General features: G+C 65.1%; 42 protein-coding genes. 29 read left to right on the plus strand and 13 right to left on the minus strand.

Annotated features, from left to right (window positions below; translation table 11 throughout):
- Positions 1-549, plus strand: a 549-nt coding sequence (locus tag IIB36_15200; protein ID MCH7533083.1) for a urocanate hydratase, incomplete at its 5' end; no start/stop codon positions are given.
- Positions 550-566: 17 nt separating this feature from the next.
- Here the strand turns inward: IIB36_15200 and IIB36_15205 are convergent.
- Positions 567-1,940: a formimidoylglutamate deiminase gene (locus IIB36_15205; GenBank protein MCH7533084.1), complete on the minus strand. Its 1,374-nt coding sequence runs from the start codon at positions 1,938-1,940 to the stop codon at positions 567-569.
- Positions 1,941-1,991: 51 nt separating this feature from the next.
- On the opposite strand from IIB36_15205, the gene IIB36_15210 reads away from it, so the two are divergent.
- The 4 genes from IIB36_15210 to rho all read left to right on the plus strand — a co-directional run bounded on the left by IIB36_15210 (position 1,992) and on the right by rho (position 6,780).
- Complete coding sequence (locus tag IIB36_15210; protein ID MCH7533085.1) at positions 1,992-3,224, plus strand: imidazolonepropionase; 1,233 nt, start codon at positions 1,992-1,994, stop codon at positions 3,222-3,224.
- 8 nt (positions 3,225-3,232) lie between these two features.
- Complete coding sequence (locus IIB36_15215; GenBank protein ID MCH7533086.1) at positions 3,233-3,547, plus strand: hypothetical protein; 315 nt, start codon at positions 3,233-3,235, stop codon at positions 3,545-3,547.
- 27 nt (positions 3,548-3,574) lie between these two features.
- Entirely contained in the window at positions 3,575-3,937 is a 363-nt protein-coding gene (locus tag IIB36_15220) for a hypothetical protein (protein ID MCH7533087.1), read from the plus strand.
- 1,538 nt (positions 3,938-5,475) lie between these two features.
- Positions 5,476-6,780, plus strand: coding sequence for a transcription termination factor Rho (rho, locus tag IIB36_15225; protein MCH7533088.1), 1,305 nt, complete (start codon positions 5,476-5,478; stop codon positions 6,778-6,780).
- On the opposite strand, the gene IIB36_15230 is transcribed toward rho, so the two are convergent.
- Positions 6,758-7,354, minus strand: coding sequence for an SRPBCC family protein (locus IIB36_15230; GenBank protein MCH7533089.1), 597 nt, complete (start codon positions 7,352-7,354; stop codon positions 6,758-6,760). The two genes, rho and IIB36_15230, sit on opposite strands and share 23 nt — an antisense overlap.
- A complete protein-coding gene (locus IIB36_15235) occupies positions 7,351-8,061 on the minus strand; it encodes an arylesterase (protein MCH7533090.1) in 711 nt (236 codons plus the stop codon). Before IIB36_15235 ends, IIB36_15230 begins: the two co-directional genes overlap by 4 nt.
- Between IIB36_15235 and IIB36_15240 the strand changes: the two genes are divergently transcribed.
- A complete protein-coding gene (locus IIB36_15240; GenBank protein ID MCH7533091.1) occupies positions 8,062-8,748 on the plus strand; it encodes an ABC transporter ATP-binding protein in 687 nt (228 codons plus the stop codon). It begins immediately after the preceding gene.
- Positions 8,745-11,327, plus strand: coding sequence for an FtsX-like permease family protein (locus IIB36_15245; GenBank protein ID MCH7533092.1), 2,583 nt, complete (start codon positions 8,745-8,747; stop codon positions 11,325-11,327). The genes IIB36_15240 and IIB36_15245 overlap by 4 nt, the downstream gene beginning before the upstream one ends.
- On the opposite strand, the gene IIB36_15250 is transcribed toward IIB36_15245, so the two are convergent.
- The 3 genes from IIB36_15250 to IIB36_15260 form a co-directional block, all read right to left on the minus strand.
- The gene (locus tag IIB36_15250) at positions 11,328-11,609 is read right to left on the minus strand and encodes a hypothetical protein (protein ID MCH7533093.1); all 282 of its coding nucleotides are present in this window, start codon (positions 11,607-11,609) and stop codon (positions 11,328-11,330) included.
- 121 nt (positions 11,610-11,730) lie between these two features.
- Positions 11,731-12,903, minus strand: a complete 1,173-nt coding sequence (locus IIB36_15255; protein MCH7533094.1) for an aminotransferase class I/II-fold pyridoxal phosphate-dependent enzyme — start codon at positions 12,901-12,903, stop codon at positions 11,731-11,733.
- Positions 12,900-14,945 (minus strand): diguanylate cyclase, encoded by a 2,046-nt coding sequence (locus tag IIB36_15260; GenBank protein MCH7533095.1) that lies wholly within the window; start codon positions 14,943-14,945, stop codon positions 12,900-12,902. The genes IIB36_15255 and IIB36_15260 overlap by 4 nt, the downstream gene beginning before the upstream one ends.
- Positions 14,946-15,099: 154 nt before the next feature.
- On the opposite strand from IIB36_15260, the gene IIB36_15265 reads away from it, so the two are divergent.
- Together IIB36_15265 and IIB36_15270 are read left to right on the plus strand one after the other, a co-directional pair.
- Positions 15,100-15,654, plus strand: coding sequence for an energy transducer TonB (locus tag IIB36_15265; protein ID MCH7533096.1), 555 nt, complete (start codon positions 15,100-15,102; stop codon positions 15,652-15,654).
- Positions 15,655-16,152: 498 nt separating this feature from the next.
- Positions 16,153-17,637: a mechanosensitive ion channel gene (locus IIB36_15270; GenBank protein MCH7533097.1), complete on the plus strand. Its 1,485-nt coding sequence runs from the start codon at positions 16,153-16,155 to the stop codon at positions 17,635-17,637.
- 24 nt (positions 17,638-17,661) lie between these two features.
- On the opposite strand, the gene IIB36_15275 is transcribed toward IIB36_15270, so the two are convergent.
- Positions 17,662-18,717: an endonuclease/exonuclease/phosphatase family protein gene (locus tag IIB36_15275; GenBank protein MCH7533098.1), complete on the minus strand. Its 1,056-nt coding sequence runs from the start codon at positions 18,715-18,717 to the stop codon at positions 17,662-17,664.
- A gap of 342 nt (positions 18,718-19,059) precedes the next feature.
- Between IIB36_15275 and IIB36_15280 the strand changes: the two genes are divergently transcribed.
- The 4 genes from IIB36_15280 to IIB36_15295 are packed head-to-tail and all read left to right on the plus strand — an operon-like array spanning position 19,060 to position 25,491.
- Positions 19,060-22,110, plus strand: coding sequence for a hypothetical protein (locus IIB36_15280; protein ID MCH7533099.1), 3,051 nt, complete (start codon positions 19,060-19,062; stop codon positions 22,108-22,110).
- 5 nt (positions 22,111-22,115) lie between these two features.
- Positions 22,116-23,030, plus strand: a complete 915-nt coding sequence (locus IIB36_15285; protein MCH7533100.1) for a proline dehydrogenase family protein — start codon at positions 22,116-22,118, stop codon at positions 23,028-23,030.
- 26 nt (positions 23,031-23,056) lie between these two features.
- Positions 23,057-24,277 (plus strand): MFS transporter, encoded by a 1,221-nt coding sequence (locus IIB36_15290; protein ID MCH7533101.1) that lies wholly within the window; start codon positions 23,057-23,059, stop codon positions 24,275-24,277.
- On the plus strand, positions 24,262-25,491 hold the full coding sequence (locus IIB36_15295) for a dicarboxylate/amino acid:cation symporter (GenBank protein ID MCH7533102.1): 1,230 nt from the start codon (positions 24,262-24,264) through the stop codon (positions 25,489-25,491). The genes IIB36_15290 and IIB36_15295 overlap by 16 nt, the downstream gene beginning before the upstream one ends.
- Here IIB36_15295 and IIB36_15300 read toward each other — a convergent pair.
- A complete protein-coding gene (locus tag IIB36_15300; protein MCH7533103.1) occupies positions 25,424-26,533 on the minus strand; it encodes a hypothetical protein in 1,110 nt (369 codons plus the stop codon). The two genes, IIB36_15295 and IIB36_15300, sit on opposite strands and share 68 nt — an antisense overlap.
- A 220-nt stretch (positions 26,534-26,753) precedes the next feature.
- On the opposite strand from IIB36_15300, the gene IIB36_15305 reads away from it, so the two are divergent.
- Both IIB36_15305 and IIB36_15310 read left to right on the plus strand, forming a co-directional pair.
- The gene (locus IIB36_15305; protein ID MCH7533104.1) at positions 26,754-27,956 is read left to right on the plus strand and encodes a beta-lactamase family protein; all 1,203 of its coding nucleotides are present in this window, start codon (positions 26,754-26,756) and stop codon (positions 27,954-27,956) included.
- A gap of 90 nt (positions 27,957-28,046) precedes the next feature.
- A complete protein-coding gene (locus IIB36_15310; protein ID MCH7533105.1) occupies positions 28,047-29,258 on the plus strand; it encodes a mechanosensitive ion channel in 1,212 nt (403 codons plus the stop codon).
- Here IIB36_15310 and IIB36_15315 read toward each other — a convergent pair.
- A complete protein-coding gene (locus IIB36_15315; protein MCH7533106.1) occupies positions 29,255-30,829 on the minus strand; it encodes an ABC transporter permease subunit in 1,575 nt (524 codons plus the stop codon). The genes IIB36_15310 and IIB36_15315 overlap by 4 nt on opposite strands.
- Positions 30,826-31,566 carry an ATP-binding cassette domain-containing protein gene (locus IIB36_15320; protein ID MCH7533107.1) on the minus strand — a complete coding sequence of 247 codons (741 nt, stop codon included), beginning with the start codon at positions 31,564-31,566 and terminating at the stop codon, positions 30,826-30,828. Before IIB36_15320 ends, IIB36_15315 begins: the two co-directional genes overlap by 4 nt.
- Positions 31,567-31,661: 95 nt before the next feature.
- On the opposite strand from IIB36_15320, the gene IIB36_15325 reads away from it, so the two are divergent.
- From IIB36_15325 to IIB36_15340, 4 genes are read left to right on the plus strand one after another with little or no spacing between them, the layout of a single operon-like run.
- Positions 31,662-32,984 (plus strand): ergothioneine biosynthesis protein EgtB, encoded by a 1,323-nt coding sequence (locus tag IIB36_15325; protein ID MCH7533108.1) that lies wholly within the window; start codon positions 31,662-31,664, stop codon positions 32,982-32,984.
- Complete coding sequence (egtD, locus tag IIB36_15330; GenBank protein ID MCH7533109.1) at positions 32,968-34,038, plus strand: L-histidine N(alpha)-methyltransferase; 1,071 nt, start codon at positions 32,968-32,970, stop codon at positions 34,036-34,038. Before IIB36_15325 ends, egtD begins: the two co-directional genes overlap by 17 nt.
- Positions 34,039-34,068: 30 nt before the next feature.
- On the plus strand, positions 34,069-34,344 hold the full coding sequence (locus IIB36_15335; GenBank protein MCH7533110.1) for a type II toxin-antitoxin system Phd/YefM family antitoxin: 276 nt from the start codon (positions 34,069-34,071) through the stop codon (positions 34,342-34,344).
- Positions 34,341-34,712 (plus strand): type II toxin-antitoxin system VapC family toxin, encoded by a 372-nt coding sequence (locus tag IIB36_15340; GenBank protein ID MCH7533111.1) that lies wholly within the window; start codon positions 34,341-34,343, stop codon positions 34,710-34,712. Before IIB36_15335 ends, IIB36_15340 begins: the two co-directional genes overlap by 4 nt.
- A 133-nt stretch (positions 34,713-34,845) precedes the next feature.
- Here the strand turns inward: IIB36_15340 and IIB36_15345 are convergent, their stop codons facing one another.
- Both IIB36_15345 and IIB36_15350 read right to left on the minus strand, forming a co-directional pair.
- Positions 34,846-35,625 (minus strand): class II glutamine amidotransferase, encoded by a 780-nt coding sequence (locus tag IIB36_15345; GenBank protein ID MCH7533112.1) that lies wholly within the window; start codon positions 35,623-35,625, stop codon positions 34,846-34,848.
- Positions 35,618-36,601, minus strand: a complete 984-nt coding sequence (locus IIB36_15350) for a pyridoxal-phosphate dependent enzyme (GenBank protein ID MCH7533113.1) — start codon at positions 36,599-36,601, stop codon at positions 35,618-35,620. Before IIB36_15350 ends, IIB36_15345 begins: the two co-directional genes overlap by 8 nt.
- A gap of 131 nt (positions 36,602-36,732) precedes the next feature.
- On the opposite strand from IIB36_15350, the gene trxA reads away from it, so the two are divergent.
- From trxA to IIB36_15375, 5 genes are all read left to right on the plus strand, one after another.
- On the plus strand, positions 36,733-37,182 hold the full coding sequence (trxA, locus tag IIB36_15355) for a thioredoxin (GenBank protein ID MCH7533114.1): 450 nt from the start codon (positions 36,733-36,735) through the stop codon (positions 37,180-37,182).
- Positions 37,179-37,634: an arginine repressor gene (argR, locus tag IIB36_15360; GenBank protein MCH7533115.1), complete on the plus strand. Its 456-nt coding sequence runs from the start codon at positions 37,179-37,181 to the stop codon at positions 37,632-37,634. Before trxA ends, argR begins: the two co-directional genes overlap by 4 nt.
- Positions 37,635-37,842: 208 nt before the next feature.
- A complete protein-coding gene (locus tag IIB36_15365) occupies positions 37,843-39,099 on the plus strand; it encodes an argininosuccinate synthase (protein MCH7533116.1) in 1,257 nt (418 codons plus the stop codon).
- A gap of 136 nt (positions 39,100-39,235) precedes the next feature.
- Entirely contained in the window at positions 39,236-40,609 is a 1,374-nt protein-coding gene (gene argH, locus IIB36_15370) for an argininosuccinate lyase (protein MCH7533117.1), read from the plus strand.
- Between the two features lie 14 nt (positions 40,610-40,623).
- The gene (locus IIB36_15375; protein ID MCH7533118.1) at positions 40,624-42,867 is read left to right on the plus strand and encodes a carbohydrate binding family 9 domain-containing protein; all 2,244 of its coding nucleotides are present in this window, start codon (positions 40,624-40,626) and stop codon (positions 42,865-42,867) included.
- Here the strand turns inward: IIB36_15375 and aroF are convergent.
- Entirely contained in the window at positions 42,839-43,879 is a 1,041-nt protein-coding gene (aroF, locus tag IIB36_15380) for a 3-deoxy-7-phosphoheptulonate synthase (protein MCH7533119.1), read from the minus strand. The two genes, IIB36_15375 and aroF, sit on opposite strands and share 29 nt — an antisense overlap.
- A 261-nt stretch (positions 43,880-44,140) precedes the next feature.
- Here aroF and rpiA point away from each other — a divergent pair, with 261 nt between their 5' ends.
- The 5 genes from rpiA to IIB36_15405 all read left to right on the plus strand — a co-directional run bounded on the left by rpiA (position 44,141) and on the right by IIB36_15405 (position 49,689).
- A complete protein-coding gene (gene rpiA, locus IIB36_15385) occupies positions 44,141-44,845 on the plus strand; it encodes a ribose-5-phosphate isomerase RpiA (protein MCH7533120.1) in 705 nt (234 codons plus the stop codon).
- A complete protein-coding gene (locus IIB36_15390; GenBank protein ID MCH7533121.1) occupies positions 44,842-45,504 on the plus strand; it encodes a ribulose-phosphate 3-epimerase in 663 nt (220 codons plus the stop codon). The genes rpiA and IIB36_15390 overlap by 4 nt, the downstream gene beginning before the upstream one ends.
- Before the next feature lie 86 nt (positions 45,505-45,590).
- Complete coding sequence (locus IIB36_15395) at positions 45,591-45,956, plus strand: Hpt domain-containing protein (protein ID MCH7533122.1); 366 nt, start codon at positions 45,591-45,593, stop codon at positions 45,954-45,956.
- A complete protein-coding gene (locus tag IIB36_15400) occupies positions 45,953-46,324 on the plus strand; it encodes a response regulator (protein ID MCH7533123.1) in 372 nt (123 codons plus the stop codon). The genes IIB36_15395 and IIB36_15400 overlap by 4 nt, the downstream gene beginning before the upstream one ends.
- Positions 46,306-49,689, plus strand: a complete 3,384-nt coding sequence (locus IIB36_15405; GenBank protein ID MCH7533124.1) for a response regulator — start codon at positions 46,306-46,308, stop codon at positions 49,687-49,689. The genes IIB36_15400 and IIB36_15405 overlap by 19 nt, the downstream gene beginning before the upstream one ends.
- Positions 49,690-49,806: the final 117 nt, after the last annotated feature.

Here is a 49,806-nt window from a genome sequence, read left to right on the forward strand (position 1 = left end):
ACGGACGAGCTCGTGCTCGAGATGTTCCCCGAGGACGAGCACCTCTGCCGATGGATTCGCCTCGCGCACGACAAGGTCGCGTTCCAGGGGCTTCCGTCTCGGATTTGCTGGCTAGGGCAGGGGGCACGTGCCCGCTTCGGTAAGGCCATCAACGACCTGGTCGCGGCGGGCGAGATCAGCGCGCCGATCGTCATCGGGCGCGACCACCTGGACACGGGTTCGGTCGCGTCTCCCAACCGAGAGACCGAGGGGATGAAGGACGGCACCGACGCGGTCGCCGACTGGCCGATCTTGAACGCGCTTCTCAACACTGCGTCCGGCGCGAGTTGGGTCTCGTTCCACCACGGCGGAGGCGTCGGCATCGGCAACTCGCTGCACGCCGGCCAGGTCGTCGTCGCAGACGGCACACCGGAGATGGGTGAGCGCATCGAGCGGGTGCTCACGAACGATCCAGGCATCGGAGTAGCGCGACACGTGGACGCGGGCTATGACACCGCGGTGAAGACCGCCAAGGCCGCAGGGCTCAAGATCCCGATGATGGACGGGTAGCTGCTCCGCCCATTGAGTCAGCCCCTGAGCCGCTCGGCGACTGCGCGGTAGCGAGTCGCGACTTCTTCTTCTTGATCGTGTCGGCCGTCCCTCACCACCCACGACCCCCCGACCATCACGTGTCGCACAGGCGTCGCCTCACCGCTGAAGATCCAGGAGTCCAGGACCTCGTCGCCGCGTCGGCCCACGAGCGACGGATGCTCACCGTCCAGCACCACGATATCGGCTCTGGCACCCGCAGAGATCGACCCGATCTTCTGACCGCACGCCTGGGCACCACCGGCCCAGGCACCTTCGAGAAGCGCGCGACCGGTGGAACGATCCGTCTGACCCGCCGCGATGTTGCGCTCTCGAGTGGCCAGCCTCTGGCTGTATTCGAGCATTCGCAGATCTGCGACCGGGCTGACACTGACATGCGAGTCCGTGCCGACGCCCCAAGCGCCGTGTCCGGCCGTGTAGTCGGCGAACGAGAAAACTCCGTCGCCGAGGTTAGCTTCGGTCGTGGGGCAGAGACCAGCCACGGCGCCGCTCGCTGCCAACGCGAGGGTCTCTGCGCTCGTCATGTGCGTCGCGTGGATCGCGCACCAACGCTCATCGACCGCGGCGTGCGCCAAGAGCCACTCGACCGGGCGGGCGCCGAAGCAGGCAAGACACGCCTCGACCTCACGGCGCTGCTCTGCGATGTGGATGTGAATCGGCGCGGTCCCGTCCACATCCTGGAAGGCGCTCAACGCCATCTGCAGCTCCTCGCTGGGCACTGCCCTCAGCGAGTGGAGCGCCATCCCGACACGCTGGACGGTGTGGTCTGACGCGTCCTTGTGAAGGGTTGATATGTCGTTGAGAAGTTCTTCGACAGTCGCCACGAAGCGCCGCTGTCCGTGCGTTGGCGGCACGCCTCCGAAGTCGGACGTGCGGTACACGACAGGCAAGAGCGTGAGGCCGATGCCGGTCAACTCCGCCGCGGCCAGAACCCGGCGCGCCATTTCCACCGGGTCTGCGTAGGGGCTCCCGTCGGGAGTGTTCCGCAAGTAGTGGAATTCAGCGACACACGTATAGCCGTTGCGCAGCAGCTCTATCTGGAGCTGCGCCGCGACCGCCTCCACGTCGTCCGGATCGAGACGTTCCAAGAAGGCGTACATGCGCTCCCGCCATCCCCAGAACGAGTCTCCTCGCTCTGAGCTCCGTTCCGCGAGGCCCGCCATCGCGCGCTGGAACGCGTGCGAGTGGAGATTGGGTACCCCTGGCACGGCGATCCCGGTCACGAGTTCGCAACCGTCGGCGTCGCTGCCGCGTGTCACGCTCTCGATCGAACCGTCGGCGGCGATCGACACGCGAACGGACGCCGCCCACCCGTCGGGAAGAAGAACGTCGGAGAAGAAGAGGTCGGCCATTTGCGCCAGAGTGTAGATTGCCGGCGAAGATCGCGTCAATGAGGAGGGTTCCTGGCCAGCTGCGACCTGCTGATCACCAACGTCCACCTCGCGACCATGGTCGCGGGCGAAGAACCGTATGGCGCGATACCCGATGCCGTGCTCGTCACCCGCGAGGGCCGTATCGAGTGGCTGGGAGAGGCCGCGGACGCTCCCTCGGAACTCGTCGCGGACCCTGCGGAGACCTTGGATGCAGCGGGAGGATGGGCGACCCCCGGGCTCATCGATTGCCACACGCACCTGGTGTTCGGGGGCGACCGGGCTCGCGAATTCGAGCTGCGGCTCCAGGGCGCGTCATACGAAGAGATCGCGCGCGCGGGGGGTGGCATTCTCTCCACTGTGAAGGCGACCCGCGCGGCGTCCGAAGACGACCTCTTCGCTTCCGCGGGCGAGCGGCTGTCGACCTTGCTCGCACATGGTGTCACGAGCGTCGAGGTCAAGTCGGGGTACGGGCTCGATCTCGAGAGCGAGCTACGCATGCTGCGCGTCGCACGACGCCTCGCAGACGAATATCCGATCCGCGTGAGCACCACTCTGCTCGGAGCCCATGCGTTGCCACCCGAGTTCGAGACCGATCGCAACGCTTATCTGAGCCTCGTATGTGACCAGATGATCCCGACAGCGGCTGCAGAGGGACTCGCGGACGCGGTGGACGCCTTCTCGGAAGGCATCGCCTTCACACGCGAAGAGTGCGCACGCGTCTTCGAAGCCGGAGCCCGACACGGGCTCGCCGTTCGCCTTCATGCCGACCAGTTCTCGGACCTCGGAGGTGCGGCGCTCGCCTCCGAACACGCTGCCCGCTCGGCGGACCACCTCGAGTACGCGTCGGAGGCAGGGGTCCAGGCGATGGCCGAGGCGGGCGTCACCGCCGTCGTGCTGCCCGGCGCGTTCTACTTTCTGAGGGGCACCCAGGCGCCGCCCATCGAGGCGTTCCGTCGGAACGGGGTTCCGATCGCCGTGGCGACCGATCTCAATCCTGGCTCGTCACCCGTCGGCTCACCGTTGGCGGCGATGAACATGGCGTGCGTGCTGTTTGGCCTCACGCCGGAGGAAGCTCTCGCAGGCATGACGCGGAACGCGGCCCCCGTGCTTGGCGCCGCCGGGGAGCTGGGCACGCTCGAGGTCGGTGCCCGAGCCGACGTCTCGGTCTGGTCCGTTCGACGCCCGGCCGAACTATCGTATTGGGTCGGGTCGAATCCGTGCAGCGCGGTGGTTCAGAACGGGCTGCTGACGCGTCCGGAGTAGTTCCGCCCGTGGCAGAAGTACAGCGGGCCGCGTTCAGCCGCCGCGCCGACGGGTCGCCGGTCGGCTGGAGCCCCCTCGAGACGAGCGCGCTGGCGGCTTCACCTGTGCCCGCGGCGCCGAACGCGCCACCGAACGCGTCGACGGAGCCCGCGAGGGTGTCGACCTCATGCTGGGCGCCCGGGACGGCGCTGACCTCGTTCTCGGCGCGCGGGACGGCGCTGACCGCGTACTTGGCGCGCGAGATGGAGCTGACCTCGCGGTTGGCGTGCGGGACGGCGCTGACCTCGCGCTGGGCGCGCGAGACGGTGCTGACCGCGTACTAGGCGCGCGAGACGGTGTGGACCTCGTACTTGGCGCACGAGACGGCGCCGCTCTCGCGCTTCCTCGCGACGGCTGTGCTGAACGGGTCGTGGGCGTTCTGGACGGCGCCGAGCGCGTCGTCGGTGCCCGCGCGGGCGTGCGACGCGTCGACGGAGTCGTCCTCGGAGTCGTCCTCGGAGTCGCCCTTGCGCCGGGCCGGTCTGCGCCCGAACTCGCCCGCGGTGACGGAGAGCGTGTGGCAGTCGGACGTGCCGTCGCAGGATTGCGAGACGGCAGCTGGGAAGACGGCCGCGCACGGGTCGACGTGCCTTCGGCCCTCGGCGCGGAACGAGGGGCCGAAGCACGGGTCGATGGGCGCGCGTCGTCGAGCCGAGGCGTCGGCGCCCGCGTAGCTGTGCGCCCCGTCAGACGGTCGGAGGGCCGGCCGCCGGCCGGCGTGCCACCTACCCGTCGCGGCGGTGCCGCAGCTGGACCACCGAGCCGAGCCGTCCTCGTCCCCGGGCGACCGGCCGTGGGAGCACTCGAGGGCCGAGCTCGCCGACCGGTATCGGCTCCGGCTTGCGCCGGAGTCCGTGCGGGGGCAGCGGCGGTTGTGGTAGTCCCGGAACGTCGCGTGGCCGTTCGGCCTGTAGCTGTCCGAGGATTCTCCTTGTACCCAGAGCCGGCGCCGATCAGCGGCGAAGGGCGATTGACGACGACGGTCGTGCGGCCGCCGTATCCATAGATCGTGCGCACGCCACCGTAGTAGCCGCCATGGTGGCCGCCATAGTACGCGCCGTAGCCGCCACCGGTGTAGTAGACGCCACCACCCCAGTAGCCGCCCCAGGGATCGTAGTCCCAATAGGGTCCCCAGAGACTCGCGAAGGGGTCACGGATGAATACGAAGGCGCTGCGGGAGCCATAGTAGCCGCCCCTCCGACTGAACCAGCTCCGAGTGCGGAAGGAGTTGTACCGCCACGGGCTATACGCTACGCAGTCGTAGAACCAGTCGCTGTACGGGTCCCAGTAGCTGTCCCAGTAGTAGTCCCAGCACGAATAGGAGGACCGACGTCCGCGATAGCCTCGGCCCCAGCCGTCATACGACTCGGAATAAAGCCCGTACGCGTAATCGTTGTACGGGGAGTGGTGGCCCAATCCCAACCTAATGCCCGCGTACAGCGAGCCCGGTGCGTAGTAACCTCCACCGATCCCGAACCCGACGCCGGCAAACAACGGACCGACGCCCACGGAGAACGACAGATGAGCCTGCCCACGGGTCTCGTTCGCCGAAAAGGCGGTCAAGGCAGCGAGCACCAGCGTCACTCTAGCGGCGGTACGCACGATATCCCTCCCATCAGATAATAACTACCAGCGACGAACATTGCACGGGCCATGCCACGATCCATGTAAACTCCTAATCTATTGTACTACAGCGACTTATAGTCACGATTTCATGTGTCGTCGCAGAGTCGTGGCTGTCCCGGGTCTGGGACACCATGCTCGAAGCGAGAGGACACCGAATCTTCAAGCGCCGCGCACCACTAGAGCGAGAAGGTACTGGTCACGCGGTCTTCGGACTGCGGATACGCTGTCTGCACGAAACGTGAGCCTTGCCATCGACGATGCGAGCGCCGCATCGAGGGCTTGCGCATATGCCAGGATCGGACCCCCCACGGCACCCGCAGCGAGGGCCCTGAGAAACCCTCGGCGGCTCGAACGAGCATCATCATTCGTGTCCTCACGGGTAGGGTATTTGACAGCCGCCTTGATCCGCGGCGTCGATGATGGAAGATTGATGGTGTCCGGTCGATGCTGTTGCGTCGGCGCCAGAACGGCCTCCTGGCCGGCTGGAGAGGATAGGTCCATGACTCCGTTGGTACGGAGTTCATTCAAAGGCATCCGTGAGCAGTTGTCTCGAATCGGATGTCGACTCCGCAACATGGGTTAAGACGTGCCCGAATCGCCAGAGAAACCACAGGGCGAGGGAGACCGTGACAAGCTGCCGCGCAACAAGCGCCGGCGCCGCGGCCGCCGCCGTCGTTCGCCAGGTCAGGAACGACAGCACGAGCCGACGGAACAGGAACTCCTCGCACAACTCCCCGACGATCCTGCAGAACTGGAAGCAGAATCGAGACCGTTGGGCCTCCTTGAGGTTCTGGGTAGCGGCTCCGGATTCGTTCGGCGTCGGGAGTCCGGGTACACTCCCGGAAACGACGATATCTACGTGGGCTCCCGCATGATCCAGAAGTTCGGCCTCCGTACCGGAGACGAGCTCGTGGGTATCGTGGGTCATGCGCGGAACGGAAAGAGCCCCCCGCTCGCGCATCTGCAACGCGTGAACGACAAGCCGCCGGAGGACATGGTGGGGCGGCCCGAGTTCCAACGGTTGAGTGCAACGCACCCGAACGAGCAGCTCGTGCTCGAGTGCGGCCGAACGCTGCTTGGACAGCCAGACTACACCAACCGGGTCATCGATCTCATCTGCCCGTTCGGCAAGGGGCAGCGCGCGATGATCGTGGCGCCTGCCAAGGCCGGAAAGACCACCATTCTCCAGGCCGTGGCCCAGGGCATCGTCACGAACAATCCGGAATGCCACCTCATCATCCTCTTGGTGGACGAACGCCCTGAGGAAGTCACCGAGATGGAGCAGTGCGGGTTCGGGGAAGTCGTCGCTTCGACGTTCGACCAACCCGCCGCGCGGCATGTCCAGGTAGCAGAGATTACGCTGGAGCGTGCGCGTCGTCGGGTGGAGCAGGGTGAAGACGTCGTCATCATCCTCGACTCGATCACCCGGTTGGCGCGCGCACACAACACGATCAAGGGGGGCAGCGGACGCACGATGTCCGGTGGACTGGACGCCAACTCGCTCGAGAAGCCGAAGCGCTTCCTGGGTAGCGCCCGTAAGATCTCGGATACGCAGGGTGGTGGATCGCTGACGATCATCGCGACCGCGCTCGTGGATACCGGATCTCGAATGGACCAGGTCATCTTCGAAGAGTTTAAGGGTACGGGGAACAGCGAACTGGTTCTGTCGCGGGAGCTGGCTGACCGCAGAATCTACCCGGCGATCGACCTTCCCCTTTCCGCGACGCGGAAGGAGGAGCTGCTACTCGACGAGGACGCGCTCTGGCTGTCACACGCCATGCGCCGTCAGTTCTCCGGAGCTGGCCCCTCGGACGGAATGATGGAGTTGCTGGGTGCCATGAAGAAGACCGAGACGAATCGGGATCTGATCAACTGGGCTCGTAACCAGTAGAGTCGGGAGCTGCAGTCACGATCGAGTCGACCGCCATGGCGCCTGCCGAGTCGGCGAGCAATACCGCTAGGCGGTCCAGGCTTTTCTGAAGCTCTTCGCTCTGGGCGCGATCCATTGAGAGCGCCCAGTATCCCATGAGCGGATTGCGGCCCAGGTCGCCTTCCTCGCGCCAGCGCACGCGCGTCCCCGTCCCCTCTGGGGTTAGCTCCAGCGTGCCGAGTGTCCACATCCTCCCATCGTTGACCTCGACTCTGTAGCTCACATGCGTCGGGGCGTCGGCCTGGACGATCGTAAAGGTCCCGCTGCCGAATTCGGGATCGTCCCAGCGCAGCGTCGCTCCGGCTCCCCTCTCGGGTCCCGAGACCGTGCTGCTGTCTGGCCACGGCGTCCAAGCTAGCCAACCCTCCGGAGAGTCGAGGTACCGAAACGCGGCGTCCGGTGTTGCCCGCAGGAGCCCCCTCGCTTCGGCCTCCCAGGTAGCCGGCAGCGCGAAGCCCAGCCCGAGCAATGTAAAAAGGAACAGTGCGCCGGTCCCGAGGATTTTCGTCCCGAAGCTGAACGGACTCTGGCTCATCGTGACCCTTCTAGCTCCCGCAAGACGCCCTCTAGGACGGTCCATACGTTCCGTGCCACGCGCTCGTGGCCCTCAGCAGTGGGGTGGATGCGATCGTCCTGGTTGAGTTCGGGGACGCCGGCGACGCCCTCGAGCAAGAAGGGGATGAGTGCCGAGCCGGTGTCTTCCGCCACGGTCGCAAAGATCTCACGAAACCTATCCGTGTACGTATGCCCGAAATTGGGGGGTGCCTCCATCCCGGCGATCACCACCCGCGTGCCTGGGTACCGTGCGCGGGTACGATCGACGATCGTGCGGAGGTTGTCTTCGAGCGTCGCTGGATCGTGACCTCGAAGGCCGTCGTAGGCGCCGAGCTCCAGGACGAGCACAGCGAGAGGTTCACGCAGGACCCAATCCAGACGTCGCACGCCCCCTGCGCTCGTCTCTCCGGAAACTCCGGCGTTCACGGGCCGGAACGGCAAGCCTGCCGAATCGGCCAGTTCCGCCAGACGGGCGACGTAGCTATCCTCGTCGCTGACTAGACCGAGTCCGGCGGTGAGGCTCGTGCCGAGAAAGACGACGGTCGGTCGCTCGTCCGGAGGCGTCGCTCCCGCCTGTCGGTGAGCGGAGGCGGCCTCCCCGACATCCGGCGTGCCGGAAGCTGGGTCATCGGGCTGCGCGCAAGTGGCACAGGCTAGCATCGAGATGATGAAGAGGAAGCGTCGCATATGATGATCGTGGCCCAGGGCCTCGAGAAAACCTACATGAGCGGAGGCCGGCCCTTGCCGGTGCTGACCTCCATCGATCTCGAAATCGAGCCCGAGTCCTTCGTGGCCGTCGTCGGCCCCTCGGGGAGCGGCAAGACGACGCTCTTGGGCCTCCTGGCCGGACTCGACGAGCCGACCCGTGGTCGCGTATACCTCGACGGCGAAGACATTTTCGCGCTTACCGAAGACGGTCGAGCCGAATTTCGGGTCCAACAGGTCGGTTTCGTGTTTCAAACGTTTTATCTGTTTCCGACGTTGACCGCGCTGGAGAACGTGCTGGTGCCCCTGGAGCTCCGAGGCACCGCCAAGGGCCTGCGCAACGAGGCTACGGCCCTCCTGGAGCGCGTAGGCCTCGGTGACCGGCTCGACCACTTTCCCGCTCAACTCTCCGGCGGAGAACAGCAAAGAGTAGCTCTGGCACGCGCCTTCGCCAATCGCCCGAAGATCTTGTTCGCCGACGAGCCGACCGGGAATCTCGACCAGGAGACCGGTGAAGGCATCGTCGACATCCTCGAAGAGTTGAATCGCGACGCGTGTACGACTCTCGTCATGGTGACGCACGACCTCTCGCTCGCGGCACGGGCACACAGAATCGTGTCGCTGGCGGGGGGCCGGATCGTCTCGGACCGGGCAGGGCATACAGCTTGAGAAGCAGGCTACGCCTCGGTTTCGCCGTGCGCTTCGCGATGCGGGAGAGCCGACACAGCCTCCGCCGCGTGGGCGTATACATGGCGTCGATCACGCTGGGAGTGGCAGCTCTGGTCTCCATCCACTCTTTCCGAGACGACGTAGCACGCTCGATTCAGGAAGAGGCGGACGTGCTCATGGGGGCCAACGCACGCCTTACCGCCGGCCGAGTACTCCCGGATTCCATCAACACGCTCCTGGATTCGCTAAGCCGGGCCGGCGTCGAGATCGCTCGAGTGACGACGACCGGCTCAATGGTGCTCGCGCCGGTCTCGGGCACGGTTCGCCTTATGCAGGTGAGGGCGGTGAGCGGGGGCTACCCCTTCTACGGCGCCGTCTCGACGGAGCCGGCAGGTCGCTGGACCGGGGGCATCGGCCCGGGCGAAGTCCTGGTCGATCCCGCCGTGCTCACGCAGCTCGACACGCGCGTGGGTGACACGCTCGTGGTGGGCCGCGCTCGCCTGGTGATTGCGGCGACCGTGGCTGACCTGCCGACGGACCTCGGTTTCAATTTCGCTATCGGACCTCGGGTTTACCTCTCGCAGGAAGCCATGACCCGGGCCGGGTTGCTCGGCTTTGCTTCGCTGGCCCGCTATGAGGTCTTCCTTCGGTTGCCGGAACGAGACGACCGCTTCGCGCTGCGGGAACGGTACGGAGACCTCTTCTCGGCCACCCAGGTGCGCTACACCACCGCGGAGGAACAGGCGCAGAGCCTCTCCAACGGGATCCGATTCCTCGGGCGCTTTCTGGCGCTCGTGGGGCTGGCGGCCCTCCTGCTCGGCGGGGTCGGGGTCGCGAGCTCGATCCACGTGTACGTGCGCGAGAAGCGACCGGGAGTGGCGGTGCTCCGGTGCATGGGAGCGAGCCAATGGACCGCGTTCCTCGCCTACCTGATCCAGGCTGGAGCCATGGGGCTCGTGGGTTCATTGGCGGGGGTGGCGCTCGGAGTCCTGGTGCAGGAGACGCTCCCCCTCGTCCTGACCGATTTCTTACCGGTGGAGGTCAGCACGCGCTTCTCCCTCGGTTCCGCGCTCACCGGCCTCGGAATCGGCGTGTGGGTCGCGCTAATCTTCGCGTTGATCCCGTTGCTCGGGGTGAAGGACGTGTCCCCACTGCAAGCGCTGCGTCAGGACTTCGAGCCCGCACGTCGACGCGCTGACCCGCTGACGATCGGTGCCTACGCGCTGCTCGCGGCAAGCGTGCTGATCCTGTGCATCATCGAGGCGCCCGAGGCGACGCTCGGACTCGGCTTCGCCGGTGCTCTCGCTGTCGCGGTCGGCGTGCTGACCCTCGTGGGCTGGTCGCTGACTCGCCTGACCCGCCGTTTCTTTCCGCGAGGCGCCTCGTACCCGATCCGACAGGGCGTGTCGAACCTCTTTCGCCCTCGAAACCAGACGGTGGCCGTCACGCTCGCATTGGGCTTCGGAGCGTTCGTCATCGGCACAGTCGTCGAGGTCGAGGGCAATATTCGCAACGACCTCAGGGTGTCGTTTGGCGAGGGACAACCCAACGTTCTGTTCTTCGACGTCCAGACGGACCAGGTCCAGGGCGTGATCGACCTGCTGCCCGAACCAGCCCGGAGCAGCGCAGAAGTGGCACCGCTGGTCCCGTCCAAGATCGTGGCGATCAACGGAAGGGGCCCGGACGAGTTGCGCGCTGACACCGTACGAGAACGGCGCCCCGATGGCTGGGCTCTGAGAAGGGAATACCGGAACAGCTACCGCGCCGAGCTCGGGCGCGCGGAGACGTTGGTGCACGGCCGCTGGTGGGACGGGACTCCAGGGGAGGAAGACGGCGAAGAGGTCGATGCCGGGGGCCTTACTCGGCTCTCGCTCGAGTTGGGGGTCGCCGAGAGCCTCAAGGTCCGCCTCGGCGATACCATCACGTGGGATATCTCGGGGATGCGCGTCCCATCCGTGGTGACGAACCTCCGGCGAGTGGATTGGAACCGCATGGAGCCGAACTTCTATGCGATTCTGGAGCCGGGGGGGCTCGAGGACGCACCGCAGACCGTCATGATCGTGGCGCGGCTTGCGGACCCTGGCGCGCGAGCTGCAGTGCAGCGAGATCTGGTCCGGGCGTTTCCGAACGTGTCGGCGCTCGACTTCTCACGGGTCCAAGAGGCGATCGACTCAGTTCTCTCTCGCGTCCGGCAGGCGGTCGGCTTCCTAGGGGCGTTCAGCGCGCTCGCAGGTGTGCTGGTGCTGATCAGCGCGCTCGCCACGTCCCGTGTTCAACGCCTCCGCGAGGGTGCGCTGCTCAAGATACTCGGCGCCAGCCGAAAGCAGGTGCTGACGGTCCTATTTGCCGAGTATTTGGCGCTCGGCACACTGGCCAGCGCCAGCGGCCTGCTCTTGGCGGTAGTCGCCGGCGCGGTCGTCGTACCGAACGTATTTGAACTCACCTACGCCCCACGCGTGATGCCGCTCATCGCGATCTGGGCGGTTGTGGCCGGCCTTACCGTCCTCGTGGGGCTCCTCGGCAGTCGAAGCCTGCTGACAAAGCCTCCCCTCCCCGTGTTGCGGGAGGCGCCCGAATAGTCAGTCCGTCATGGCGGCGGCCAGCGTCTCGGCGGGGACTTTCAAGGAGGCCTGATGGTGACACCCCTCACACGTGATCGGGTGTGGTGTGCGAAGCCGGGTGCGTTTCACCCTGAGGGGCTCGTCACAGTTGGGGCACGTGCCCTCTAGGGCGATCAGGGTGAATCGTTCGATCATGCGTCGTCGCGCCAGGATGATGCCAACTGCGAGCGCACCGATCCCCCAAGGGGCGTGGGGTGGGACGATGGCCGCGACCGGCGCGATCACGAGGAAGATGCCCATCGTTCTGGCGGCTCCGCCGACGCGCCAACGACGTCCGCGCGGTCGGATGGACGCAAGCGCCTCGGTTGGCTCGAACCCGAATAGTGTGACCCGAGCAGTAGTGCGAATAAGACCGTCTCGCTCAGGGGCGCGCAAAGGCTCTCAGTCGTTCCGCAGCGGCATGCAGTGTCTCGAGGCGCTTGCAAAAGACGAAGCGCACGACAGAGCGCCCCCCCTCAGGAGCGCTGTAGAAGCTTGAGCCCGGGACGGGGGCGACACCGCCCTCGCTCGTCAATCGCTTCGAGAAGGTGGTGTCGTCCTCATCGGAGATCCCGCTGAAGTCCGCCAGCACGTAATACGCACCTTGGGGCGTCGTGCAGCCGAATCCTGCGCTCTGCAGCGCTGAGACGAGCACGCCACGCCGCTCCCTGTAGGCCTCGACCATCTGAGTGTAGTAGTCTTCGCCGAGCTCACGAATGCCGACCGCGCATGCCTCCTGCAGCGGAGCAGGGGCGCCCACTGTGAGGAAGTCGTGCACCTTCCGGATCGCCTCCGTGAGATGCGGCGGAGCCACGATCGTTCCCACGCGCCAACCTGTCACGCTGAACGTCTTGGAGAGCCCACTCACGGTGATCGTACGGTCGCGCATTCCCTCGAAGGCCGCGAGCATGAGATGCTCACCCTCGTAGTAGATGTGCTCGTAAATCTCGTCGGTGATCGCGAGGATGTCGTGCTCCCGGCAGATATCCGCGATCGCCTGGAGTTCCTCCCGGTCGAACACACGTCCAGTCGGGTTGTTCGGCGTATTGATGACGATGGCACGCGTCTTCGGCGTCACGACTGCCTCGAGTCGCGCGCGCTCCAGCCGATAGTCGGGCGCCTCCAATGGGAGAAACACCGGACTCGCCTGCGATAGCACGGCGTCGGGGCCGTAGTTCTCGTAGAAAGGCTCGAAGATGATGACCTCCTCGCCGGGATCGATCGTTGCGAGCATGACTGCGGCCATCGCCTCGGTCGCCCCGCAAGTCACCGTGATCTCACGCTCCGGGTCGAACTCGAGGTCGTACATCGCGCCGTATTTCTCCGAGAGCGCATGCCGTAGGTTCGCGGTGCCCCAGGTGATCGCGTACTGGTTCACGTCGTTCTGGATCGCCGCACACGCGGCGTCCTTGAGCAGCTTGGGCGCGGGAAAGTCCGGAAACCCTTGCGCGAGGTTGATTGCATCGTGTTCCTGAGCGACCCGTGTCATCTGCCGGATCACGGACTCCGAAAACGCGTGCGTGCGCTTTGCGGTGCGTAGCATGAGGTCGGTCATTCTGGCCCCGTGTCGCTGTGGGACTTCATGAAAATCGCGTGAAGATCCTCCGCGCATGCACGTACTGCCGTGACGACGTCGGGATCGTACCAGGTGCCACTCATATCACCGATCTTGGCGATCGCGTCGGCCCAACCGATTGCCGGCCGATGGGCGCGGTCACTCGTCATGGCATCCAGGGCATCGCACACCGCCACCAGACGCGGCGCGAGCGGGATGGCGGCGCCGGCCAGCCCATCGGGGTAACCCTTTCCATCCCAGCGTTCGTGGTGCCAACCGACGACCGCCAGCGCGACCTCGTCGTCCAGAAGCGGTCGCAGTAGGGCGCGCCCGGTGCTGGGATGCCGCTCCACCGACTCTCGTTCGTGTGGCTCGTGGTGGTCCTTCTTGTTCAGCACTCGGTCGGAAAGACCGAGGTTGCCGATATCGTGCAGCCGGCACCCGAGCATGAGTCCTTCCCGATCGATGAGACTCTCGTCGGGGTCGAGCTTCGTCGCCACGCGCATGGCGAACTCCGCGACACGTGCCGCGTGCTGAGCCGTGAACGGATCTCTGGCCTCGACCGCCCGGATCAGCGAGGCGGTCCCTTCCAGCACCGCCTTCCTCACCGCGGTCTGGCGCCCGAGCGCGTCCTCACTCAGCTCGGCGGACTTGGCGTTGCGCTCTGCGATGCGGTCACGACGATTCAAGGAATCGATCAAGTGACTCCGCATTTCCAGCATTCCGAAAGGCTTGAACAGGTAGCGATCGGCGCCCGCGCTCAAAGCTTCAGCCGCGACCCTGGGGTCGTGCGGGCTCGTGATCACCAGGATCTGAGTCATAGGCCAACGCGACTTCGCGGCGGCGATGAGTTCGGTGCCGTGCGTCGCGGGCAGCCGTAGGTCCGTGATGATGACGTCGTACTCCTTGGAGAGGGCGTGGATTCCCGTGGGCACGTCGACCCCCTGATGGACTTCGAAGCCTTCGCTCTTCAGATAGTTGCTGACGAGACTGCGGACTTGATAGTCGTCCTCGACGACCAGCACACGGCGGCCCTTCCCGAACCCCGTGATCTGGTGAGGAAGCAGCGTCAGCGGCGGCCTACTCTTTCCTACGTCGGCACCGGCACGCGCGCAGTCTTCCGGTTCTTCGCCCACCCGCTCCAGTAGCTCCTCAGGCGCGTCGTGTGCGGCCAGCACCGACCCCGTCATTCCGTGGCCAAAGAGCCGCAAGCAGTTCCGACCCGCGTTCTTCGCCTCGTAGAGTGCGTGGTCCGCGGCGGCCAGCAACTCGTCCGGTGAACGCATACTGCGATCGTATGTGGCGACACCTGCGCTCACGGTCAGCCGATCTCCGTGTCTGAGGTCGGTCTCGGAGAGCACGGCGCGGATGCGGTCGCCGAAGATCAGTGCGCCTTCGGTGTCCGTCGAGGTCAGGATTGAAAGGAATTCCTCGCCCCCGAAACGAGCAGACAGGTCCATCCGACGTGTCGTGCGCTCGAGGATGTCGCCGAATTCCCGAAGTGCGACGTCACCGGCCGCGTGTCCAAACCTGTCGTTGAATTTCTTGAAGTCGTCGAGGTCGAAGAGCACGAGAGAGAGTCGCTGCCCGCGTTCGGCGGCGGCGAACGTGTTCTCGAGGAAGAGGTGGGCATTACGGCGGTTCGGCAGCTCGGTCAGCAGATCGGTGAACGCCATGTCCTCGACCACGGCGCGCTCCTGGTGGAGCGATTCGGCTAGCCATCCGACGCAAAGTGAGATCGCGACATAGGAGATCACGACCCCGAGAAGCATGTCAGGCACCTGTCGCCCGGCCAGCAATACCGCGGCCTGGGTCACGGAGAGCGTCGCTATCCCGGCCGCCAACGCGGTGGCGATTCCCCGCCAAGCGCCGTAGTAGGCCAGCATGAATACGGGCAGGAGCGCAGTGAGCCACAACAACGCGCCGTAGTCGCCGAGTTGCTCCGGGAACTGGAGCGCCCCGATGACGGGAACCGTCAAGGCGGCGATTGAAAGGACGAGCGCGGGAGGTGGAATGGTCCCGCCGATGAAGTCGATCCTCATTTCGAAATGTGTCCCTCACCAGGCAGGGGGGTCAACAGGGACCGAATCTGCGGGTGGCTGAGGGGACTGCCAACACGAGAGGCTGGTACGAGCGGGTGCGACCGACGTAGGTTGCCGTGGGCTGGTGACCCGAACTCAGTCGGAAGGAGGGAGGATGATGAACAAAGGAGCCGTATTGTCCCTGTTGGTCGCGGGGCTGATCACCGGCAGCTATCTCGAGTTCCGGATGAACCAGAGCGACGGCGTTGCTGATACGCAGGTCGTCGAGGCGGAGTGGCGTGACGACGTCCCACAGACTCCAGTCGAGCCGGTGGAGCCGTCCTCACCGCTGGTCGAGGAGTTGGTGCCGCCTCCGCCCCCACAACCACCTGCGCCGCTCGAGCGTCAAGACATCAGGGAGGCGCCGACCTTCACACCGTACACCGTAGCTCCTTCTATCACGAATCGGCAGGACGTCGTCCGGGCGATGGAAGAGGCGTATCCTCCGCTCCTGCGGGACGCCGGGATCGGGGGCACCATTCGGGTCTATTTCTTCATCGAGGCGGACGGTACCGTCGGAAGCGTGCAGATCGACCAGTCGTCCGGCCACGCCGCGCTCGATGATGCGGCGCTGCGTGTCGCAGACGTATACCGGTTCAGCCCGGCGATGAACCGCGACGAGGCGGTTCCGGTGTGGGTGAGCTTCGCGATCACGTTCCAGGTTCGGTAGCGCGCCTCGGGTAGGCGCCCGCCGGGGTTGACGTCTTGATCGGAGAGACACCTCCGCCGCCCCCGTGCCCACGCAGCACGGGGGCGCCCCCGAGTCCGCGCCAACATTGAAGAAACTGCCAAGAAGCCAACGGTAAGGCGCACAGAGAAGTTCGTTTCAGAACGTCCGCTCTGGTCTCGTTTCAGGGGGTCACGTCACTCGCGATGCGAACGGCGGTGTCGGCGGCTTCGGCCATCTCTCGTCCGAGGTACCGACGATTTCGATGACTTTGGCGACTGAATGGTTTCCCATCTTCGAGGTCTCCTGTCGGCGTGGCGCGACGGTTCGCGCGGGGGTGACTCACACGATAGACTGGGCTCGAGGACTGAAGTTACATCGGCCCAGTACGGGATGCTCCGGTGGTCGGGAGCCCTCGCCATGTGAGTTTTGGGCCGGGCTCCTGCCTGACGCGTCGTGCGACCCGTCAATCGGGCCATTAGCTAGAAAGGAGCCGGACCGATGCAAGAGAGTCTTAATCAGATGCTCGAAACCGCTTGGACCTATTTGCCGAACCTGGCAGCCGCGACGGCCATTCTTGTCGGCGGCTGGCTGGTCGCCCGCATTTTGGCTGCGGTCGTTCGCAGAGTCCTGAATCGTACCGAGCTGGACAACCGCCTGGCGGCTTGGATCGGGGGAGAACGTGGAGCGGCACTCCCGATCGAGAACATATTCGGGAAGGCAGTCTTCTATCTCGTCATGCTCTTCGTACTGGTCGCGTTCTTTCAGGCGCTTAAGCTGGACCTCATCACCGAGCCGCTGAACGCGCTGCTTACGCAGCTCTCCGAGTTCGCACCGCGGGTCCTCGGCGCGGCAGGTCTTCTGATCCTGGCATGGGTGGTCGCCACCGCACTCCGTCGCGTCGTGTCCGGAGCCATGTCGGCCGCGAACCTCGACGTGAGGTTGGGCGAGAGAACGCTCGAGGAGGGCGGTAGCCTACCCCTCAGCCGTACTCTCGCAGACGCCGTGTATTGGCTGGTTTTTCTCCTCTTCCTTCCGGCGTTTCTGGGCGCGCTGGCCATCGAGGGGCTCCTCGCACCCGTACAGGGCCTCACAGATCAGATTCTGTCTTTCCTGCCCAATCTCCTGGCCGCTGGCCTGATCTTCGCCATCGGTTGGTTCGTCGCCCGTCTGGTGCAGCGCATCGTCACGAACCTGCTCGCCGCCGCACGGGCGGACTCGCTGCCCGAGCGACTCGGTATCGAGGGCATGGGGAGCTTGAAGGTCTCGAACCTCGTCGGACTCGTGCTCTACGTCCTGATTCTGATCCCGGTCGTGATCTCGTCTCTCAACGCGCTTCAGCTCGACGCGATCACGAACCCGGCGAGCGCCATGCTGGCCAGCATCTTGAACACGGTTCCAGGCCTGTTTGCGGCGGCTCTGGTGCTCCTCATCGCTTACGTAGCGGGCAAGCTCGTGAGCGGACTCATTACGAATGTGCTGGCCAGTGCTGGATTCGACGGCGTTTTGGCAAAGCTCGGTTTCAAGGGCGCCGACCGGCCGGGCGGACGTTCGCTCTCGGAGATCGCCGGCTCGCTGACGCTGGTGGCCATCATGGTCTTGGCCACCGTCGAAGCGGCCAACATGATCGGTTTCGTGTCTTTGAACGAGGTTCTGAGGGGTTTAATCGAGTTCGGCGGCCAGGTGCTGCTTGGTCTCCTGATCTTCGGGATCGGCCTTTGGCTCTCCGGCCTGGCGGCCACGACTGTAAGGGACAGCGGCGTCGGGCAGGCCGATACACTCGCGATCGCGTCGCGGGTCTCGATCCTGGTGCTTGCCGGCGCAATGGCTCTCAGGCAGATGGGGCTGGGCGAGCGGATCATCGAGCTCGCGTTCGGTCTCTCGCTCGGCGCCGTCGCGGTCTCAGTCGCGCTGGCTTTCGGGCTCGGCAGCCGGGACATCGCCGCTGAACAGGTGCGACGCTGGAGGGACGGCGCTCGGAGCTGAGGGCCCATGACGTGCCAATGCCCTTCAATCCCGACGGACGGTGGCAAGGATGGGACGATGATCCGAGCCCACGTCTCTTCCCAGCTCCGCCCCGATGACAATCCAGTCGTCGTCTACCAGAATGTGGTCGATGCGAGCCCGGATCCATCCGTTCAAGCGCGTGCCTCCCAGTCCGTGGCCCAACAGCGAGAACGAGTTTTGCCAATCGGACCACACCTCTCTGTAGATCGTACTCTCGGCCGGGGTGTTGAAGTCGCCCACCACCAGGCTCGGACCGACGAACTGGCCTACCCAGCCGCGTGCGGCCCGAAGCTCGATTGCACGCAGAGCCGACTTCTCGCTCATCCGGTCGATCCCACGTTCGAGGTCGCCCTCACGCATCAGGGTGAGTCCAGCCCGGGGGGTCTCGAGGTGGAGGTTGGTCAGGTAGACCTCCTCCCCCTCGATGTCCAGAACGTACGTCATCACGAGGGCCGAGCCCCCTGCCAGTCGGAAGCTCTCTCGCTCCATCTGCCGCACCTCGAGGATCTCGAAGCGGCTGACGAGGCAGAGGTCGTTTCGCACGTCCGTATGGAAGTCGGATAGGAACGAAACGGCCTCCCGAAACGCCCCCCGGCACTCCTGAAAGGCCGCGAGATCGGTGTCCCATTCCAGCATGAGTGCCGTCGGCCCTTTAGTGATCGACTCGCCGCCGGCGACGTTGAAGCTCGCCACCCGGAGATCTCCGGCCGGGTCTTCCGACCGGAGCAGATCGCGCCAACCCGTCCGAAGCCCCACCACCGGCCCGAGCAGCAAGACTCCGATGACCGCGAGGGGTACGGTGATGGCCCGATCCCGGCGCAACGCCAAAGGCACCAATCCCATCAAAGGAACCAGCAGGACCCACCGAGGGCCAAACAGCAGGGTGGTCGCCGGCCACCAGAGATCACTCCACAGCCAGATCATCGCTAGCGCCAAGAGCGTCACGCCCGAGTAGACCGCCGTGCCCCACCAGAGGCCACGATCTATCGTGGACCGGCTCGCCGGCCTTCGAAGATTCGCGGTCCAACGAACCAGTCGGTGCCGCCTCGTCGGGTCCACCGGGGACCTACAGACCGGGCAGCGCGCCGAACGCCAAAAACGCCGCCCACGTCCCAGACGGACGCGGTGTCCCTGAACGCAGGGGACGACGACGTCGCGCGGTTTTGCGTTAGCTGCCATGTGGCCCCTCGATCCGGGCGGTCTACCCCAATTGACTCGGGTAGCACGGTTGGCGCCACCACCTCATATGCCGGGGGAAGAGCAGCGTGCCGGTCTCCACCCTCGAGTGCGAGGTGGGAACTGAATGCGGCGGACGGGTAGCCTGCTCGCTGGCGCCCACCTAATCTGGGGCGGGGTCGGCCCGCGTGGGTCGGCCGCTTCGAGATACACAGGAGTCGTTTCATGAAGCCCGGCCGCATTATTGCCTTCGTAACCCTGGCAATGACCGCGCTCCCACTGGGCGCGCAAGATTCTTCGGATCCGTTTGCCGCCATGCGCGCCCGCGAAATCGGGCCCGCTGGCATGAGCGGTCGCGTAGCGGATGTCGAGGTCGTGCTCAGCGACCCCAACATCATCTACGTGGGCTCGTCCACGGGTGGACTCTTCAAATCCGACGATGGCGGGATCGCCTGGAACCCCGTGTTCGACGAGCAAGACGTGCTGGGCATCGGCGCGATCGCGCTCTTCCAGCCCAATCCAGACATCGTGTGGGTCGGTACGGGCGAGGGGAATCCCCGCAACAGCGCCGGCGTCGGGCGGGGCCTCTTCAAGTCGATCGATGGCGGCCGCTCGTGGCGGTCGATGGGGCTCGAGCGGTCGGAGCGCATCCACCGGATCCTGACGCACCCGACGGACCCGGACATCGTGTACGTCGGCGTCATGGGACCCGCGTGGTCGGACGGTCAGGAACGCGGGCTGTACCGTACGCGCGACGGCGGCCGCACCTGGGATCGCGTGCTGTGGCAGAACGAGCGTACCGGCATCGCGGATCTGGTCATGGACCCGTCGAACCCGGACAAGCTCTTCGCGGCGATGTGGGAGTTCAGGCGCACTCCTTGGGACCTCAAGTCGGGTGGCCCTGGCTCAGGGCTCTTCGTGACCTACAACGGCGGAGACTCCTGGAGGCAGCTGTCTGCCGACGACGGGCTCCCCGAGGGTGAGTTAGGGCGGATCGGCATAGCGATCTCGCGGTCGAACCCGGATGTGGTCTACGCGATCATCGAGGCGACCCGGTCCGAGCTCGTACGATCGGCGGACGGGGGACGCACGTGGAGCACGATCGATGACGGGCCCAGGGTGAACCCGCGCCCCTTCTACTACGCGGATCTGCGCATCGACCCGAGGAACGAGAACCGGCTGTACCGGTTGCAGTCTTCGATCGACGTAAGTGAGGACCAGGGACGCAACTGGAGGACGCTGGTGTCCAGCCAGATCGTGCACGGGGACGTGCATGAACTGTGGATCGATCCGGCAGATCCGCGTCGCATGATACTCGGCGAGGACGGCGGTATCGCGCTCAGCTACGACCGCGGAGACAGCTGGCGCTTCGTAGAGAACCTCGCCCTGGGTCAGTTCTACCACGTCACCGTCGACGATGCGGTGCCGTTCAACATCTATGGAGGCCTCCAGGACAACGGTTCCTGGTACGGTCCGAGCACGGTATGGGAGAACAAGGGCATCCTGAACGCCCACTGGCGGCGCGTAGGCAGCGGTGACGGCTTCAGCGTGATGCCCGATCGTGGAGACCCCGACAACTTCGGGTACTCGATGTCCCAGGGCGGGAACCTGCAGCACTTCAACAAGAATACCGGCGCGCGACGTGGCATTCGGCCGGTGCACCCCGACGGTACCGCGCTCCGCTTCAACTGGAACGCAGGCCTCACATGGGACCCGCTCGACCTGGAGACCATCTTCCTGGGAAGCCAATTCCTTCACACCAGCAGCGATCAGGGTCGGAGCTGGCAGATCATTTCGCCCGATCTGACTACGGATGACCCGCTCAAGCAGCGGGCGGAGGTGAGCGGTGGGCTCACCATCGATGCATCGGGCGCGGAGATGCACACCACGATCATCTCGATCGGCCCGAGCACGCTCGAGCGAGGCCTGATCTGGGTCGGCACCGACGACGGTAACGTTCAGATCACGCGAGACGGTGGAGAGAACTGGCAAAACGTGCGGGACAACATCGTGGGACTCCCGCACGGCATCTGGATCCCGGACGTGCAACCATCCAAGCACGAGCCGGGTCGCGCATACGTGGTGGCAGAGGACCACCGGCGCGGGGACTGGACACCGCACGTGTATGTGACCGAGGACTACGGGGCGACGTGGACGTCACTGAGCTCACCCGCTATAGCCGGCTTCGTGCACGCCATCGAGGAGGATCCGGAGAACCCGAACCTACTCTTCCTGGGCACCGAGTTCGGGCTGCGCGTGAGCTTCGACCGAGGGCAAAGCTGGGAGAAATACACTTCGGGCGTGCCCGCCGTCCCCATTCGCGACCTGGTAGTGCATCCGCGCGACGCCGACCTAGTGCTGGGGACGCACGGCCGAGCGCTGATCGTGCTGGACGACATTCGGCCGCTGCGTGAGTTGGCGGAGGACCCCTCGATCCGTGGCGCCACGGTGCACGTGTTCGGCCCGCCGCCGGCGTATGACCTGAGCATCGCGGACGCGATCGGCTACCGCTCCACCGGGCACGCCATGCAGCAGGCGGAGACTCGGGCGAACGGCGCGATCCTCACGTTTTGGACCGCCGAGGGTGGAGATGCCGATGTGGCGATCAGCAACGACGAGGGGATGCTCGTCTACTCGCGCTCCCTATCAGCAACCGCTGGGGCGAACCGCCTCGTATGGGACCTGCGTCCGGGAGGAGACTCGGACGAGGCGGTATTTCCACGCCAGATGTCGGTTTTCCCGGGCACGTATCAGGTCGCTGTGACCGTCGGAGACCTGACCTCCGTGACCGGTCTCATAGTGATGGGCGACCCGCGGAACCCAGTCAGCACGGCCGACCTGGTCGCGAAGCGAAACGCGTTGCTCGATATGTCGGCGATCAGCCAACGAGAGGACGACGCGCGTCAGGAGCTCACGCGTCTACTGAGCGCCGTCGAGACCGTGCTCGAGACGCTCGAAGAGGACGCCGACGCGCTGCGCGAGCAGGGTGAAACGCTGCAAGGCGAGCTCCAGGCGCTGAACGAGAGGCTCTTTACCGGTCCCGAGTGTCAGGGTCGGTGCGGTGGGGACGTCGTGGCCGACTTGATCGGCCGGCCGATGGGACGCATCACGGGTGAGACGGGTGGGCCCTCTCCGAACACCATCCACATGATGAACCAGGCCAGCGCAGCCGCGGACACCATCGAAAACGAGCTCGCGGCGATCTCGGACGGACCCGTCGCCGCCTACAAGGCAGCGCTACAGGCGGCGGGTTACACACCGTTCGGAGGTAACTGAAGTCGATGATCGGTAAAGCGCTGCTCTGGGCTTCCACGAACCCTCTGCTCGCGGAACGGCTCCCGCAATACGCCTTCGTACGACGTGCGACCCGGCGCTTCCTGGCAGGTGAGACGCTGGACGAAGCGCTGAACGAGGCGGCCCGACTCGCCGACAGTTCGATCACTGGCACGGCGACGCTGCTCGGCGAGGACGTCGAGACCGAAGAAGAAGCCGACGCGGTCCTCGAGCACTACCTCGGGGCCCTGAGGGCCATCAGCGAGCGCGGCCTCGATGTGGAGATCTCCGTCAAGCCGACGCAGCTCGGGCTCGACTTCAGCGTAGACCGGACACAGGAGCGGATCGTTCGGCTTCTGGAGGCGTCTACGGCACCCGTGTGGATCGACATGGAGAGATCCGGTCGTGTAGACGCAACGCTCGACATCTTCAAGAGCGTCCTCCCGAAACACCGCGACGTCGGGCTTTGCCTCCAGTCGTATCTCCACCGCACGAGGGGAGACCTGGAAGCGCTATTGCCGCTCGACCCCTCGATTCGGCTGGTGAAGGGCGCCTACGACGAACCCGCCAGCGTCGCCTATCCCCAAAAAACGGATGTCGACCAGAACTTCGTCCGACTCACCGGCATGCTCCTGCGCGCTCGAGCGAGCGGAGGGAAGGGACGTCCCGTCATCGGTACGCACGACCCGCGCATCGTCGGTGAAGCGACTCGGCTGGCGTATGAGCTCAACCTGAAGAAGGGCAGCTACGAGTTCGCGATGCTCTACGGCATCGATCGGGCTCAGCAGGGGCGACTGGCACGCGGGGGGCACGCCATGCGCGTGCTGCTCAGCTACGGCTCCGGGTGGTTCCCGTGGTATATGCGTCGTCTGGCTGAACGGCCCGCGAACGTGTTCTTCGTCTTGAAGCAGCTCATCCGGTAGTGGCAACGAGCTCCACGGAATCTTCGATGTCGCTCACCGACGCCGACCCCCGGCGTTGGCGCACGCTCGTGCTGGTCTCGGTGGCGATGATGCTTTCGCTATCGGCGTGGATGACCGCGACCGCTTTAGGCCCCGAGCTCCAGCAGCGTTGGGGACTCACCGCGAGTCAGGTGGGGTGGCTCACCACCGTCGTGCAGCTCGGCTTCGTAGCCGGCACCGCGGTCGGTGCGCTCCTGAACCTCGCCGACGTACTCTCCTCGCGGGCCTACTTCGCTACGTCGGCACTGCTCGCCGCCGCAGCAAATGCCCTCCTTCTCGTGGTGCCGGGCTACGGCTTGGCGCTTGCGGCACGCTTCGCGACCGGTTTCTTCCTCGCCGGCGTGTATCCACCGGGCATGAAGATGATCTCCACGTGGTTCCGATCGGCACGCGGCTTCGCCATCGGGACGGTTGTGGGGGCTCTCACGGTGGGGAAGGCGACCCCGTACCTGCTGAAGGCTCTCGGCGGGCCGACCGTGACCGCGGTGGTCGCGGGCGCGTCGATCGCCGGGCTTGCCGCCGCCGTTCTTATGGCGGTCGGCTACCGGGACGGGCCGTATCCGTTCCCGCGGCGCGCCTTCGAATGGACACGCGTAGCCCGCCTGCTCAGGCACCGTCCGACGATGCTCGCGACCGGTGGCTATCTAGGTCACATGTGGGAGTTGTACGCCATGTGGACATGGGTCCCGGCCTTCCTGGTGGCGGCGGCCGGAGCCGGCGTCTCCCAGCCCGCCATTGACCTGGTCGCCTTCGGCGCGATCGCGGCCGGCGGCCTCGGCTGCGTCTGGGGCGGGGTTGCCGCGGACAAGGTGGGTCGACCCCGTGTCGTGAACTTTGCGATGACGGTCAGCGGGGTCTGCTGCGTCGTCGCGGGCTTCGCTTTCGACGGCCCGTTCGTCCTGCTCGCGCTGCTGACCTGGGTCTGGGGCTTCTTCGTGGTCGCCGATTCGGCTCAATTCAGCGCCATGGTCACGGAGGTCGCGCCGCCCGACTCCGTCGGCACCGCTCTGATGCTTCAGACCTCCGCAGGCTTTCTGCTGACCATGGTCACGATCCAGGCCGTGCCGGCCATGGTCGAGGTCGTCGAATGGCGGTGGGCCTTCGCCTTTCTCGCCCTCGGCCCGGTCGTCGGTATCATGAGCATCCTTCGACTCGTCCGCGTGCAACCTTCGCCCACACATCGTACTGACCGATGCTCCATATCCTGATCGCTCTGGGCCTGGCTCTCGGACTCGGAACAGGCCTGCTCGCCGCGGCGACCGGTTCGGAACTCCTGATGGCGATCGCCGCCGGCTCGGCGCCGCTCGGCACCGCATTCATGAACGCGATCCGGATGGTCGTGATTCCGCTAGTGATGGCCGTCATCTTCACCGGCGTAGCGGGACTGGGAGATCCCCGAAAGTTGGGGAGGCTCGGCGGCTTCACGCTCGGTTTCTTTTGGATCACGGTCCTCCCGGCGATCGTGATCGGGATGGGGACCATGTGGTTTGGGCTCCGCTTCGCGCCAGACATAGCCGCACCCGCGGTGGCCGCGCAGGAAACGGCGGAGCTGCCGAGCTTCGTGGACTTCCTGGTGAACCTCATCCCCAGCAACCCCTTCGCGGCGGCGAGCGCCGGCCAACTGCTCCCGCTCATCGTCTTCACCGCGCTCTTCGCGGCAGCCACGGGCGCGTTGAGCGACGAGCATCGCAGTACGCTGGTGAAGCTTGCCGACGCCGTGAGCGCGGCGCTCATCAAGCTCGTGTGGTGGATCCTCTGGCTCGCCCCCATCGGGGTGTTCGGTCTGGCCGCCCCGGTGACCGCCCAGCTAGGGTGGGGCCTCGTGCAAAGCCTGGCGGTCTTCGTGGTGAGCGTGATCGTCGGCCTCGCGATCTACATCACGCTTCTGTATCTGCCCCTCCTATATGTCGTCGGAGGCGTCAGCCCTGTGAAGTTCGTGACGAGCGCGTTCGGCGCTGCGTCGATCGCGTTCTCGACCACGAGCACCGTCGCGGCGCTGCCGGTGACGCTCGACGAGGCCAAGAGCAACCTGAGAGTCTCGGATGCCGTGGCGGATCTCGTCCTTCCCTTGGGCGCGTCGATGTACCGGGCGGGAAGCGCGCTCTTCCAGGGGACGGCGATCGTCTTCCTAGCCCACCTCTACGAGGTGCCTTTCCCCCTGACCGCCGTGGGCGGTGCCATCCTGGCCACGTTCCTGGTTTCCTTGACCGTCGCGCCGGTACCCTCGTCCGGGGTGATGACCCTGGCACCCGCGCTCGACGCGGTGGGCATCCCGCTGTCGGGTCTGGCGATCCTGCTCGGCATCGATCGAATCCCCGACATGTTCAGGAGCACCACGAACCTCCTGGGTCAGGTCACGACGTCGGTGTTGGTGGACCGTTGGGTTGGAGAGGGCGGCGGAGCTTCCACACGCCGAGGGTGAGCACCGGCACGACGTACACCGCGATGAATCCGATCGTGAGCGTCCCGTACCCTCGCGCGATCAGGTCGATCAGACCGAATCGGCTGATGAACGTGCCCAACGCGAGTAGGCCGAGTGCCACGGCGGGCCGGACCCAGCGGGGCAGCTCGGCGCCCGCGTCGGACCGATATCCGGAGAGGCGCTCGTTGAACGCATGGATCAGACCCGCCCCCGTCTCGACCAGGGTGCCGAAGAGCACGACCTGGAACGCAACCTGGAAGGCCCGGGACCCGAGGAGCTCGAGCAGCACGTTGGCAGGCACCGTCGCGTCCAAGATGGAAGGGTACTGACCCACCGTAGCGAGGAAGAAGAGCAGACCGGGGATCATCGCAATGGGTCCGGTAAGCGCTCCCGCGATGAAAGTCTCCTTGCGGCTCTCGTGCAGCCTCAGCGTCGCCAGAACCGGAGGGATAACGGCGAGGTTATAGCCCGCGTAGCTGAGTCCGGCCCAGAGCCACCGAGTGCCGAGGGGCTCCGCGGTCAGGTTCGCGGAAATGAGCGGCCCGAAGCGCTGGAAGCACCAGAAGAGCAGCACCAGGTAAAGGGCGTACAGCACGAACGACCACGCAGTGAAGAAGCGCTCAATGGCATCGTTGCCGCCGAAGACCAGCGCTCCCACGGCCAGCATCACGGCACCGACCCCGATCCAGTAGGACAGACCGAACGTCTGCTCGATGATCGCGCCCGAGGCGGCCGCGACGACCGCGAGCACGATCAGCAGCAGACCGATGTAGCAGACCTCGAAGAGCCACCAGCCGCGCCCGAGCAGCCCCTGGAAGAAGCGGCGGTAGTCGAATGCGCCCCACATGCGGGCGAGCTCGAAGGTCACCATCGAGACCGCGCTCCAGATCACAGTGGTGACGCCGATCCCGTAAAGCCCTGCGAGCGGCCCCTCGCTCAGGAAGAACTCGACGAGCTCACGGCCGGTCCCGTATCCACCCGCGATCACGACCGACTGGAAGACGAACCCGGGAAGGAGATAGCGACGAAACGCCTTACGCATGTTCATGGCGGCGATGATACGCGCGACGTCGAGCGAACGGCAACGTGTGTCAGCGACCTAGCTTGACCGCGCCCCCGCTCTCTCCGATCCTCGCATCGTCACCGATCTCCACGCAAGAGAACCTATGCGTCGCGCGATCGTGGTCGCGCCATCCTGAAGGGACCCACACCGGTGCTCGCCCGGGTCATGTACTGTACGGGGCTGGGAAGGAGAACAGGCGATGAGAACACATGCTCGCTTCGGCACCTCGCTCGTGGCGTTCGGCGTCGCGGCTGTCGCGACCGCAATGGCGCTGCCGACCTCCGCGGACGCCCAGATCGCTCCGCCGGCCGGGCCCGAGCTCGCGCGCGTCATTGCTGCGCTGGAGCCCGAGATCCGGCGTGCGATGCTCGATGGATCGATCCCTTCGATCGCGATCGCGCTCACCGACCGGGACGGAGAGCTCTGGAGCGCGGCCTACGGGGAGTCGAACCTCTGGGCGCGCACGCCCGCGTCGACGAACACCGTCTACCTCATCGGCTCGACCTTCAAGGCTCAGTCGACGGTCGCGTTGCTCCAGCAGATGGAGGCGGGCAAGTTCGAGTTGGACGACCCGGTACGGTTCCATTTGGGCGGCATGGAGATCCGCGGGGAAGACGCGAGCGACCCGGTCACGTTCCGCCACCTGCTGACGCACACCTCGGGACTGCCAGGAGACTTCGGACCCCATCTGGTGTGGGGCGAGACGGCGCCGCTGCCGCTCGAGACGTATCTGACGGACTCGCTGCGCGCGGCAACGCCGCCCCTACGGGCCGTCGTCTACTCGAACATGGCGTACTCGCTCGTCGCCTACCTCGTCGAGAAGCACAGCGGGGTGCCGTACAAGGAATACATCCGACAGAACGTGTGGGGTGCGCTCGGCATGGGCAGCACCGCGTTCGATCTCCCTCCGGAGATGGAAGAGCGGCTCGCTATTCCCTATGTGCTGGATTCCTCGACCGGGCGGAACGTCGCCACCGAGCGCCTCAAGGCGAACGTCTGGCCCGCCGGCATCGTGTACGGCACGGTCCACGACCAGGCGAAGTGGGTGCGCTTCAACCTCGGGGACGGCTCCTGGCGTGGGACACGGATCCTTCAGCCGCGGACGCTCGACGAGATGCATACGCTCCAGTACGAGCAATTCGCGGGTCAGGGCATGGGTGGTGGCTGGGGCTACGAGAAGCCCGGGTACGGCCTGACCTGGTGGACGTCCACGAGCGGCGATGAGGCGTACTTCGCGCACTCGGGCAGCGTGCCGGGGTACACCGCGTTCGTGTCCGGAAACCGCACGCGGGGGCTCGGCATCGCGCTGCTCACCAATGGAAACCGCGCGCATGCGCATCTCGTCCGAATCACGACACTGGCGCTCGATCTCATGGCCGAGCACCTGGGCGAGTCTCGCTGATCCGACCTACCGCACGGAGGACGAAAAATGGCCGGCCTTCCAGACAACTGGCTGAGCTTGATTGCAGGTCTCCTGATCCTCGTCGCAGTCATGGGACTCTCCGATTGGCTCACGACGAGGATCATCCAGGGTACCGTGCGCCGGGTCGCCGCTCGCACCAAGTCGACGTGGGACGACCGGATCATCGAGAGGAAGGTCTTCGCCCGGATCGCGCACGCAGTGCCCGCGGTCATTGCGTACTACGGGATCCGCCTGGCGGTGGGCGTCACGTCGGCCGACATCGCGAGCGTTACGGACCCTGACATCCTCACCACGACGCCAGCCACTCTCATCCTCTTGGCGACGCTGGTGCAGCGCATCTCGATCGCGTTCATCGTCGTGACGGGTGCGGTGGCCTTCGCCTCGCTCCTGGAGGCCGCGAACGACATCTACAACGAGTCGTACTCGGAGTCGAAGAGCCGCCCGATCAAGGGCTACTTGCAGGTCGTCAGCCTGGTCTCGTACATCGCCGCCGGAGTGGTGGTCATCTCCGTGCTCGCACAAGTTTCGCCCGTTGCCTTCCTCTCCGGGCTCGGCGCGCTCACTGCGGTACTCATGCTCGTGTTCAAGGACACGATCCTCTCGCTGGTGGCGAGCATCCAAATCATGTCGAACGACATGATCCGGATCGGGGACTGGGTCGAAGTACCACAGTCGAATGCCGACGGCGACATCATCGACATCGCGTTGCACACGGTCAAGATCCAGAACTGGGACAAGACGATCTCGACCGTCCCCACGTACAAGTTCATCGGGGAGTCGTTCAAGAACTGGCGAGGCATGAGCGAGTCCGGTGGGCGGCGCATCAAGCGTGCGATCAACCTCGACGTCAACACGGTCCATTTCCTCACAGACGAGGAGATCGAGCATCTGTCGCGCTACGAAGTGCTGCGTGACTACATGAAGCAAAAGCGGCGGACGCTCGCGGAACATGCGGCGTCCAAAGAGGGCGAGGATCCCGACTCGATTCCGGAGAGACGCAGGCTCACCAACATCGGGACGTTCCGCGCGTACGTGCTCAACTATCTGAAGGCGCACCCGATGATCCACGACGGCATGACGCTGATCGTGCGCCAACTCGCGCCGAGTTCCCAGGGCATCCCGATCGAGCTCTACTGCTTCTCGACCGACACCGCATGGGCGAACTACGAAGCGCTGCAGAGCGATATCTTCGATCACCTCTTCGCGCTCTTGCCCGAATTCGGGCTGCGTGCCTTCCAGGAGCCGGCAGGCAGCGATTTCGCGAAGCTGGGCGAGCGCTAGCCCAGCCCCCGAGGCGTCACCGAGCGTTCGGCGACGCTCAACGCGCCATCCACGAGTAGAGCCAATACGGCCGCTGGGATGGCGCCGGAGAGGATCATGTGCGTGTTCGAGAGCGCCAGCCCGGCCACGATCGGATCACCGAGTCCCCCGGCACCGATGAAGGCGGCCAACGTCGCCGTGCCGACGTTGATCACCGCCGCGGTCCGAACGCCTGCCATGATTACGGGCGCCGCGAGCGGGAGCCGGACGTATCGGAGCAGCTGAAGCTCGCTCATGCCGAGGGCGCGAGCCGATGCCACCGCGGCCGGGTCGGCATCCCGGACGCCAGTGTAGGTGTTCCGGACCATCGGGAGGAGCGAGTACAGGAAGAGCGCCGCCACGGCCGGTGCCACGCCGATGCCGAGGAACGGGATCATGAACGCCAGCAGCGCGATGCTCGGGATCGTCTGCAGCAGCCCGACCGCCCGGATCGTACCCTCCGCCGCTGCGCGCACCCGCTCCAGGAACAGCGCGAGCGGCACCGCCACCAGGATGCCCGCGATCATCGATAGCGCGACCAGCAGCAGATGTCTCCGGGCCTGCCCAGCGGTCTCGGCTCGTCGGGACCAGAGGTAAGCGAGCAGCGAACCGTCTCGTCCCACCGAACCGGACTCCACCCTGCCCCCAGGGCCGACCAGCCCAAGCACCGAAAGCGCATCATGCGCGACGGCGCCGACATCCTCACCGTCGACCTCGACGCGGCGGTTCAGTTCCCTCATCGTCGCCTCGTCGAGACGGCCCGAAAGCTCGGTCAGCGCGGCGAGGGCCGCCGGCCGTTCCTCGGCCAGGCTCGAGCCGACGAGCGCCGCGGCGTCGTAGGGCGGGAAGAACTGGCGGTCGTCTCGCAGAACGGTGAAGCCGTAGCGCGCGATCTGTCCGTCCGTTCCGTATCCGTCTATGACGTCGACTTCCGCTGCCTCCAGCGCCTGATATTTCACGGCCTGCAGGAGCGCTCTCACCTCCCGCGGCTCGAAGCCGTACTCGGCTCGCAGTCCAGGAAGGCCGTCCGCCCGGCCAATGAAGTCCGGACTGAAGCCAGCGATCAACACTCCCCCTTCCCGGGCCAGGTCCGAGAGCGTGGACAAGCCCAGCGAGTCGGCGGTCGAGCTTCGTACCGCGATCGCGTATGTGTTCTCGAACCCGAGCGGCGGCAGCCAGCGCACGCCCCATCGGGCGCGGAAGGCTTCGGCGACGCGTCTGTACGCCTCTTCACCCGTGGGTGGCGGGTTTTCCCCCAGGATCGCGAGCAACCCGGTGCCGGTATATTCGGGATACACGTCGATGTCACCCCGGCGTAGCGCGTCGAAAGCGATTTGGGTCGCGCCGAGGCCCGGTCGTCGCTCCACAGCGAAGCCCCGCGCTTCCAGCAGCTGGGCAAACATCTCACCGAGGATGAACGACTCCGCGAACGGCTTCGTGGCCACCACGATGGAGCGATCCGTCTGGGCCCCGAGCGCGCGCACAGCACCCGGGAAGAAAGACACAGCCATCAGCCATGTGCAGACGAGCCGAGCACGCATGCCTCGCTTCATGCCACCCCCGCCTTTTCGAGCAGCTCACGGACGTACGGCGTTGCGGGGGTCGCGCGCAGCTCGGCCGGTGTCGCGACCTGTTCGATCCGGCCGGCGCGCATCACCGCGACTTCGTCGGCGAGCTCGAAGGCCTCACGCAGGTCGTGCGTCACGAGCAGCACCGTGATCCGCATCTCCTCTCGCAGACGGGCGAAAGTCCGCTGCACGTCGACGCGGGTGATCGCGTCGAGCGCCCCGAAAGGCTCATCGAGCAGAAGAGTGCCAGGCTCGCCGGCGAGAGCCCGGGCGAACGCCGCGCGTTGTCGCTCACCCCCCGAGAGTTCTCGCGGCCACCGGTCTCCGAAGTCCTCGACGGGCAAGCCAACCATGTCCAGAGCTCGAGACGCAACAGCGTCGGCCTCCGTACGGCCGCACAGCCACGGCACCATCGCCACGTTGCGCAGCACGCTCCAGTGCGGCAGCAATCCGGCGTCCTGCTGCACGTAGCCGAGCGAGCGGCGGAGCTCACCCGTGTCGCGGGCCGAGACGTCGGTGCCGCCCACGACGACGCGCCCCGAATCCGGCTCCACCATGCGGTTGAAGCAGCGGAGTAGCGTCGTCTTGCCCGAGCCGCTCTCACCGACCAGTGCGACGCACGAACCGGTAGCCACGATCAGCGACACGCCGGCGAGCGCCGGCACGTCACCGTAACATTTGCTGACGTCGTGGGCTTCGAGTGCCGCAGTGGTTTCGACCATCGTCTGCCTGGCAGGGGCTTCGCTACAACTGGGAACCAGATCAGGTTGGGGATCGTTAGCTTATCCCGTCCCGCGCACTTCCTCCATACATCGTCATGGATCTCCACGTCGGCCGCCGACTCACGAGTGCCGAGATCTCGAGCCTCCTCTCCGAAGCCCGCAGCCGCACACTCCTGCTCACGGGCGTGCTCTCGGACGAAGACCTGCGTCTTCAGCACGACACGCTCATGAGCCCGATCGTCTGGGACCTGGGACATATCGGACACTTCGAAGAGGTGTGGCTCGTCGAGAACATGGTGAACGGGAGTACTGGCTCCGAGGGACTGCGCGGGATCTACGATCCGTTCGAGAATCCGCGTGCGCTCCGGAATGAGCTGCCCATGCCGAGCCGGTCCGAGTGTCTCGGTTACCTGGACACGGTGCGCCGAACGGTCTTGGAACGCTTGGCCTCGATCGACCTCGGGGCCGACGCACCGTTGCTCCGTGACTCGTTCGTATACCGGATGGTCCTGCAGCACGAGTACCAGCACAACGAGACGATCCTGCAGACGCTTCAGCTCAAGCGGGGCGATCCGTATGCTGCCCCGGGGCGCGGCGAGGCTCCGGCGGTAGAGACCGACGCGCCGCTCCCGGGCACCATGGTGCGCTTCCCCGGCGGCACTGTCGTGCTGGGTACTGACGATCGGTCGCTCGCATACGACAACGAACGGCCCGAGCACGAGGTCACGCTCGAAGCGTTCTGGATCGACGTGCATTCCCTCACCAACGGAGAGTACTTGGGCTTCCTCGAGGACGGGGGCTACGAACGTCGCGAGTTCTGGTCCGGCGCGGGGTGGGCGTGGAAGCGAGAGGCGGACTTGGTCGCGCCCGCGTACTGGCTGCGACGGGGCGATGACTGGTACGAGCGCTTCATGGAGCAAACGATATGCCTCGCGCCCACGAGCCCGGTCTGTCACATCTGCTACTGGGAGGCCGAGGCGTACGCGACGTGGGCGGGCAGGCGTCTCCCGACCGAAGCGGAATGGGAGGCCGCATCCTCGTGGGACCCGGGGACCGGCACGAAGCGGCTCTACCCATGGGGCGACGTAGTGCCGAGTAGAGAGAGAGCGAACCTCGATGCGCTGCTCTTCCAACCGGCGAAGGTGGGCAGCTATCCTCAGGGGGTCTCGCCGATCGGATGCTGGGGGATGATCGGCGACGTCTGGGAATGGACGTCGACGGACTTTCGCCCATACCCGGGCTACGAGACGTTCCCGTACCCCGAATATTCGGAGGTCTTCTTCGGCAACGAGTACAAGGTGCTGAGGGGCGGAGCGTGGGCGACGCGCTTCGGGGCGATTCGGAACACGTTCCGCAATTGGGACTACCCCATCCGCAGGCAGATCTTCAGCGGAGTGCGGTGTGCGCGAGACGACTGATTCGGTGTTGACCGAGACCCGGGGAAGCGTGGAGGTGCCGCGCGACCCTCATGATCGCTCGGTGATGCTCGCCGACGTGCTCGCCGGTCTACGTCTTCCTCAGAAAGAGCTGTCCCCGAAGTACTTCTACGATACGCGGGGCTCGGAACTCTTCGAGCAGATCACTCGCCTGGACGAGTACTACCCGACGCGGATGGAGCGCTCCCTGCTAGAGCAATGGATGCCGATCTGGGTGGATGAGTTTCGCCCGGCCGCGCTCGTTGAACTGGGAGCCGGCAGTGCGGAGAAGTCGAGGATCGTTCTCGACGCGATGAGCGCATACGAGACCGGGAAGCTGTACGTGCCGGTCGACGTCAGCGGTGAGTTCTTGCACGACACCGCGCGGCGCCTGCGAGTCGAATATGACGGCCTGCAGGTCGAGCCGGAGGTCGCGGATATCACCGAGACGCTCGAGATCTCGGTGCCGCTGCCTCGACCGTCCTGGCTGGCTCTGCTGGGCAGCACCATCGGGAATTTCGATCCCGTCGGCGCCGTGCGACTCCTGTGCAGGGTCGCTCGTCAGCTGCGGCCCGGTGACCGATTCCTCATGGGCGCCGACCTCCGACCAGGTAGCAGAAAGACCGTGCAGAGGGTCGAGCTGGCCTACAACGATGCGGCCGGCGTCACGGCAGAATTCAACCTCAACGTGCTTCGTGTCCTCAATCGCGAGCTCGGAGCCGACTTCGATCTCGACGCCTTCGAGCACCGAGCCTTCTACGCCGCCGATCATAGCCGCATCGAGATGCACCTCGAGGCGCGCAGCCGACAAGTCGTGAAGTTCCCCAACGGCGCTGGATCGGTTCGCATCGCACGCGGCGAGTCGATCCGAACCGAGATCAGCTGCAAGTACGATCGCCCCACCATCGAATGCCTTTTCTCCGACGCCGGACTCTCCGTGGAGCGTTGGGTGGAGGACTCACAGGGCTTCTTCGCGCTGATCTTGGCGACGCGGGCGAAGCCTGGCCCGGTCGAACCGTTCCGTGCCCCAACCGGTCTGGTTCGGGATGGGATTTGACCACATTGGTCAAATCGACTACGGTTGCGTATGGTCAAGGACAAGAAGAAGCATCTGGTGGTTCGTGAGACCGTGAGCCTCTACGACGCGAAGACACATCTCTCGTCGCTCGTCGAGCGGGCCGCCGCCGGAGAAGAGATCGTAATCACCAAGTCAGGAAAGCCGAAGGCTCGTCTCGTCCCGATGGACGACGTCCGCGCTCTCCGCGAGCCCGGGCGGGGTCGAGGTCAGTGGCGTATCTGCGATGACTTCGATGATCCGCTTCCGGACGACCTCATCGCCCTCTTCGGGGGCGGCGACGAGTGAGGCTCCTGCTGGACACCCATGTGCTCATCTGGTGGGATGAGGGAGCACGGCTTTCAGACAAGGCGGACGGCGCGATCCGAGCAGCGCAGCAGGTCTATGTAAGCTCGGTAACGGGATGGGAGATCGCGATCAAGAGCTCCCTGGGGCGGCTCGAGACGACACGAAGCGTGGTGGACGCCGCGAGAGAGTCCGGATTCGAGGAGTTGCCAGTGCGGCTCGTCCACACGGAGATGCTGCGGGCGCTGCCGCTGCATCATCGGGATCCATTCGATCGGATGCTCGTAGCGCAGGCCCGCGTTGAGGGACTCACCCTCGTGAGCCGCGATCGCGCGCTGCGAGAATACGATGTGAAGGTGCTCCTGGCGTAGCCCGGTCGACGAAGTATTCCTCGTCCACGAGTCCCCTACGTATCTTCTGCTCTCGCACATACGTATGCCCCCCCCGGCAGGCCCGACTGCCCATGCCGTAGACTTATGCGGTCCGTGAGCGTTGGGGACGCCTCTAGAAAAACAGACCCTCGCCGCGCACTTCGAGGTCCGGACCGATCTCGATCCAACTGTGTCCGTCAACGGCTTCCCACACTGCGCCCGGATCGAGACGCTCCGAGGCGAGCACTATGCCGTTGGGCGCGAACGGCGGGCGCTTCGCGACGTACAGGGAGTTCGTCTCCAGCACCGTCCCGCTGCGCACTGCGGCGATTCTGTTCCCGTCGCTCAGCACCATGTTCATCTGAGCTTCGGTCTCTCGCCCTACGCGGTCGTAGACCACCTTCGCCGCGCGTTGAAGTGCCTCGGGAAGCGTCGCGCCCCCGCGAACGGCCGCCACCGCCAACAGGAAGAGCGTCTCCGAGTCCGAGCAACCCCGCAATTCGGAATACAGGTCGTCCGGGAGCTCGGCGCGCAGTGCACGCATGTGCCGCGAGCGGAACTCCGGCACGAAGCCGTTCAAGACGAAACTCCACTTGTCGAATACGAGCGGCGGCACCCCCGAGCGGTCGAGCGGCGTTCCCGGCGTAGCATTTCGTAGTCCTGCCAGCACACAGCTCGAGGACAGTGACGACAGCGTGGTGCGCAGGTCGGTGTCGTACCAGATGGGACGCAGCTCGGCCAACCGGGCGGGTCGTCCCTCGGTGTACCAGACGACCCCGTACCCGTCCGCGTTGATGGTACCGGAGAGCAGTTCTTGGGGCGCCCAGCTCTGCTCGTAGAGCGAGTGCGATCCATCGAAGACGAGGTGCGCGGGCGTCACTGGCGCACCGAGATAGGCGACGAGCCTACACATCGAGTCGATTCCCTTCAGACAAGAGCTCGCCGAGCGAAGCGAGGTCGACGTTGCCGCCGCTCAGCACGGCGACGACGGGTTGCTCTGGCTCCACCGGAATGCGGCCTTCGAGGAGTGCTGCGACAGCCGCGGCCCCCGACGGTTCGACGAGCAGCTTGGTCCGCTCGAGGATCACTCTCAGCGCGCTGATGATCTCCTCGTCGCTCACCAGCACGACGCCCTGAGCGTGCGCGGCCAGAAGCGCGTGGTTCAGGACACCGGCCATCGGCGGAGCCAGCCCATCGGCGACGGTACTGACCGACTGCAAATGGATCGCCTCACCCGCCTCCAATGAACGGTGCATGCTCGGGGCCCCCTCTGGCTCGACGCCCCAAACCGCGACGCCCGGCTTGGCGGCCGCGACAGACGCCGCGATCGCGGAGGAGAGCCCACCGCCCCCGACCGGTACCACGATGGTATGAACGTCCGGGAGCTGGTCGACGATCTCCAAGCCGCAGCTACCGTGTCCGGCCACCACTTCTTCGTCGTCGAAGGGGTGCACGAACGTCATCCCCCGCTCCTCCGAAAGCTCGAGGACCTTCGTGAAGGCGGCCTGTGCGTCGCCGTGCAAGATCACTTCGGCGCCGTACTCACGGCTGGCCTGCACCTTGGTTCGAGACGCCTTCTCCGGCATCACGACGAGGCTGCGAATGCCTACCGCTGTCGCTGCCCATGCAACGGCTTGGGCGTGGTTACCCGCCGAGATCGTCGCCACCCCGCGCGCCCGCTGCTCGTCGCTGAGGCGCAGCAGACGGTGAAGAGCACCCCGAACCTTGAAGGCACCTGTCTTCTGCAGGTTTTCGCACTTCAGATACACGGGCGCACCGACGCGGTCGGACAACGTCTGTGACCGCAGCATCGGCGTCCTGTGGACCGCCGAGACGATGCGGGCGTGGGCCTGCGCGAAGCGGGCTAGGTCGAAGCGCGGTGCGTTCATTACGGCGGCATGATGGGGATTGTCATACGCTACCGCCACCCTATGGTCGCCCCCGTGGAAACGCCGAAAGTCGTTGGCGAGCACGACGAATCGGGGTATAGTTTCGCGCAACGAATTCTCGCGGAGTGTCCATGACTACGACCGAAGCCAAGAGCCCCGTCACAATACGCTGCGCCTTCTGTGACACGAAGAATCGCGTGGACTTCGCGCGCGCTGCTGACCGTCCGAGCTGCGGTGAATGCAGCAAGCCGATGCTACTCGACCGGCCAGTGAAGGTCACGCAAGACGACTTCGACGATACCGTTCTGAAGGCGTCCGTGCCCGTCCTAGTCGACTTCTACGCGGACTGGTGCGGGCCCTGCAAGATGGTCGCACCGCTGGTGGACGAGATCGCGCACCAGCACATCGGCAAGATCCTGGTCGCCAAGGTCGACACCGATCGGGCCCCTGAGGTCGCCGCAAAGTATGGCATCCGGAGCATCCCTACTCTGATCATCTTTCGGGATGGTGCGGAAGTAGAGCGCAGCACTGGCTTCGAGCCCGAGCGCGTACGTACCCTCGCCGAAGAGGCGGTGAGGTGAGCAAGCGTCACCGTCACGCGCAGATCCTCGAGGTGCTCAAGAGCCATCGGGTCACGAGCCAGGAGTCGCTGCGAGGGCTGCTGCAAGAGCAGGGTACCGACGTGACCCAGGCCACGCTTTCCCGCGATATCCGTGAGTTGCGCCTCGTGAAGGTGCCCGGTGCCGACGGTACGCCGCACTATTCCGTGCCGGAGGAGTGGGAGAGCACCCCGTCGTTGGAATCTCTGCTTCCCACGCTCTTCCAGTCCGCCGAGGGGGTCGACCACCTCCTGGTGGTGCATACCATGAAGGGCGGCGCGCAGACCGTCGCGGCCGGCATCGACTGGGAAGAGTGGCACGAGGTCCTGGGCACGCTCGCCGGGGACGACACCATTCTCATCATTCTGCGCCAGCCCGCATTCCTCCCGGCCGTTCAGGCCCGCCTCGAACAGATGGCACGCCCCTTCGCCTAACATCTGTCTTGACATAATGCATACACGATGAATATTTATTCTTCGTGACCGACACTGTCGGGCATGCTAGCCTGAAGATAAAAAGGGGACCGGGGGCGGCAGTGAGGGGCAGGTGCCCCCCAGAGCTTTGGCGGGAAGCGACTGGTCTTCCGACCCCCGGCCCTGGTTTTTTACTCGCGCGACCGATGCGCGGTCTGAGGAAATCATCATGAAGGTCGTTCTCGGGTACTCCGGCGGGCTCGACACCTCCGTCATCGTGCCTTGGCTCACGGAGAACTACGGAGCCGAAGTCATCTGCATGGCCGGCGACGTCGGCCAGCGAGGCGGGCTGGACGGCCTCGAGGCCAAGGCCCTCGCGACCGGAGCGAGCGGCTTCTACGGTGAGGACCTGCGTCAGCCATTCGTCGAGGACTTCGTCTGGCCCACGCTGAAGATGGGCGCCGTGTACGGCCGTAAGTACTTGCTGGGCACGGCGATGGCGCGGCCGATTCTCGGACGACGTCAGGTCGAGATCGCCAGGCTGGTCGGTGCGGATGCGCTTGCGCACGGGTGCACCGGCAAAGGAAACGACCAGGTCCGCTTCGAGCTCAGCTACGCGGCGCTCGCCCCTGATCTGAAGGTCATCGCGCCGTGGCGGGAATGGGATCTGAAGTCCCGTGAGGACGCGCTTGCGTATGCGCACGAGCGCGACATCCCTCTCGAGGGCCTCGACGAGACCAAGCTCTTTTCGAGGGACGAGAACCTCTGGCACGTCTCGCACGAGGGTGGCCCCCTCGAGGACCCGGCATTCGAGCCGGAGGAGTCGATGTTCCTTTGGACTCTGGCGCCGGAGCTGGCACCGGACAAAGCCGAGTACGTCGAGATCGCCTTCGAAGGTGGCGTCCCGGTGTCGGTGAACGGCGAGCCGATGGGCGCGGTCCAGCTGCTCGAGACACTCAACGAAGTCGGCGCACGGCACGGTGTCGGGCGGGCCGATCTGGTCGAGAACCGTCTCGTCGGCATGAAGTCGCGCGGGGTGTACGAGACGCCGGGCGGGACCTTGCTGTATGCGGCCATCAAGGACCTCGAGTCGATCACCCTGGACCGCCGCACCGAAGGCCTCAAGGACGAGATCGCTCAGCGGTGGGCCGACATGCTCTACGAGGGCCGCTGGTGGACGCCGGAGCGTGAAGCGATGCAGGCCATGTCCGACGTTCTGTCGAAGAACGTGACGGGCTCGGTGAAGCTCAAGCTCTTCAAGGGCTCATGCGCAGTGACCTCCAGGAAGAGCCCGGTGTCGCTGTACCGCGAAGACCTCGCGAGCTTTGGCCATGCCGACGCGTACGATCACGCAGACGCGGCCGGCTTCATCCGACTCTTCGGTCTGCCCATTCGTGCCGCCGCGGGCCTGGCGGGCCAGGACGCGACCGGTGAACAGGCCGTCTCCAAGCTGATCGCAGAGGTCGTCGAGGCCGGGGCGCTTTAGCCGGTTCGCGGCCACCCGGCAGGCGTTGTTGAGGGTGCCGGGGCTAGGTATCCTCCTGCGCACCATGAGCGACGCTACCGAAGTCCCGAACGGCGGGCAGACCGAAGCAATCCCCGCTCCCCGAGTCCCCGCTTCCCTGTGGGGGGGGCGCTTCCGGGGCGGGATGGCACGCGAGATGGTCCCGCTCAACCTCAGTTTGCCTGTCGACCAGCGCCTGTGGCGCGAGGACATCCGCGGAAGCAAGGCATGGGCACGCGCGCTAGCTGGGGCCGAAGTCCTGACGGACGCGGAGGTCGAGGCCATCCTTTCCGGTCTGGACGCCGTGGAAGCCCGGATCGCCGAACACGGCCTGGGGGACGCGCAGGAAGAAGATATCCACTCGGTTATCGAGCGCATGCTCGGGGAAGAAGCCGGTGATGTCGCCGGCAAGCTCCACACGGGACGCTCCCGAAACGATCAGTCCTCCACGGGAGTCAGAGCGTACGGCATGACCGCCGCCAAGCGCATCGAAGGCCACTTGAGAGGACTGTGCCGGGCGCTTCATACGCTCGCGGAGAAAGGCATCGACTTGGTGATGCCGGGGTACACTCACCTCCAGCAAGCGCAGCCGATCCGCGCCGCACACTGGGCGCTCGCGCACGTGTTTGCGTTCCTGCGCGACATCGAGAGAGTGCAGCGCGCTGGGCACGCCGCGGCCGTATTGCCGCTGGGCTCGGGTGCACTCGCCGGCTGCCCGTTTCCTGTGGACCGTGAAGCGCTGCGAATGGAGCTCGGCTTCGATCGCGTGAGCGAGAACTCCATCGATGCCGTCGGGGATCGGGACTGGATCTGTGACCTGTTGTACGCGGGCGCGATGATCGGAGTCCACCTTTCGCGCCTCTCCGAGGACCTAGTGCTCTTTTCGAGCGTAGAGTTCGGTTTTGTCCGGCTGTCAGACGGCTACAGCACTGGCTCGAGTCTCATGCCCCAGAAGCGGAATCCCGACGTCGCGGAGCTCGCGCGGGGGAAGTCGGCCCGCCTCGCAGGCAACCTGACGACGATGATCACGCTGCTGAAGGGCCTTCCGATGGGATACAACCGGGATCTGCAGGAGGACAAGGAGGCGCTCTTCGACACCGTGGATACCCTGGACCTCACGTTGCCTCCGGTCGCAGGCGCCGTGGAGACCACCACGTTTGTTCCGGAGCGCATGCGCGAGGTCATGAGCGCGCAACTCCTTGCCACGGATCTGGCGGACTATCTGGTTCGTCGGGGCGTGCCGTTCCGAACCACGCACGAGATCGTGGGACGTCTGGTCCGCAAATCAGAGGAGTTGCGTGTCTCTCTCTCGGAGCTTCCGCTCGACGCGCTGAAAGCGGAGCACGACGCCTTCGAGGAAGACGTGAGCGATGTCTTCGACTGGCTTCGGTCCACCGACGCACGTGACTCCGACGGTGGCACGTCACTGCGCGCCGTGCGCGATCAGCTCGATGAAGTAACCGCTCGCCTCGCCGAACTCGAAACGCCCTGACACTTCCCACATACATGACCCCGATCCTCGCGACCGTGGCCCGCGTTCTCCTTCTTCTGGCGCTCGGGCTCGCGATCGGTGCGCCCGTTCTACTCGTGGCCCAAAACAGCGCACCGGTTGCGAACGCCACCCGCGTGGAAGAAGCGCCGACGATCGATGGCATATTGGACGACGCCTCGTGGACGGGAGCGAGTCGGCTCGGGGACTTCGTACAGCGTGATCCGTTCGAGGGAGAACCTGTCAGCGAGCGGACCGACGTGCGGGTCATCTACGACGACGAGGCCGTCTATATCGGAGCCTGGCTCTTCGATCGGGACCCAGATGGCATCGTGTACGGGGAGGCCCGCCGAGATGCCGATCTGAGGGACTCGGACGCGCTGTTGCTGCTCTTCGACACGTATCTGGATCGGCAAAACGGCTTCCTCTTCGCCACGACACCCGCCGGCATCGAGTACGACGGACAGATCACGCGTGAGGGGCAGGGCGGAAGGGGCCGGGGAGGAGGGAACCGGCAACAGACGGGCTCCGGAGCTGGCTTCAACGTCAACTGGGACGGCAGCTGGCAGGTGGCGACGACCCGTGACGGCGAGGGCTGGTACGCCGAGTTCCGCATTCCGTTCTCTACACTTCGCTACGGCTCCGGCGGTGCGCAGAGGTGGGGCTTCAACGTGGCGCGCCGGATCCGGCGCAAGAGCGAAGAAGCCTTCTGGTCGCCGGTGGCACGGCAGTTCAACGTCTTCCGCGTCTCGAGCGCCGGCGTACTCGAGGGGTTCGACGCTCCCGCCCGTAGAACGGCCACGTTCACACCCTACCTGCTCGGTTCCGGGCGCCGAGACTACACGGTCTCCCCAGACCCCCAAGACGACCTCGACGGTGATGTCGGCTTCGACGTCAAGCTCGTAGCCGCTTCGAGCCTCACGCTCGACCTCACATACAACACCGACTTCGCACAAGTCGAGGTGGACGAACGAGAGATCAACCTGACGCGCTTCAGTCTTTTCTTCCCCGAGAAGAGGCCCTTCTTCCTGGAGAACGCTGGCACTTTCGCCGTCGGGACTCCGCAGAGCAACGAGATCTTCTTCAGCCGACGCATCGGGATCGCAGGCGGTCAGGCAGTCCCGATTCTGGGCGGTGGCCGTCTTACGGGCCGCGTGGGCGGCTTCACCGTCGGCTTGCTCGACATCCAGACAAAGTCCGTCGAAGGCACCGCCCCCGCGAACAACTTCGGCGTCGCACGAATCATAAAGGAGCTGCCCAATCGGACCCGGATCGGCGCGGCGTTCGTGAGCCGCTACAACACAGACGACACGGACGACTACAACTTCACGACGGCGCTGGACGGACGGCTCGGTATCGGAGAAGCGCTCACCTTCGATGCGTATGTCGCCGCGAGTACCACACCCGGTATCGAGAATGACCAGACTTCTCTTGCACTGACTGGCTCGTGGACCTCACGCGACTGGGACTTCGGGGCCTCATATCGACGTGTCGGCGAGGGTTTCAACCCGGAGGTCGGTTTCTCGCCGCGGGGTGAGCATCAGTTCCAGAGCGTCCGCGCGTTGCGTCGCATCCGCGTCGACGGCGTGGAGTGGTTCAAGGAGCTCCGGCCCCACTTCTCCTACATGGAGCACTTTTCGCTGGACGGCTTCAGCGAGACGCGCACTTGGCATATCGACTCCCACTTCGAGTTCGCCAACGGAGCGTTCTTCCAGCTTCCAGGCATCAACTTCCGCCGAGAGGGCCTGCGGGAGTCCTTCGAGATCTCCGAGGGCATCTTCATTCCGGCAGGGACGTACGACAACCCCGACTGGGGCTTCCGCTACAACACGAACCAGAGTGCGCCACTCTCCGTGCAAGGCAATATTGACATCGGCGGCTTCTACAACGGCACTCGCTTCGGGACCGGGACGACCGTAACCGCGAGGGTGAGCGACACCTTCGTGGCGAGCCTGCGCTTCAACTGGTTCGACGTCAATCTGGACCAAGGCGACTTCCAAACATCACTGATCAGCTTGAAGGCGGCGTATGCCTTCACGCCGAGCATCTATCTGCAGTCGCTACTTCAGTACAGCGATCAAGCGGACTCCTTCTCCGGCAACATCCGCTTCGGCTGGCTCAACACGGCCGGCACCGGGTTCTTCCTCGTATACAACGACCTGCGCCACACGGGGTCGTTTCTCGAGACCGGCATCCCGAGGGGTCCGCTCGATCGTTCCTTCGTGGTCAAGTTCACGCGGCTTCTGAACCTCGGCGGGTAGCTATTCCGCGGCCTGCCGCCGCCACGAAGGGACGGAGACCGTCCATGAACGCATCGAACTCCGCGAAGTCGAGCGACTGATCCCCGTCCGAGGTGGCGGTTTCCGGATCCGGGTGGACCTCGACGATCAACCCATCGGCGCCGGCGGCGATCGCCGCGTACGAGAGCGGAGCGACTAGATGGCGGCGGCCACCGGCGTGCGAGGGGTCTGCGATGACCGGGAGGTGCGTCTCCCGCTTCAGGACCGGAATCGCCGCCAGATCGAACGTATTCCGAGTCTCGGTGGCAAAGGTTCTGATCCCACGCTCGCACAGGATGATGTTCGAGTTGCCTTGGCTCATCACGTACTCGGCGGCGAGCAGCAGGTCCTTGAGCGTGGCCGCCATTCCACGCTTTAAGAGCACCGGGCGCCGGAGCCGACCTACTTCGGTCAACAGCGCGTAATTCTGCATATTGCGCGCCCCGATCTGAAGCACATCCGCGTACGAGGCGACCAGGTCGACCTGACGGGTGTCCATGACCTCGGTGACAACCGGTAGGCCCGTCTCGCTACGCACATCCGCAAGCATCTTGAGGCCGTCCTCGCCCATTCCCTGGAACGAGTACGGGGACGAGCGGGGCTTGAACGCCCCACCGCGCAGCGCCCGGGCGCCGGCCGCGTGTACGTGCAGCGCTGTGGCGGTCAGCATGTCGATGCCTTCCACGGAACAGGGTCCGGCGATGACCACGATGTCGTTTCCACCCATCGTGGTGTCGCCGAGCGTTACCTGGGTGGGCTCCGCCGAAAACTCCTTAGAGGCGAGCTTGTACGGCTTGAGCACCTCGTGCACGGCCTCGACCCCGGGGATCGAGAGCAGCGGTACGTGCTCGAGCACGGACTCGTCGCCCACACACCCGATGACGGTCCGATGTTCGCCCCGAGAGATATGCGTGCGCAGTCCGAGCGACTCGATGCGCTCTCGAATGTGATCGATCTCGTCTTGTGTTACGCCCTTCTTGGTCACGATGATCATTCTGGTCGTCCTCTGAAACAAAAAAAGGCCCCCGACGGGTGTCGGGAGCCTCGGTCGCCGCTCGTGTCTGCTCAGTCGCTACGCGCGCGGACTCCGGGCCCCCCTCCTGGGAGCAAACCAGCAATACCGATATCCGCGCGCGTGCCTGTCCATAACGCAATGTTCGCAGGGGCCACCGGGGGTGTCAACCACGCCTGGTAACGGCACTCGGCGGTCCGTACATTGCGGCGACTTTTTCGCCGGAGGGATACGGGAAGCGAGATGGAACTCACGCCAGAGGAATCACTGAAGCGTCAGGCGGCCGAGCGAGCGCTCGATTACGTCGAGAGTGGGATGGTTCTGGGCCTGGGTACCGGGAGCACCGTGGCACATTTCCTCGATCTGCTTGCGGCGAAGCTCTCCCGGGGTGCGCTCTCGGACATCGTGGGGGTGCCCACGTCCATTTGGACCGGTCGCGAAGCGCGGAAGGCTGGAATCGAACTCATCGGCCTTGCCGACAGGGAGAAGGTCGACCTGACCGTGGACGGGGCCGACGAGGTGTCGCCCGATCTGGACCTCATCAAGGGAATGGGGGGGGCGCTACTCCGCGAGAAGATGGTCGCGCAGGCCTCGAACCACGTGGTGATCATCGCGGACGGAAGCAAGGCCGTAGACCGTCTCGGTACCGTGTCACCGCTCCCGGTGGAGGTCGTCGAGTGGGCCCCGGGAACGCACGCCAAATTCCTGGAGGGCCTGGGTGCAGAGGTCCGGACGCGAAGGTCGGATGATGGCCTTCCGCTCCGAAGCGAGAACGGGAACATCGTGTTGGACTGTCGATTCCCCGACGGTATCGATGATCCGGCAGCACTGGACGCGGCGCTTCAGAGTAGAGCAGGAGTCGTTGAGACGGGCTTCTTCCTCGGGCTCGCCGACGTCGCGATCCTCGCCTTCGCCGACGGCATCGAGCTCCGGGAGCGCCACGCATGAAGATTGCGCCATCCATCCTTGCCTGTGACTTCTCACGCCTGGCGGACGAAATCCAGGCGGTCGAATCGGGGGGAGCCGACTGGATTCATGTCGATGTGATGGACGGCCACTTCGTGCCGAACATCACGATCGGTCCCGTTATCACCGCGGGTGCCCGTAAGGCGACCGATCTTCCGCTCGACGTTCACCTGATGATCGAGCAGCCCGATCGTTACCTCGAGGCCTTTGTCAGCGCCGGCGCAGACTGGCTGACCGTCCACGCGGAGGCGTGCACACACCTCCATCGAACCGTTCAACGAATCCGTGAGTTAGGTGCTCGACCAGGCGTCGCGATCAACCCAGCCACCCCGCTCGCTTCGGTGACCGACGTTGTTCCGTACATCGACCTGTTGCTCGTGCTATCCGTGAATCCGGGCTTCGGGGGGCAGTCCTACATCACCACGAGCACCGCGAAAGTTCAGAACGCGCGCGCGCTCCTGGATGAGATGGGGAGCGGCGCCGAACTGGAGGTCGATGGTGGCGTGGATCCCGGAAACGTAGGGGAAATTCAGGCGGCCGGCGCTACTGTGGTAGTCGCCGGATCAGCGGTATATGGACACGTCGAGGGTGCGGGGGCCGGTGTTCGATCCATCCGTGACGCGCTGAGCGGCAAGGCGTAGCGACAGACCCGCGCGCAAGCTAGACTGTGAGCGATTTCCGCCCGTCCTCCCAGCGGCGTGGGGATGGCGACTCGCACCTCCTGACGATGACCGCTTCGACAAGCCTGGATCCGGCTGCGCTGGCGCGCCTCCGCAAGTGGGGTGGTGACAAGCTCGCGGGCCAAATGGTCAGGCTTTTTCTCGACAATTCGGGGAGGCGCATGGACCAGATCCGCGCCGGCGCCGCCGGAGGTGATGCCTGCGAGGCGGAGACGGGCTCCCACTCTCTCAAGTCGAGCGCGGCCAACGTTGGCGCCCACGTGGTGCGAGGGCTGGCCTGCGAGATAGAAAGCGCCGCGGCAAGCGGAGACATGGGCGCAGTCAGAACGATCGTGCCGGGGTTGGAGGACGCCTACAGCCAGGCGATCGCAGATCTCGAAACCATCATGGACGGAATTGAGGCAACTGAATGACCTACAAGATCGCCGTCGTCGAGGATAACCCGGACAACCGGATGCTCGTGCAGGCCCTTCTCGAGGACACGTACGAGATCTCCGAGTACGAGACCGGGGTCGACGCGATAAACGGACTAGGAAACGACATTCCCGATCTGATTCTGCTCGACATCTCTCTCCCAGAGATGGACGGGACGGAGGTCTTGGCGTGGATACGAGATCAGGACGCGCTCAAAGACATTCCTGTGATCGCGCTCACCGCCCATGCGATGTCGGGCGACCGTGAGAAGTACCTCGCGTTGGGCTTCAACGGCTACGTCACGAAACCGATCATCGACGAGGACGTCCTCTTCGGGGCCATTGAGCGTTGCCTGCCGACGGACTGATTCCCGAGCCCGAGCCTTCGGGAGAGTCGACGACGGCCCAGAGCGAAGCGCGTGCGAGGGCTTCCCTCGGCATCAGGACGGAGGACGAGTTAGCGGGGCCCGACCGTTCCGCGCAACGGGTCACGATCTACTGCATCGTGTTCCTCTTGCTGCTCGGCGGATCACTTCTCAGGGGGAACGATTTCCTGTGGACGACGAACGCCTCCATCCACACGATGATGGAGGCGATCGCCACGTTGCTGGCGTTCATCATCGGCGCGCTGGCGTTGGTTCGCTTCTACAGCCGCAAGCGGGTCACTTTCTTGTACATCGGCACCGGCTTCATCGGTGCTGGCCTGCTGGACCTCAATCACGCGTTGCTCACCAGCGACTACTTCATGGGCTTGGACGTCAACGCCCCGAACCTGTTCGCTTGGAGCTGGACGTCCGAGCGGGTCTTCTTGTCGCTCTTCCTCGCGGTCAGCGTGCTGGCGTGGCACCAGGAAGCACGCGGCGAGACCGAACGGATCGGGGAGTTATCCGTCTTCCTGTCCGCTCTCGTGCTGACGCTGATCAACCTCCTCTTCTTCGAATACGTTCCGCTGACTCGCGCAAGCTTCCCGGGGCTCCCAATCAGCCGTCCCGCCGAGCTCCTGCCAGCCATCTTCTTCGCGTTGGCAGCCTTCGGCTTCATCTACAAAGGAGGGTGGCGTCGCGACGTTTTCGAGCACTGGCTCGTGATCTCGCTTGTGATCTCCGTGCTCTGCCACGTCTCGTTCATGGCGCGCTCAGGACAACCGCACGACGCGATGTTCGACATCGCGCATATGCTCAAGATCGCGAGCTACTTTGCGATCCTGACCGGCCTCCTCTCCAGTGTATACCTGACCTTCACACGTGAGGGACGGGTACTCGAGGCGCTCACGGACAGCAACGAGGCGCTCGCTCATGAGATCGAGGTACGCACTCAAACAGAGCAGGCGGTGAAGGAGAGCAGCGACCGCCTGCAGGATTTCCTCGACAACGCGAACGACCTGATCCAGAGCGTCGATCCGACCGGCAAGTTCCTGTACGTGAACAGCTCTTGGAAACGGGTTCTCGGGTACGCGGATGACGACCTCGACGACCTGAACTTCTTCGACATCCTGAACCCGGTGGAACGGCCGCGTCTCGAGGAAGAGTTTAGACGAGCGCTCGCGGGCGAGGCGGCCCAGCGGTTCAACGTGGAGTATGTCGCGTCCGACGGGCGTATCGTGGTCCTGTCAGGGAGCGTACAGGCACAGTACGTACGCGGCACCGCCGTCGCGACTCAGGGCATCTTCAGGGACGTTACGGAGCAGAGAATCGCCGAGCGGCAACTCGCTGAATCTCGCGCAAATTTGGGCGCGCTCGTCGAGAGCACGGGCGACACGATCTGGTCGGTGGACCGGGATCAACGACTCATCACCTTCAACTCGGCCTTCGCGCTCACGGTCGAGGCGCAATCCGGCAAGGAGCCCAAGGTGGGCGGTCTAGCCGCCGACATGCATCGGCCGGAGGACGTCGCGTGGTACCGGGACCTCTATTCGAAGACGTTGGGCGGTGAGCGTCACGTCGTGCTACGCACTGACCAGAGCGAGGGCCAGGAGCGCTACATCGAGGTGTACGCGAACCCGATTCAGGCCTTCGAGGGAGTGTCTGGCGCGGTCTTCTTCGGGAAAGACGTCACGCCTCGCGTGCGCGCCGAGGAAGCTCTGCGGGTCGCCAAGGAAGAAGCAGTCGCAGCCAACAAGGCGAAGAGCGACTTCCTCGCGAACATGAGCCACGAACTGCGCACGCCGCTCAATTCGATCATCGGATTCACGAATATCCTGCTCAAGAACAAGGGCGAGCGGCTGAACGAAAAGGACCTCGGCTTTCTCACGCGGGTGACATCCAATGGCAGACACCTGCTCGCGTTGATCAACGAGGTGCTGGACCTGGCGAAGGTAGAGTCAGGCAGGATGGAGTTGATCATCGAGGATATCGATCTCGCGCACCTCTGTGTCGAGACCGTTCAGCAGCTCGAGGGTCAGGCGAAAGCGAAGGACGGCGCCATTGCTCTGATCGTCGATGTACCCAAGGAGGTCGCACTCGTCGAGACGGACTCCGCCAAGCTCAAGCAGGTGATCATCAACCTCGTCGGCAACGCGCTCAAGTTCACGCACGAGGGGTCGGTCACTGTCCGCCTCGAAACCGGTTCGGACGGGAGGACTCCCACCGCGATCTCTGTGGTCGATACGGGTATCGGCATTCCGGCAGATCGACTCGTGGCGATCTTCGAGGCATTCCAACAGGCTGAAGCCGGTACGTCCCGAAAATATGGGGGTACCGGCCTCGGACTGGCATTATCTCGCTCGATTTGCGTGCTCATGGGCTACGAGCTGATCGTGGAGTCCGAGGAAGGGAAGGGCTCGACGTTCAAGATCGTAATCGGCGAGCGCGCGAAGCCACCCGAGAAGGCAGACGTGGCGGGCAGCGACGCACTGACGGAGACAGCGGAACCAACGACGACCGCCCAGGCGTCTTGGGTGGCGGGGGCTGCCGACAGCGTCAGCCCCGGAGCGGCGCCCGGGGACGGAGGGGTCGTTGAGCCCAAAACGGGCGTCGCGGCCACCCTGAGAGACTTCCAGGTCCTGGTAGTCGACGATGAGAAGGACTCCCGTGTCCTCATGGCCCACTACCTCGAGGAGTTTGGCTGTCGGGTCATCACCGCCAAGGGTGGCGAGCAAGGCATCGCCGCGGCCCACAAGCACAAGCCGGACCTCATTACGCTCGACCTCATCATGCCCGGCATGACCGGATGGGAGGTGCTCGAGCGACTCAAGGCGGATCCGGAGCTCAAGCACATCCCCGTCGTGATCGTCTCGATCGTGGCGGGCGAGGGTCGCGGTCGATTGCTCGGTGCGGTGGATCTCGTGACCAAGCCGTTCGAGCGTGAGGACCTGTTGCGTGTGCTGTGGCGCAACCTCATCCGAAAGAGAGGCGGCCGGGTGCTCGTCGTGGACGACGAGGCCGATATGCGCACCAAGCTCGCTGAATACCTCGCCGGCCTCGGTCTCGAAGCCGTCGCCGCGGCCGATGGGAAAGATGCGCTGGAAAAAGTGCGTACCGAGGCCCCAGACGCGGTCATCCTCGACCTGATGATGCCGGTAATGGACGGTCTGGAATTCCTGACGAAGCTCCGGAAGGATCCCTTGCATGCGGGGCTGCCCGTCTTCGTGCTGACGGACAAGGTGGTCACCGACGCCGAATCCGAGATTCTCGGTGAGCTGGCCTCCGCCGTGCTTCTCAAGCGAGACGCTCCCGAGCTGCTCGGCCAACTCCTCGGATCGATCTTCAACCTCGCGGACGCCGCAGAAGGGTGATCGGAAAGGGGGGTGGGCCGCGCACATGGTGCTTGCGCGCGTTCAGGCAAGGAACGACGAGGAGTCGTAGCCGAGCGGGCACCGCCGCCGAAGGCGGTGGTCCGACGAGGAGAGACG

This window comes from Gemmatimonadota bacterium, from assembly GCA_022560615.1.
In the GTDB taxonomy this organism is placed as follows: Bacteria; Gemmatimonadota; Gemmatimonadetes; order Longimicrobiales; family Gaopeijiaceae; genus UBA1138.

Bases quoted from the DNA above. Each gene is read 5' to 3' on its own strand.
- IIB36_15205 (MCH7533084.1), bottom strand. From the start codon at position 1,940: ATGGCCGACCTCTTCTTCTCCGACGTTCTTCTTCCCGACGGGTGGGCG.
- IIB36_15295 (MCH7533102.1), top strand. From the start codon at position 24,262: ATGCTCCATATCCTGATCGCTCTGGGCCTGGCTCTCGGACTCGGAACA.
- IIB36_15250 (MCH7533093.1), bottom strand. From the start codon at position 11,609: ATGGGCATCTTCCTCGTGATCGCGCCGGTCGCGGCCATCGTCCCACCC.
- IIB36_15290 (MCH7533101.1), top strand. From the start codon at position 23,057: ATGTCGCTCACCGACGCCGACCCCCGGCGTTGGCGCACGCTCGTGCTG.
- IIB36_15390 (MCH7533121.1), top strand. From the start codon at position 44,842: ATGAAGATTGCGCCATCCATCCTTGCCTGTGACTTCTCACGCCTGGCG.
- IIB36_15300 (MCH7533103.1), bottom strand. From the start codon at position 26,533: ATGCGTAAGGCGTTTCGTCGCTATCTCCTTCCCGGGTTCGTCTTCCAG.
- IIB36_15365 (MCH7533116.1), top strand. From the start codon at position 37,843: ATGAAGGTCGTTCTCGGGTACTCCGGCGGGCTCGACACCTCCGTCATC.
- aroF (MCH7533119.1), bottom strand. From the start codon at position 43,879: ATGATCATCGTGACCAAGAAGGGCGTAACACAAGACGAGATCGATCAC.
- IIB36_15270 (MCH7533097.1), top strand. From the start codon at position 16,153: ATGCAAGAGAGTCTTAATCAGATGCTCGAAACCGCTTGGACCTATTTG.
- IIB36_15260 (MCH7533095.1), bottom strand. From the start codon at position 14,945: ATGAGGATCGACTTCATCGGCGGGACCATTCCACCTCCCGCGCTCGTC.
- IIB36_15375 (MCH7533118.1), top strand. From the start codon at position 40,624: ATGACCCCGATCCTCGCGACCGTGGCCCGCGTTCTCCTTCTTCTGGCG.
- trxA (MCH7533114.1), top strand. From the start codon at position 36,733: ATGACTACGACCGAAGCCAAGAGCCCCGTCACAATACGCTGCGCCTTC.
- rpiA (MCH7533120.1), top strand. From the start codon at position 44,141: ATGGAACTCACGCCAGAGGAATCACTGAAGCGTCAGGCGGCCGAGCGA.
- IIB36_15320 (MCH7533107.1), bottom strand. From the start codon at position 31,566: ATGGTCGAAACCACTGCGGCACTCGAAGCCCACGACGTCAGCAAATGT.
- IIB36_15265 (MCH7533096.1), top strand. From the start codon at position 15,100: ATGATGAACAAAGGAGCCGTATTGTCCCTGTTGGTCGCGGGGCTGATC.
- IIB36_15230 (MCH7533089.1), bottom strand. From the start codon at position 7,354: ATGAGCCAGAGTCCGTTCAGCTTCGGGACGAAAATCCTCGGGACCGGC.
- IIB36_15305 (MCH7533104.1), top strand. From the start codon at position 26,754: ATGAGAACACATGCTCGCTTCGGCACCTCGCTCGTGGCGTTCGGCGTC.
- IIB36_15325 (MCH7533108.1), top strand. From the start codon at position 31,662: ATGGATCTCCACGTCGGCCGCCGACTCACGAGTGCCGAGATCTCGAGC.
- IIB36_15400 (MCH7533123.1), top strand. From the start codon at position 45,953: ATGACCTACAAGATCGCCGTCGTCGAGGATAACCCGGACAACCGGATG.
- IIB36_15335 (MCH7533110.1), top strand. From the start codon at position 34,069: ATGGTCAAGGACAAGAAGAAGCATCTGGTGGTTCGTGAGACCGTGAGC.
- IIB36_15310 (MCH7533105.1), top strand. From the start codon at position 28,047: ATGGGACTCTCCGATTGGCTCACGACGAGGATCATCCAGGGTACCGTG.
- IIB36_15395 (MCH7533122.1), top strand. From the start codon at position 45,591: ATGACCGCTTCGACAAGCCTGGATCCGGCTGCGCTGGCGCGCCTCCGC.
- IIB36_15345 (MCH7533112.1), bottom strand. From the start codon at position 35,625: ATGTGTAGGCTCGTCGCCTATCTCGGTGCGCCAGTGACGCCCGCGCAC.
- IIB36_15285 (MCH7533100.1), top strand. From the start codon at position 22,116: ATGATCGGTAAAGCGCTGCTCTGGGCTTCCACGAACCCTCTGCTCGCG.
- IIB36_15315 (MCH7533106.1), bottom strand. From the start codon at position 30,829: ATGAAGCGAGGCATGCGTGCTCGGCTCGTCTGCACATGGCTGATGGCT.
- IIB36_15240 (MCH7533091.1), top strand. From the start codon at position 8,062: ATGATGATCGTGGCCCAGGGCCTCGAGAAAACCTACATGAGCGGAGGC.
- IIB36_15280 (MCH7533099.1), top strand. From the start codon at position 19,060: ATGAAGCCCGGCCGCATTATTGCCTTCGTAACCCTGGCAATGACCGCG.
- IIB36_15350 (MCH7533113.1), bottom strand. From the start codon at position 36,601: ATGAACGCACCGCGCTTCGACCTAGCCCGCTTCGCGCAGGCCCACGCC.
- IIB36_15235 (MCH7533090.1), bottom strand. From the start codon at position 8,061: ATGCGACGCTTCCTCTTCATCATCTCGATGCTAGCCTGTGCCACTTGC.
- IIB36_15255 (MCH7533094.1), bottom strand. From the start codon at position 12,903: ATGACCGACCTCATGCTACGCACCGCAAAGCGCACGCACGCGTTTTCG.